Source organism: Sediminibacterium soli, assembly GCF_009939225.1.
Classification (GTDB): Bacteria; Bacteroidota; Bacteroidia; order Chitinophagales; family Chitinophagaceae; genus Sediminibacterium; species Sediminibacterium soli.
Window position 1 is genome coordinate 60,058 of record NZ_JAACJR010000005.1, and the last position, 57,671, is coordinate 117,728.

The following is a 57,671-nucleotide window of genomic DNA, read 5'->3' on the forward strand; positions in this document are numbered from 1 at the left end:
CGTGCTTTCGGATTCAGCTTTCTGCTCTTTCTTGGCAGCTTCGCGGGTTTCCGCTTCATGCTGTTCCCAGATACGGGCATGGCTCAATACGATGCGTTTTTCATTGCGGTCGAATTCGATCACCATGAACTGTGCAGTTTCGTCGGCCTGTACCTGTTTGCCGTCTTCCTTGTTCAGGTGGCGGTTAGGTGCAAAACCTTCGAGGCCGTAGGGCAACTGTACGATCGCGCCTTTTTCATCCTTGCGGATAACGGTGCCTTCGTGGAGGGTACCGATTGCAAAGGTATCTTCCAGGGCATTCCAGGGATCTTCTTCCAGTTGTTTGTGGCCTAACTGCAGTTTGCGGTTTTCTTTATCGATGCTCAGGATCATCACGTCGATCTGCTCGCCAACTTTTGTATAATCGGTGGGGTGGTTGAAGCGCTTCAGCCAGCTCAGGTCGCTGATATGGATCATACCACCGATGCCTGGTTCGAGTTCTACGAATACACCGTACGGCGTGATGTTTTTCACCAGGCCTTTGTGTTTGCTGCCTTCGGGGAATTTGGTCTCGATGGTGCTCCAAGGGTCCTGTGTCATCTGTTTGATGCTCAGGCTCATTTTACGTGCATCTTTATCAAGGGTAACCACTTTGGCTTCGTATTCATCGCCCAGCTTGAAGAATTCCTTCGCGTTGATCGGCGTATTGGCCCAGGTGATTTCTGATACGTGCACCAGACCTTCCACACCAGGCTGTATTTCGAGGAACGCACCGTAGTCTTCGATGTTCACCACTTTGCCTTTCACTACAGAACCTTCTGACAGACCTTCAGGCAGCACATCCCATGGATGCGGGGTCAGCTGTTTCAGACCCAGGCTGATACGTTTTTTGTCGTCGTCGAAATCCAGTACCACCACGTTCAGTTTCTGGTCCAGCTTCACCACTTCGCTTGGGTGAGAGATACGTCCCCATGAAATATCGGTGATGTACAGCAGGCCGTCCAGACCACCGAGGTCCATGAACGCACCGAAATCGGTGATGTTCTTCACCACACCTTCCAGTACCTGGCCTTTCTCGAGTTTGCTCATGATCTCTGCACGCTGTGCTTCGATATCGCTTTCGATAAGGGCTTTGTGGGATACTACGGCGTTCTTGATGGCTTCGTTGATCTTCACCACTTTGAATTCCATGGTCTTTCCTACAAACTGGTCGTAGTCTGTAACAGGCTTCACGTCGATCTGGGAACCGGGCAGGAAGGTTTCCATGCCGAATACGTCCACGATCAGGCCGCCTTTTGTTTTGCTGGTAACGGTACCGGTGATAACCTCCCCGGTTTTGTGTACTTCCACGATCCTCTCCCATGCACGGAAAATACGGGCAGATTTGCGGCTGAGGTGCAGGTTGCCATTGCGGTCTTCTTTCTCAACAACCATCACTTCCACTTCGTCGCCGATCTTCAGACCGGGAACATCACGGAATTCGTTCAGTGAAACCAGGCCGTCGCTTTTGAAACCGATGTTCACCACCACGTCTGTTTTCGTCATGGCCACCACACCGCCTCTCACGATCTCGCCGTCTTCGATCTGAACAAATGTACCGTCGTACACTTTGTCGTATTTCTCTCTTTCTGAAGCTGCATAATGACTTACGTTACGTTTGTCGATGCTCCAGTCGAAATCATCATGTGCTGTTTCCACAGCTACAGGTGCATTTGTTGTCGCAGTAGCAACTTCAGGTGCTGTTTCAGCGCCCGTGTTGTCCTGTGCATCTGCGTTTAGTTGTTTGTTAATGAGATTCATAAAATACCCGACGGTTTTAAATCGGGGGAGCAAAGGTAGGGAATATTGAGCAGGGGAACAAGGAATAGCGAATACCGAAGTCGAATTTTGTAATTGAAAACCAACCACTTATGAGTAATCCCGGTAAAATCTGCGAATCTGCGGCAGAAAATTCCGATAACCCGGGCTCCCGATACAATCTGTTCTTATTTTGCGGCTATGCAAGTATCCATTTTATACCTGGTGTCTTTTCTGCTGCTTTCCTTCGGCATAAAAGACCATACTGCTTCCAGGCAGCACCCGCCACAACCGGAAAAAAGCTGGGTCAGTTTATTCAACGGAAAGGATATCAACGACTGGTTTGTGAAGATACAGCACCATGAAACGGGTGATAATTACGGAAACACGTTTCGTGTGGAAGACGGGATACTGAAAGTTCGCTACGACCGGTACGATTCATTTAACAACCGGTTCGGACACCTGTATTACAAAAAGCCTTTCGCTTACTACCATCTGAAATTCGAATACCGCTTTGTTCCCGAATGGAGAAAGGATGCGCCTTCCTATACGGAACTCAACAGCGGGGTGATGTTCCATTCGCAGGATCCGCGGACGATGCCGAAAGAGCAGGACTGGCCGATATCGATAGAAATGCAATTGCTGGCAGGACTGAAAGACGGCAAACCGAGACCCACCGGCAATATGTGTTCGCCCGGAACCCATATCGTGTACCAGGGAAAACTGGATACCAGGCATTGCATCAATTCTGTTTCCAAAACCTATCCCGCCGACTATGGCTGGATAAAAGCGGAACTCGTTGTACTGGGTGATTCACTGATCACGCATATCATCAACGGCGATACCGTACTGCAATATTCCAAACCCCAGATCGGCGGCGATGTGGTGAACCGCAACGACCCCAAACAGAAGCCCGATGGAAAATTACTCAGCAGCGGCTTTATCGCGCTTCAGAGCGAAGGACAGCCGGTGGATTTCAGGAATATCAGGATTAGGGAATTAAGGAAATAGAGAACAGATGAGCAGGGAATACCGAACAGATGAACAAGGAATATCGAACAGATGATCGGATTGTGAGGGGGTGCTGATGGTTGGGCAACAGACTTAACTGATCCAGGCACAGTATTGTTTGATGGGTTTCCATTGGCTGTTTTCCTTTTTGTAAAGGGTCAGATCACCTTCGCCGCAGAGCATACCGCAGTTGTATTCGGAATAAAAAAGACAGTAGGTATCGTTCCGCAGAAAAACAGGCATCGAAAACCCGTGTACACCGGAACCGATGCGGTTATAGAAATACATCCAATCTTTACCTCCCCTCTCAAAAACGGCCTGGATACTGTCGCTGCGCAGGACCCTGGTGTTTGGTATCAACTTCTCCGGCCATTTTTGCAGGGAAGGATATTGCCGGTCACGCAAATAACTCAGTTCTTCCTTCGTATAGAAATTTGTATCGGCCAATACCTCTTTCAGGCAGCCATCGCCGGTAAGTAAGCTCGGGGCGTCCGACAGGATCAGACCGGCTCCATTCAGCCGCCGGTGCGCCACCTGCTGCAGAAAATCAATACAGGCAGCCAGGTAGGAGGCACTGTCCTTTTTCGCTGTCGGTGGCATATTACTGCCACCTGTTTGTCTGCAGGACAGTACCGTAATCAGCAAAACCGGCAGGAACAGCGATTTTCGCATAGGTGTTTTTCATACAGATGCCGCCGGAGACCTTTTTACACAAAACAACCCGTGGGAATATCCAATATCGAACAGATGAACAAGGAATATCGAATGATGAAATAGAATGTCGACCTCAAAACTCCGATCGATATTCATTATTCCTTGTTCATCTGTTCGATATTCCCTTCTCCTCTGTTCAACTCCCTCTCACAATCCCCATCTCCAGCCCTCTCAGTTCTGCAAGCCCCCTGAGTCTTCCGATAGCGCTGTAGCCGGGGTAGGTTGTTTTTTTCAGGTCATCGAGCATCTGGTGACCGTGGTCGGGACGCATGGGAACGGAAACACTGCGGCGGCGGCTCATGCGTACGATCTCTTTGATCACGGCATACATATCCACATCACCGTCGAGATGGTCGGCTTCGAAGAAATTGCCCTCTGCATCCCGCTTGGTGCTGCGCAGGTGGATGAAATGAATATGATCGCCCAGTCGCTGAATGATCCCTGTCAGGTCGTTATCGCTTCGAACGCCCAGCGAACCGGTGCAGTAGCATAACCCGTTTGCCGGCGAAGGTGCACAGTCGATGATCTCCTTTGCATCCTGCTCGGTGCTCATGATACGGGGCAGACCCAGCACGGAATACGGCGGGTCGTCGGGGTGAATCGCCATCTTCAGTCCGCCTGCTTCCGCAACAGGCACCACCTGCTGCAGGAAATAAAAAAGATGCTGTTTCAGTCTGGCGGTATCGATGCCTTCGTAATTTTTCAGTGCGGCATGTATCTGCTCTGCCGTAAACTGTTCCTTACTGCCGGGTAAGCCCAGCAATGCGTTTTTGAACAGGGTATCTTTTTCCTGCTGCGGCATCTGACCAAACCGAAGGGTGGCTTTTTCGATCTCGTCTTTGCTGTAATCCTTTTCCGCACCCGGTCGCTTCAGCAAAAAAAGATCGAAAGCCACAAACGCAGCCCGCTCGTAAAAAAGCGCTTTGCTGCCGTCGGGCATTTCGTAGTTCACATCGGTACGCACCCAGTCGAGAACAGGCATGAAATTGTAGGTCACCACTTTCAGTCCGCAGGCGGCCAGGTTGAGCAGACTGGTCTTGTAATTATCGATATGCTGCAGGTAATTACCCGACTGGCGTTTGATGTCTTCACTTACCGGCAGACTTTCGATCACGGTCCATGTCAGACCGGCGGCTTCGATCACCGATTTGCGTTTGTTGATCTCTTCCACTGTCCACACCTCTCCCACGGGAATATGATGCAGTGCGGTTACAACGCCCGCGCAGCCCGCCTGTCGTATGTCTGCCAGACTCACCGGGTCATCCGGACCGAACCAGCGCATGGTTTGATGCATTAACATAGGTATGGTTGAATTGGTAAAAGTTGATGGGTTGTTTGACATATTGAATAGTCAGGGGGAAATGGAAGACTGATTGCTGAAACGGATTGTTCATCGGAAAATCAATGACCAATGAAACATGTCAACCAGCCAATATTCCCTTTCCCCGGCAGGCTACCAGAAAATAGTGTACAGCGCTGTCAGTATCCCGCACACGATCAGCAGGCCGACGGTGAAACCGGGACTGAGTTTGAACATTTTGGTGTCCACCTCCAGTCCGTGTGGTGTAACGCCATGCCTGTTTTCTATCCTGCTGATGATCCACATACCGAGTATGCACAGGATGAATACAAAACCCATCCTGTCGAGGAAGGGTATCTCGTATACGCCTTCCGCATTGGGTACCGAGAACCCGTAAGGCTGCAGGAATGCCAGGTTGGCGAATGAGGGCAGGAATTTAAAAAAGATGGAAAAGGCAAACCCGCCCACCGTTGCAAACAGGGCCGCATTGGAAGTGGTTTTTTTCCAGAAGAAACCGAGTATGAACATGGCGAAAATACCGGGCGATACAAAGCCGGTATATTCCTGTATGAATTCAAATCCGCCTTTTTTGTCGATTCCCATGAATGGTGCAATCACCACCGCTACGATCAATGATACCACCACGGCTATTTTACCGATGCTTACGATTTTTTTCTCATCGGCTTCGGTGTTGATTTTCTTTTTATAGATATCCAGCGCAAAGATGGTGGCGATGCTGTTGGCTTTACCGGCCAGCGAAGCCACCACGGCTGCGGTCAGCGCGGCAAAAGCCAGACCTTTGAGACCGGGATTCAAAAGATTCATCATTACGGGATAGGCATTGTCCTGTACAAGTTCTCCGCCCACCATCATCTCGCTCTGAAAAGCACCTTCCTTGTACAGTACATAGGCAGCAATACCGGGCAACACCACGATCACGGGCATCAGCAGTTTCAGGAATGCTGCAAACAGGATGCCGTTGCGGGCGGTCTTAAGATCGGCGCCCAGGGCACGCTGCGTGATGTACTGGTTACAGCCCCAGTAGTTGAGGTTCACGATCCACATACCGCCGATGAGTACGGTGAGACCCGGCAGGCTGATATAATTGGCGTTATCCTGTTTGAGTATCATGTGAAAATGGTCATCCGCTTTTTGTGTAAGCAGTTTCAGTCCGCTCAGCACACCATCGCCGCCGAATTTATCCGACACCAGTGACAATGCCAGGTAAGTGGTGGCAAGACCGCCTACGATCAGGAAAAATACCTGTATCACATCTGTGTATCCGATCACTTTCATACCGCCCAGTGTAATGACCAGCGCAAACACAGCGAGGAAGATCATGCAGAGATACAGATCCACACCCGATATGGCATGTATGGCCAGTGCGCCAAGGTATAGGATAGAGGTCAGGTTCACCACCACGTACAACAGCAGCCAGAATACCGCCATGATCATGGCCACCGTGCCGTTATACCGCTGGTTAAGGAACTGCGGCATGGTGTAAATCTTGTTTTTCAGGTAAACCGGGATAAAAAATACGGCAACGATCATCAGTGTGGCTGCCGCCATCCACTCGTAAGTGGAAATGGCAAGACCCATTTTGAACCCGTTACCGCTCATACCGATCATCTGCTCCGCCGAGATATTGGAAGCGATCAGCGACGCACCGATGGCCCACCAGGTAAGCGAACCTTCGGCAAGAAAATAATCGTGCGATGCCGTGGTGCCTGCTTTTTTCTTTCTGCGGTATACCCAGTAGCCATAACTGGCCACGATTACGAAGTAAATCAGGAAAACAACATAGTCTTGTGTTTGGAGGGATTTCATATTGGCGGTTGTTTATTAGCGGTTGTCTGTCAGCCCTGTCTGCTCCACGGCATAAGGAACCTGAACAATTAGGAATATCTTTACACTTTAAACATTTTCTCACGTCTCACGTCTCACGTCTCACGTCTCACGTCTCACGTCTCACGTCTCACGTCTCACGTCTCACGTCAACTCACGATAACTCACGTCTCAATCTCACATCTCACATCTCACCATAGCTTCTCTCATTCCATCTCAGTTCATTTTTCAGTTGCGGCAGCGTGGTATTTTTATCGATGAGTACGAGTTCGATGCCTGCGATCTCCGCGAAATCGGCAAGGTGTTCGCTGGTCAGGTTCTGGCTGTAGCAGGTATGGTGCGCGCCCCCGGCCAGTATCCATGCGGTACAGCCGGTATGCATATTGGGATACGGCTTCCACAATACACGGGCTACCGGCAGGTTGGGCATGGTATGCATGGGTGCAACGGCGATGACCTCGTTTACCAGCAAACGGAAACGGTTGCCCATATCGATCACGGAAGCATTCAGCGCGGGACCGGGTGCCGAATTAAACACAAGCCGCACCGGATCGGCTTTGCCGCCGATACCCAGGGGATGGATCTCGCAGACAGGTTTTGCATCGGCGATGCTTTCGCATATTTCGAGCATATGGCTGCCGAGCACCATGCGGTTATCGGGGTTGAAATGATAGGTATAGTCTTCCATGAAGCTGTTGCCCCCTTTCAAACCGGCGGCCATTACTTTCATCGCGCGCACCAGGGCGGCCGTCTTCCAGTCGCCTTCGCCTGCAAAGCCGTACCCTTTGTTCATGAGGCGCTGTGCCGCAATACCGGGTAACTGTGTCATTCCGTGCAGGTCTTCGAAGGTATCGGTAAAGCCTTTGTAATTACCTGCTTCCAGAAACGCCTGTAATCCAATTTCTATCCTTGCGGCATCGCGAAGCGAGGTGTGCTGTTCCCCACCCTTCAGCAGGGATGCGGCAAGCGTATAGCTATCGCTGTATTCTTCCACCAGCCCGTCTACCTGCTGCTCGCTTACTTCTCCGATCGTTTTTACGAGATCACCGATGCCATAGGTATTTACGCTGTAGCCGAACTTTATTTCCGCCGCTACCTTATCGCCTTCCGTAACCGCCACATACCGCATATTATCCCCGAAACGCACAAACCTGGCGCCCTGCCAGTCGTGCCATCCGGCTGCGGCACGCGCCCATATATTGATCTTCTCAATGGATTCCGCATCTTCCCAATGGCCGGCCACCACCTTCCTGTTAAGCCGCATCCTGGTCATCATAAAACCAAATTCCCTGTCGCCATGCGCCGACTGGTTCAGGTTCATGAAATCCATATCGATCGTTGACCAGGGTATATCGCGGTTGAACTGGGTATGAAAATGCAAAATGGGTCTCTGTAAGATCTTCAGTCCGCCTATCCACATTTTGGCCGGAGAGAACGTATGCATCCATGCAATTACGCCGATGCAGTCTGCCGCAGCGTTCGCCTCCTGGCATACGGCAAAGATCTCTTCGGGTGTGGTAACGGTCGGCTTATGAACGATCGTTACGGGTATCAGCGGATGCCGGTTCAGCGAGTCTGCAATGGTCATTGCATGTGCCGCCACCTGCTGCAGGGTTTCGGAACCATACAGGTGCTGGCTTCCCGTGATGAACCAGACTTGTTTTGTTTTGATCGTTATCATGAATAATGGGATAAACTGCTTACTGATTATTTTACGGAGAACTTGTAGAGGGTTGCCTGCTGGTAGGTTTCACCGGGTCTCAGGATCGTATTGGGAAAAGCGGGCTGATTGGGTCCATCGGGAAAATGCTGTGTTTCCAGGCAGAGCCCGGCATGCTTCACGATCTTCTTACCTGTTCTGTCACGCAGGCTGCCGTCGAGAAAATTGCCGGTATAGAACTGTATACCCGGTTGTGTGGTGCGCACTTCCATCATACGGCCGCTTGCCGAATCATATAATACCGCCGCCTGTTTCCATCCTTCCACAGACGGGTTCAATACCCAGTTATGATCGTAACCACCTTTTACGGATGCGATATCCCTGCCGATTTTTTTGGTATTGGTAAAATCCATCGGCGTTCCCTTTACATCGGGGAGCTTTCCGGTGGGTATCAGCTGGTCGTTCACCTCGGTGAATTTATCGGCGTTGATCATGATCATATGATGCAGCACCGTACTGTCTTTACCGGCCGACAGGTTAAAATAGGCATGGTTGGTGAGGTTGACCGGCGTGGCCTTATCGGTTGTTGCCGAATACGATATCTTCAACGCATTGTCTGCCGTAACGGTATACAATACCACCACCGTTACCGCGCCCGGGTAGCCCTCCTCCCCGTCTTTACTCACGTAAGCCAGTTGCAGGGTGCTGTCCGTATACTGGTCGGCCTGCCAGATCACTTTGTCAAATCCTTTCAGCCCGCCATGCAGGGCATTGTTGCCATTGTTCCTGGCAAGGGTATAGGTTTTGCCTTCAAGGGTAAATGTTCCCTGTGCAATGCGGTTTGCATACCGGCCTACCAGGCAGCCGAAATAGGGGTTTCCCTTTTGCAGGTATCCTGCCAGCGAATCGTATCCCAGCACCACATCTCCCAGATTGCCCGTTCTGTCGGGCACAAACAGGTTGGTAATGGTGCCACCATAGTTGAGGATCTTTACCTGCATGCCATTGGCATTGTATAAAGTATACTGGCGCACGGTATCCCTGCCGATCACACCGTACTGCTTTGCGGTATCGCGATAGATATCACCCGAAGGTGCGTCGTTACAGGCAGCCGCAAGAACGACCGGGACTGACAGGAATACAAAAAATCGTTTCATAATGGCGGGTTATATCGTGAACGGGAGTATGGTCCGCAGCGGACCATACTCCTTTATCAACGCAGGTCTAATCGTTATGCAGCCGGCTTGCCTTTGTTCCTATTTTACCGCAACCGGTCTTTCTGCACTATATCGGTATTCATCAAAACAGCCGATCAAGCTGCGGATCGCTGTAATCGTCTATGAAAAACAGGATATTGGGGTTGCTGAACTCCTCCCTGGTATGCATGGTGGTGATCACCACAGCCTGCATACCGGCATTTGCCGCAGCTTCCACACCCTTGGGCGAATCCTCGAACACAATACAGTCTGCATAGGCAACGCCCAGCAGATCGGCGCATTTGATATAGGTTTCGGGATCAGGCTTGCTATCCTTTACATCATCCGCACTGACAATGGTGCCGAAATAATCCCGCAGATCCAGTCCGTCCAGTACAAAATCAATATTGAACATGATCGCCGCAGAACCGATGGCCATGGGAATACGCGCTGTTTTTGCCTTATCCAGGAAAGCCGGTAACCCGCCGATCAGATGAAGCATAGAGCGGTATGCCTGCTGGTATTGTTTTTCCTTGTCGTAGCTCATCAGGTTCTTTTCATCGATCGAAAAACGACCCGGGAAAACCCTTTCCAGCAACTCGTCGTTCTTTCCATAGCATTCCGCTTTCGTTCTTTCCATGCTGATTTCCGCACCGAGTGAATTCAATATCGTATGCCATGCCCTGATATGGAAAGCCATATCATCAATCATTGTTCCGTTCAGATCGAACAGGAACGCCTTCTGTTTATCCATCCTGTCTTTTCCTCAAATATAACGGTTGATCAGGTTTTCGAGGTATTCCTGTTTACCGCTGGTTACTTTGGGTTCTCCGTTTGCCACGGCATGATCGCGCAGTTGCTCGAGCGATACCTGGCCGTTTTCAAAATCTTTACCTGCACCGCTGTCGAACGATGCATAGCGATCCCTGCGTATTTTACGGTAATCGGATTTCTGCAGCACTTCGTCTGCAATCACCAGTGCGCGCGCAAACACATCCATACCGCCGATATGTGCATAGAACAGGTCGAGCGGGTCTGTTGAGTTCCTTCTTCTTTTTGCGTCGAAGTTGATACCGCCGCCGGCAAACCCGCCTGCTTCCAGGATCACCAGCATGGTTTCTGCCATTTCGTTGATGTTATTGGGGAACTGGTCTGTATCCCACCCGTTCTGGTAGTCTCCGCGGTTGGCATCAATGCTGCCCAGCATACCGGCGTCTGCAGCCACCTGCAGATCGTGCTGGAAAGTATGCCCGGCAAGTGTTGCATGGTTCACTTCTATGTTCAGTTTGAAATCGTTCTGCAGATCATACTGACGCAGGAAACCGATCACCGTTTCGGCATCATAATCGTACTGGTGTTTGCTTGGCTCGCAGGGTTTGGGCTCGATAAAGAAAGTTCCTTTGAAACCCTGTTTCCGTGCATAGTCTTTGGCTGTATGAAGAAAGCGGGCCATATGTTCTTTCTCGCGTTTCATATCGGTGTTCAGCAGGGTCATATACCCTTCGCGGCCACCCCAGAACACATAGTTTTCTCCTCCCAGGGCGATGGTTGCGTCGAGCGCCGCTTTTACCTGTGCACCGCCATGCGCCAGCACCTGAAAATCGGGATTGGTGGCCGCACCGTTCATATAACGGCGGTTGCTGAAAAGATTGGCTGTACCCCACAGCAGTTTTACACCGCTGTTGGTCTGTTTTTGTCTGGCATATTCCACCATTGCCTGCAGCCTGCGCTCGTTTTCGAGCACATCATTGGTGTAATCCACCACATCCACATCGTGAAAGCAATAGTATGGTATGTTCATTTTGGTAATGAACTCAAATGCGGCATCCATTTTATCTTTTGCCCTTGCCACCGCGTCCTGCTTTGCATTCCATGCATACAGGTGCGTGGGTTCGCCAAACGGGTCGCCCCCGTTTCCGCAGAAGCTATGCCAGTAGGCGCAGGCAAACCGCAGCCATTCTTTCATAGGCTTGCCGGCTACTACCCTGTTCTCGTCATACCAGCGGAACGCCAGCGGGTTATCGCTGTTCAGTCCTTCGAACTTCACCTGGTCTACTTCTTTAAAAAAAGTCTGGTCTCCAGTTACAACTTTCATTTTTGGTCGGTTTTATGTGTCAATTTATGCTTGTTTCTTCAATTGCTGCTCCAGTAGGCTTTTCCAGCCCTCGTACAGTCCGTTATAGGCCGCTGCGTTCGAAGGCGCCACCCATTGCAGGCATTTCATATTGGCGAACGCTTCTTTTTCGTTTGCATACACGCCTGCACCCAGTCCTGCACCGATGGCCGCGCCCACGCTGCCATCGCAGGCATACAATTCAACCGGTACGTTCAGCGCGTTGACAAATGCCTGCACAAATACATCGCTCAGGAACAGGTTGGCTTTGCCGGCCCTGATCACCGATGGCTGCAGGCCGTTTTCGCGCATGATATCCAATCCGTAACGGAATGAGCAGGCGATACCTTCCTGCACCGAACGATACAGGTGTGATGCGGTATGCTTGTTAAGATCGATGTTGTGAAAATGTGCGCCCACAGTTTCGTTGTTCAGCATCCTTTCCGCCCCGTTGCCAAAGGGCAGTACAAACAATCCCTCGCTGCCCTCGGGCGCCTGTGCAGCCGCTTCGTTCATCTGCGCATAGCCCAGCTGACCACCGGTCATGCGGCGCACCCAGTTGTTCATGATGCCGGTGCCGTTGATGCAAAGCAATACACCCAGGCGTTTCTGCCCGCCGGTATGGTTTACATGCGCAAACGTATTGACACGCGACTGCCGGTCGTATGCCAGCGTATCGCTTACGCTGTATATCACACCCGAAGTGCCGGCGGTGGCGGCCACTTCGCCGGGTTGCAGCACGTTAAGCGATAATGCATTGTTCAGCTGGTCGCCGGCTTTGTAAGACACGGGGATCCCCGGCTTCAGCAAAAGATTGCCGGCGATATCTTCCTTCAGCTGTCCGTGTTCTGAAAATACTTTCTGTATGCGCGGAACAAAGGATCTGTCGAATCCGAAATAGGAAAACACGTCTGCAGACAGCGTATCTTTCGGAAAATCCCAAAAGATCCCCTCTGATAGTGCCGAAGGCGTGGTGGTTGTTTCACCGGTAAGTTTCATCGAGATAAAATCGCCCGGCAACAAAAACTTATCTGCCTGCGCATATATTTCCGGTTCATTCTCCTTTACCCAGGCAAGCTTGGAAGCAGTGAAATTACCGGGGGAGTTCAGCAGCGAGGCAAGACAGTTTTCTTCTCCGACAGACCTGAACGCCTGGTTACCGATGTTCACCGCGCGGCTGTCGCACCAGATAATGCTGTCGCGAAGCACCTGCTGCTGTCTGTCTACCAGCACCAGCCCGTGCATCTGGTAGGCGATTCCGATCGCCCCGATGTCTTTGGAGTTGTATTTTTTAGAAGCATGCGCCTTGTGAATGGCTTCCTGCACATGCAGCCACCACATGGCGGGCGACTGTTCTGCCCAGCCCGGCCGGTGGGATACGATACCTGTTTCCGTTTCCGGATATTGTGCCGATACGATGCATTGCTGTGTGCCGGCGTCCACCACCGAAACTTTGATCGAGGAGGTGCCGACATCTATTCCTAATAATAACATGTACGCTGTTTATAAAATTCTCTCAAGTTACGTCATCGATTCGAGTGAGAAAGAAAAAGCCACCAGGGAAGAATCCCCGGTGGGACTGCCTAAATTGCTCACTATTGTAACCAAGCGTTCAAATTTTCGTTTTGGGTTCCGCCTCATTTTCCTTTCAGCCCCAGTAACAGGCTGTAAAAAGCCTGCTTTTTACCGTAGTTGTTATCGAACAGCAGCGGCGCATCTGTTTTTTTCTGGCTGGTAAGGATCCAGCTGTCGCTGTCTGCCACCCCCCATACCGTAAAGCCATGTCTTTGTGCCTGTGGCACGTTCTGCAGAAAAGAATTCAGTACATACCTGTACATATTGGCCTGCGCAGTCAGTTCTGAAGGGCCTGCGGTAAAATTGCTGTTGTCGCCGGGATTGATCCGCACATCCAGTTCCGATACCCTCAGTTTCAGGCCCGTTGCCGCCAGTTTTTTGAACGCGTTATCAATACCGGAGGTTGCCGTATTGATGCCGATATGCATCTGCGTTCCGATGCCATCGATTTTTGCACCTTTCGCTTTCAGCTCGTTCACATATGCGATCAGTGAATCCAGTTTGGCCGTGTTGGATTCCAGGTTGTATTCGTTGATAAAAAGCAGTGCGTTGGGATCGGCCGCTTTGGCATACTGGAATGCTTTCAGCGCATAATCCCTGCCCAGGTATTGCGACCAGTAAAAAAGATCGCCCGTGGTGGTGCCTGTATTGGTACGCAGCCCGCTGCTGCCGTCCATCATCGGCTCGTTCACCACATCCCAGGCTTTTACCTTACCTGCGTAGCGTGTTACCATGGTGCGGATAAACCGGCTCATGGCAGAGTCTACCGCAGTGGTCACCTGTGCCGCTGCGGGCGGGGGTGCGCTGCTGAGATCTGTGATGCTGATGTTGTCGATCGTATAGGTTCCCGATGCGGGAAAGTTAAGCCGCAGCATGGGGCTGGATTCGTTGACGGTCACATTCCATGAATAGGTATCCCATGCGGCAGTGGGCGTGATATCCAGCTGCTGGTATGCCGTATTCTGCATCACCAGCCGAACTTTGCCATTCGCAACGGATGCTTTGATATCGACAGACACACGGTATACCGAACCCGTGTTGGCAGTGAAAGCGGTGCCGATGGATTGTACGTCGTAGGCATTGGCACCCGGTGTGGTAACTGTAACCTGCATAGCTCTTGCGCTGTTATTACCCGCCACCGCCGCAAAATTCGCCGAAGCTGTTCCGCCAACCAGGCAATTCCATCCGGTAAACAAGGTACTGCCGGTACCGCTGCTGCCGGCCTCCAGGTCTCCGGAAGGCAACAGGTTGGGGCCGCCTGATCCGCCGGTTGTTAAAGAGCGCAGGTAATTGCCATTCTGGTTCTGGTGCCAGGCCAGGGTATGGCCATATACTTCCAGTCCGGCATTGCTGCACAAAGTCAGCAACTCATCCGCACCCGAAAAATTAAAACTGCCATCGTCTTTTACGATAGCGCCATGTTTCATCTGGTAACCAAAAGTGACAACAGAAGCCTCTCGTTTCACCAGGTTCGCATAGGCTTCGTTCTGTTTAAACAGCGCGTATTCTATGGCCAGGCCAAAGGGAAAACCCGCGTTGGCAACGGATTTCAGGGTGCCTACCGTATCCTGGTTAACCGTACCACCCCCTACTGTACTTCCGCCGGCAACGGTGCCGCCGCCCGATTTTTTACAGGAGATGGCGAGCAGGCAAGACAGGCCGCAGAGAAGCGCCGGCAATCTTTTTTTCATAGGAATCAGTGTAAAGAAATAACGGTCGTTCATTGCATTCAATTCTTTGGAAGAGAAAGGGAAGGTGAACAGGTTGTATTCACCTTCCTCCCTTCTGCCTCCGTTATCAGCCAATCAAAATCAATAGCCAGGGTTCTGCGGAAACTTGGGTCCTTCCACGGTACGGTCTATCTGTGTTTGCGGGATAGGACGCAGCATGTGGAACGCTTTGATGTTCACGCCGGCTTCGTTGTTCCAAGCGCTCACGCGGGTGATCAGCGACCTGGTACGGACAAGGTCAAACCATCTCTGCCACTCGCCGTAGTTTTCGCGGGTGCGTTCATCCAGGATAAAATCAAGTGTTACATCGGCTGCGGTAATCGTCATGGCAGCTGCAGCCAATGCATTCTGCGCCGCTGAATTGGCTTTGCGGTATGCAGCGCGCTGTCTTACCACATTCAGCATATTGGCGGCTTCGGCAGGTTTGTTGTCTTTGAAGTAGGCTTCTGCCGCTATCAGGTATACATCGGAGAAACGATACATCACCACCGGTCTTGTGGACGGATCGTTGAAATTGGCGCCGCGACTGGGGTCCATGAACTTTCTGACAGAAGGAAACAACTGGTTGCTCCAGAGGCTCGGCGGAATGATGATGCCTTTGAAAGGCCTGGTGCCGTCGAACTGCGGTGCGCCTGCCACTTCGGTATCGGGCATCCATATGGCCGTGTCAACACCTACCTGCATGGTATACGAGATACCGCGCTGGTTATTGGTATTGGCTGCGTTATTGGTAATGGCATTGTTGGATATCCATACTTTCTGGAAAGTGTTGTCATAACGGGAATCGTTTACGCGGTTCACGAATGCCTGGTCGAGAATATAATTCCTGCCTGCATTGGGTCCGCCCGCCATCTTCACCGTATTGGGTCTGGTACGGATATAAGGGCGGCCATTGGTGGCATCACGAACCATCAGCGGGCTCACCGTATTGTTGGTAAGCGCTCCCTGTGCGTTCTTGATGGAATTCACACCGCTGTTGGCCGGGTAGTTCCATATATAGAACCAGGGCGTGAGGTTCTGTGCCGCACCACCCGATGCAGCGCCGCCCACGGTATACTGGCCGTATTTGGGATCATTGCTGTGATCGCTCACAAACATTGTTTCCCTGCCGTAATCGTTGGCCGGCACAAAAGCATCGCCGTAATCCTGCCACAGGTCCAGGCCATAGGTTGCTTTGCCGGCGATGATACCGGAAGCGATGGTGGCTGCCTGCTGAAAATCGGTGGCGGTGTTGTTCAGCCAGCCGCGTGTGAGGTAAGCTTTCGCCAGCAGGTACAACGCGGTGGGTTTGGTGGCCGCCTTGCCGAGAAAAGGATCAGACGGTGTGTTGGGCAGATCGGCCGCGGCCTCTGTCAGGTCTTTGATGATCTGTACATACACATCGGCCACCGGCTGGCGCGAAGCGGATTTGGTGGGCGTGGTGATAAACTTGGTGTTCAGCGGCACATCGCCAAAACACTGCGCCAGGTGAAAATACCAGAAAGCCCGCAGGAATTTTGCCTGTGCCAGGTAAGCTTTTTTGGTAGCGTCGGGCAGATCGATGTTGGCGCCATACTGCAATACGCCGTTAAGCGTATTGATATCGGTGTAAGCGGTATTCCACCATCCACCGCCCGAAGTGCTGTTCAGCCCGTTATATGTGTAATAGGAAAGACCGCTGGCGCTGCCGCCGGCAAGGTGTTCATCGGTACCCGCCACTGTTTCAAGACTGAAACCTTCGGTACCCCATGCGGAACGGATATCGTTGTATACCCCCGCAATACCACCCAGCACACCGGCCGGACTGTTGAAGAACGAAGGAACGATATTGGCCTGCGGGTTCTCGTCCAGTATTTTTTTACAACCATTCGTAAACAATGCCACCGCCGCAAGTGCAGCAACACAGCCTATTTTTTTATAGCGTTTCATACAATTCGGTTTATTCATTTAGAATTTGACATTCAAACCCACCGTGAACTGGCGAACAGGCGGGTTGTTCAGGTTAACACTGATCTGGCGTCCGCCGGTTCCTGACTCGGAAGTACCCTGTGCATTTACCGCACCGCCGTAACCGTTTCCTTCCGGATCAGGTCCGAAGCCGTTCTTTACAAAAGGCGCATACACAACAAACGGGTTGGTGGTATTCAGGTAAACCCTTACGGAGCTGATACCTGTTTTCCTGAGTATGGAAGACGGTATCTCGTAACCGAGGTTGATGCTGCGGCATTTGATGAACGATCCATCCATATAACCCAATGTGGAACCAAACAACAAACGGTCGGTGCCGGCATCAGGCGCAGGGAAGGCGTTGGTGGGATTGGTGCGTGTCCAGTAATCCGTTTTGACCTGGTTAACACGGCTCTGGTTGAAGAAAGGGAAACCGTTGGCACCTCCGTCGGCAGTTATATAGGGAACAAGCACTTTCATCCCCATCCTTGCATACATCACGATCGAAAGATCAAAACCTTTATAGCTGAAACGGTTGGTGATACCACCTTCCCAGTTGGGCTGGTAGTTACCGATCACCTGCCTGTCGTTTGCATCGATCTTGCCATCGCCGTTAAGATCCTGCACACGTACCTGTCCGGGATACTGTATAGGCGATGTCTGCGCCGCAATGGTTCCTTTTGCGGAATCGTCCAGCTGCCAGATACCGATCTTGCGGAGATCATAGATCACCGTAAGCGGCTGACCTACGAACCATCCGTTGCCTGTCTGCTGTTTCTCGTCGGGTGTGGTAAGCTGCGTGATCTTCTCGCGGTTATAATAGAACACGAAATCGGTGCTCCAGGTAAACCCTGATTTGGCTTGTATGTTCAGCGTACTCAGACTGATCTCCAGACCACGGCCCTCGGTTCTGCCCAGGTTCTGGTTGGTGCTTCCTGCGCCATTGCTTGGCGGGAGCGCCACACCGAGCAGAATATCTTTTGTCTGCTGGTGATACCATTCAACGGTGCCGGTGATGCGGTTATTGAACAACCCGAAATCAAGACCGATATCGGTTTGCGCGGTCGACTGCCAGGTAAGTGTATTGTTGGCCAGCGAAGTAACCGTGTAGGCCAGTTGCTGACCCTGTGTGCTGGTTCCGAAATTATACGTGTTTGCAGAAAGCGCACCCAGTGTTGCATAGGCGCCTACGTTCCTGTTACCGGAAATACCCCATCCCCCTCGGAGTTTGAGGTTGGAGATAAACGACACATCCTTCATGAATTTTTCATTGGAGATCGTCCATCCGGCCCCGAAAGCAGGGTAGGTAAAATATTTATGTCCCGGTGCCAGCTGCGAAGCGCCGTCCACACGAACGGTACCCGTAATGTTGAAGCGGTTGTCGAAGCCGTAGTTCAAACGACCCATGTACGAAAGCAATCCTGTTTCAGAGAAATAGGTTGCGCCTGCGTTCACCGCGGGCTGACCGCTTGCCAGACCAAAATTGGCATTCTGGATATAATCTGCCGGCACGCCGGTTACGGTGAATCCGCTTCCCTGGTTATGGTCTTTGATCACTTCAAAAAGACCGGTGAAATCGAGCCTGTGTTTCTGTGCAAAGGTTCTGTTATAGGTAAGCAGGTGCTGGATATTGTAATTCCACTGCTCGGCGTTGGTAACGCTGGCATTGGAAGAACTCTGTACCGTTGCGGTATTGGTATAGGTCAGCGGACCGTTGTAACCGCTTCCGTTCGATGCATCAAAACTGAGACCGATATTCAGCCGGTATTTAAGCCCGTTGATGATCTGCACTTCGCCATACAGGGTGTTGAAAGTGCGCAAACGCCTGTTACGCGCCAGTATCGAATTGGCTTTGGTGATCAGCGTAAGCGGACTCACCACCTGCGCATCGATAGAACCAACGGCAGGGTTGATGTTTACCGTACCGTCTGCATTATACGGCGATGCCAGCGGTGTCAGTCGCACCAGCCCGCTCGGCACACCGCCGCCGCCGGGGGTATTGGAATAGGAAAGTGTGTTCAGTGTATTCAGTCCTATGCGCACCCTGCTGCCGATCTTGTGATCGATCGTGGCCCGCAGTGTGGCGCGCTGGAAATTCTGGTTGGGAATGATACCGTCTTCGCGGTAATAGCCCAGGCTCATTCCATATTGTGTGCCTTCGTTGCCGCCGGTAAGACCCAGCACATGGCTGGTGGAGAAACCGGTTTTATAGATCAGGTCCTGCCAGTTGGTAGACACACCCGCTGCCAGTGCGGCCTGCTCGGCGCCCGTAAGAAAATAGGAAGAAGTGCCCGCGCTGGTAGGCCAGGTAGAACGGTTATACAGGGCCGCATCCGTTTTGAATTTGGCATATTCGGCTCCGTTCATCACTTTGTATTTACCCATGATATTGGTGATACCGTGAAAAGCATCGTACGTGAACACCGCTTTACCGCTGCGGCCTCTTTTGGTGCTCACCAGGATCACACCGCCCGATCCGCGCGAACCGAAGATCGCCGTGGCCGATGCGTCTTTCAATATCTCCAGGCTGGAGATGTCTTCGGGGTTGATATCGTTGATGCTGCCGCTGAAAGGTATCCCGTCCACTACCAGCAGGGGGCCATCCAGTGCATCGCTTCCGCTCTGCGAAGTGGTGAGCGTACGGTTACCGCGGATACGGATAGAACCGCCCGCACCGGGTGTGGAACCGTTGCTGACAATGGTAACGCCGGCGGCCCGGCCTTTCAGCTGGCCGATCACATTGGGTGCGGGTACCTCTTTTAATGTTTTTTCACTGACAGATATCACAGAACCCGTCACATCCCTTTTTCGCTGGGTGCCATAACCCACTACGATCACCTGGTCCAGTTCCCTGTTAGCGGGAACCAGCTGGGCGTTAACGGTGCTGCCGGATCCCACACGCAGTTCCTTATCCTCATAGCCGACAAAAGAAAAAACAAGGGTGGCGTTGTTACCCGCCACCTGCAGGGAATAGGCACCCCGTGCATCGGAAGTGGTTCCGGTATTCGATCCTTTTACGGTTACAGAAGCACCGGAAACAGGTTCCCCTTTTTCGTTGGTCACCTGGCCGGTAACGGTTTTTCGCTGTGCCTGTGCCAGGGTTCCGGCAGGAAGCAAAACAGACACGCCCGCTGCCAAAAGCAGGACAAAACAGAATCGAAGCCACTGTTTCGCCCCTGGTTGCGGTCTCATAAGCAAGAATTTCATAGCTGTTGTTTTTGATAAATAATGATGATACACAATGCATGGCTGCCAACGCAGCAGAAGAAACTGGCAAACGGGTTAACTGGTATTCATGGCGGCAATCGTTAAGGTGATAGAAGAGCGGTGTGAACTGTTTGGATAATTATATTTCAATCGGTTGCATTCACCGGTAAATACCTTGCATTTACCGGTCAGAAAACTCGTTTTCCCTCTCATATAAGGCTTCAAGGGGGAAAAAAGTGGACAACCGGTGCAGCGTTTCCGGTAATGATGGTTCCGGCCCCTCCCGGCATCGGCAACCGGCTCCTTATGGGTGAAACGGGAAGCGCAGGCCGGGTGTTTTTTTGGGAAAACGGCAGATGCCAATACAGCCTTAAATGCTTTACAGTAAAGCATTTCAGCAGATATATATCAATCAGTTCTGGCATGGCAGCAATCGTTTTCTGAAGGGCGGACTATCGCCCGGATAAAGCCGGAACTAATGTCGGAAGTTTTTTTTGAAAATGCAACCGATTGCATAAAAAATATTTTTTACCGCGTCTTTACGGGGTGGATTATCTTAGGACAACCATGCCAGAGTACAGAGAGATCACCATCTATGATATTGCAAGGGAATTGGCCATCTCCCCCGCCACGGTAAGCCGTGCACTTAATAACCATCCCGCGGTTAAGAAAGCCACGCGCAAGAAAATACAGGACCTGGCCCGCCAGCTGGGCTATCGCTCCAACACTTTTGCCAGCAACCTGCGCAAGAAAAACACCCATACCATCGGCGTGATCGTACCCAGGCTGAGCAGTTATTTTATGTCCACCGTTATTGCCGGCATGGAACAGGTGGCCAGGGCGGAAGGATACAACCTGATCATCAGCCAGTCTTCGGAAAGCATGATCAAGGAGGCCGACAATGTGGACACCATGTTCAACAGCAGGGTAGACGGACTGCTGGTATCGCTGTCTTACGAGACCGATACCCTGGCCCATTTTGAACCTTTTTTCAAGAAGGGCATACCCCTGATCTTTTTCGACCGCATACGCGAACACAAGCAGTGCATGGGCATTGTGATCGATAACCAGAAAGCAGCCTACGATGCCACGAAACACTTGCTGGACAACGGTTACAGGCGTATTATGCATATCGGCGGAAACCCGATCAGTCATGTGTATGCAGAACGTGTGAAGGGCTATAAAAAAGCGCTGGGCGACTATAAAATACCCGTTGATCCAAAACTGGTGCTTACCCGCAACATGAGTGAACAGGCGGGCGTGGATGCGGCTGAGCATATACTGAAAATGAAACCCAGACCCGACGCGGTGTTCTCTGCCAACGATGCCTGCGCCATCTATTGCATGCTCACGCTGAAAAAAGCCGGGCTGCGGATCCCGGAAGACATTGCCTTTGCAGGGTTCAACAACGACCCGATGAGCAAGGTGGTGGAGCCCGGACTGACCACCATTGACTACCCGGGTTATGCCATGGGCGAAGCGGCCGCCACCCAGCTTATCAACCAGCTTACCGGTATTTCGGTGATGCAGGCAACCAATATTATTATACTAAGGTCTGAGCTGATCATACGCGGATCGTCGGCTAAAAAGAAAAGAAAAAGCTGACCGTATGCAGGGATTTCCCCCTAAATTGCAACCGATTGAATTTTATGAGCCGGGAAAAAGAGATAACGATCTACGATATTGCCAGGGAGCTTGACCTTTCTGCCGCCACCGTGAGCCGCGGTCTGAAAGACCATCCCGCCATCAACAAACAGACGAAAAAGAAGATCGCCGATCTGGCCACCAAGCTGGGTTACCGCTCCAATAACTTTGCCAGCAATCTCAGGAAACAACGCACCAATACCATCGGTGTGATCGTGCATGAACTGAACAGCCAGTTCATTACCTCCGTTCTGGCGGGCATCGAAAAAGTGACCACCGAAGCCAACTACGACCTGATCATAGGCCACTCTTCAGAAACTTTTAAGAAAGAAGCGGCCAACGCCATGAACCTTTTTCACAAAAGGGTCGACGGACTGATCGCATCGCTTGCATACGATACAGAAGACCTTTCGCATTTTGAACCTTTTGCCAAAAAAGGCATACCCGTGATGTTCTTCGACCGGGTGTTTGAACAAAGCGAGACCACCAAAGTGGTGATCAACAACTATAAAGCAGGTTATGAAGCCACGGCCCACCTGGCAGCGCAGGGTTGCAAACGCATCGCCCATATTACGGCGAACCTGAAAAGGAATGTGTATGCGGAACGCTTGAACGGATACCGGCAGGCACTGCTCGATAACCGGTTATCCTACGATGAAAAAAGGGTGCTGGTAAACGACCTCAGCGAAGAAGCCAGCGCCAAAGCCGCCCGCCAGGTACTGGCCATGAAACCCATGCCCGACGGCGTATTTATCACCAACGATTTCTGCGCCGCGGTTTGCATGCAGGTTTTTAAAGACGCCGGTAAACGCATTCCCCAGGATATTGCCGTGGTGGGATTTAACAACGATGCGATCTGCAAGATCGTGGAGCCCAAACTGACCACGGTTAACTATCCGGGTATTGAAATGGGCGAGATCGTTGCCCGTAACCTCATCAACCACCTGCATGGGGTGTCGAACATCCATCTCACCAATACCATTATCATCAAATCAGAACTCATCATAAGGGAATCGTCGATGAAGAAACAGACCTAAGGTCCGCATCCGAAGAACCGTTGCCATGAAAAAAAAAACTGTTGCTTTTGTCCTGCTTGCCTGCCTGTTCTTTACCGCCGCGTTTGCGGAAGACGGTTACAGGTTATGGCTGCGTTATGACCGCATCCCCAACGGGCAAATGCTTGCCGCCTACAGATCCCGGATCGGCAGTGTTGCGGTACTTGGCCAGTCGCCTACCCTTTCGGTTGCCGGCGATGAACTGGTAAAAGGTCTTTCGGGCTTACTGGGTATCCGGCAAACCACCGGCGCTACGATAGGCGAACACAGCATTGTGATCGGCACGATTGCAGCGCCTGCCATCGGCGGTACAGGTATCGAAACAAGGGGGTTGGGCGAAGAGGGTTTCCTGATCGCGTTCAGAAAAATAGCGGGCAAACAGTGTCTTATCATTACGGGTAATACCGACAAAGGCGTGCTGTACGGCAGCTTTTATTTTCTGCAGCAGCTGCAGCAGCAGAAAAATTTTGCATCGATCCCCGTCGCCAGTTCTCCCAAGCTGCAGTTGCGCGTGCTCAATCACTGGGACAATATGAACCGCAGCGTAGAGCGCGGGTATGCGGGGTTTTCTCTTTGGAAATGGCATTTGCTGCCAGGGTACATCGATCAGCGTTATATTGATTATGCAAGGGCCAATGCATCCATCGGGATCAATGGCACGGTTGTCAATAATGTGAATGCCAATGCGCTGATGCTCACAAAAGAATACCTGGTCAAAGTGAAAGCGCTGGCAGATGTATTCAGACCCTATGGCATCAGGCTGTACCTGTCGGCCAAATTCAGTGCGCCTATAGAGATCGGCAGGCTGAAAACAGCAGACCCGCTTGACCCAGAAGTCAGGGACTGGTGGAAGAAAAAAATTGACGAGATCTACAGCTATGTTCCCGATTTTGGCGGACTGCTGGTGAAAGCCAATTCAGAGGGGCAGCCCGGCCCGCAGAATTACCGCCGTACACATGCCGACGGCGCCAATATGCTGGCAGAGGCGCTGGCTCCGCATAACGGCATCGTCATGTGGCGCGCTTTTGTTTACAGCAATGAAGTGCCGGTAGACAGGACAAAACAATCCTACAACGAATTCAAACCATTCGATGGCCAGTTCCGGAATAATGTACTTGTGCAGGTAAAGAACGGCCCGCTCGATTTTCAGCCGCGTGAACCCTTCCATCCGCTGTTTGGCGCCATGCCGAAAACGCCACTGATGATGGAGTTCCAGCTTACCCAGGAATACCTTGGACAGGGCACCCAGCTTGTATACGAAGCGCCATTGATGAAAGAAGTGCTGGACGCCGACACCTACGCCTATGGCAAGGGCAGCACCGTTGCCAGGGTCATCGACGGCTCTGCAGACCGGCACACACTTACCGGGATAGCCGGCGTAAGCAATATCGGCGACGACAGGAACTGGTGCGGACATCCTTTTGCGCAGGCCAACTGGTATGCCTACGGAAAACTGGCCTGGGATCATAACCGTTCTTCCGAACAGATTGCCGATGAATGGATCCGAATGACATTTTCCAACGATCCCTCCTTTGTCGGCCCGGTCAAACAAATGATGCTTTCTTCGAGAGAGACCATGGTGCATTATATGACACCGGTGGGGCTGCATCATATCATGGGCGACGGACATCATTACGGTCCATCACCCTGGTCGGATAAACTGGGGCGTGCAGACTGGAATCCCGTTTATTACCACAAAGCAGATTCCCTTGGTCTTGGTTTCGCGCGAAACAGCAAAGGCACCAATGCACTGGAGCAATATGCGCCGGAAGTGAGAAAAATATATGAAGATTTATCCGACTGTCCGGAAGAGTACCTTTTGTGGTTTCATCATGTTGGATGGAATTACCGGATGCGGTCGGGAAGAACATTGTGGAACGAGCTTTGCTTTCGCTATTACCAGGGGGTGGAAGAAGTGCGTGCCATGCAGCAGCTGTGGAACCAGACAAAGTCGCAGGTAGACGAAGAACGTTTCAACCATGTGCGGATGCTGCTGTCCGTACAGGAAAAAGAGGCGGTGTGGTGGAGAAATGCCTGTCTGCTGTATTTCGCAACATTTTCGAAGAAACCTATACCGACGGATTACGCGCAACCCGAACATACACTGGATTATTACAAAAGTTTACGATTCCAGTTTGTTCCGGGCAACGGTAATAACGGTAACTGATATACTGCCTGATTGATCACTATTATTTGCGAATGACAGCACAACAAGTGGGCTGAAGGGTTTTGCTGTGTTCCTGTTTCTCGCAGCGCCATCTATTTAATAGTGATAAAATTTGCTGCCATGCTAAAAAAATGGATACCGGTTCTTTTGCTGTTGCCCGCAGGCTTGCTTGCCTATGGCCAGCAGGATCCGTTTATCTCCTCCGTAAAAAATGCGAACAACATTTCCTTTACCGGTGCGGTCATCGTTGTGGACGACAAAGACGACTGGCTGGTAAACAAAGCGGCGGCGCTGCTGCAGACCGATATCGAAGCCGTTACCGGCAGCAGACCTGTTATCAAAACCGAACTTGCCGGTGCCGGTAAAACAGTGATTGTTATCGGAACGATCAACGGATCGGCTGCTATCCGGCAGCTGACAGCTTCGGGAAAATTCAACACTGCCGGTATCAGGGGCAAATGGGAGGCCTGCCGTACACAGGTGCTTGCCAATCCCCTGCCGGATATTTCAAATGCACTGGTGATCGCGGGTAATGATAAAAGAGGTACGGCCTACGGGGTATTTACCTTATCGCAGCAACTGGGCGTATCGCCCTGGTACTGGTGGGCCGATGTACCTGTTAAACAAAAAAGAGAATGGTTTGTTGATAAGTCCTGGGCGAAAGAAGATGCCCCTGCCGTAAAATACCGCGGCATCTTCATCAATGACGAAGCACCGGCATTCTCGGGCTGGACAAGAGAGAAATTCGGCGGCTTCAACGCCAGGATGTACGAACACATGTTTGAACTGATCCTGCGGCTGAGAGGAAATTATTTATGGCCTGCCATGTGGGGCAATGCATTCAACGACGATGATACCTCCAATCCGGTGCTGGCAGACAAATACGGTATCGTAATGGGCACCTCGCATCACGAGCCCATGCAGCGTGCGCAGCAGGAATGGAAAAAATATGGCCGGGGCGCCTGGAATTACCAGACCAATGATTCCGTGCTGCGGGCTTTCTGGAAAAAAGGCATCCGGAACATGGGCACACATGAAAGCATTGTTACCATTGGCATGCGCGGAGACGGCGATATGCCCATGACACAGGGAAGCAATATCGCCCTGCTGGAAAGGATCGTTGCCGATCAGCGGCAGATACTGTCGGATGTTACCGGCAAACCTGCTTCCGAAACACCGCAGTTATGGGCATTGTACAAAGAAGTGCAGGATTATTACGACAAAGGCATGCGCGTTCCCGATGACGTAACCCTGTTACTCTGCGATGATAACTGGGGCAATATCCGCAAACTGCCGAAAACAACCGACGCTCCCCGCAAGGGCGGCTACGGTATTTATTATCACTTCGATTATGTGGGCGGGCCGCGTAACTACAAATGGTTAAATACAAATCCCATCGCCAGAACGTGGGAACAGATGCATCTTGCCTACGAATACGGTGTGCGCAATATCTGGATCGTTAATGTGGGCGATCTGAAACCGATGGAGTTCCCCGTCTCCTTCTTCCTTGACTATGCCTGGGCACCCGACAGGATCGGGCCTGCCGCTTTACAGGCTTACACCAAACAGTGGGCAGCAAAACAATTTGGCCCGGAACATGCGGCGGGTATTGCAGAAATTATTTCCGGTTATACCAAATACAACGGGCGCCGAAAACCCGAACTGCTGGATGCGAATACCTACAGCCTCGAAAATTATAACGAAGCGGAAAATGCAACCCGCGACTACCAGCTGCTGCTGGCCAAAGCGGAAAAAATCGCAGCGTCCATTCCTGCTGAATACAGGGACGCCTATTTTGAACTGGTGCTTCACCCGGTGAAAGCCTGTGCCAACCTGCAGGAAATGTATTACCATGCGGTAAAGAACAAATGGTATGCGGCGCAGGGATCGATACAGGCTAACCAGCATGCCGACAAAGTAAAACAGCTGTACCTGCAGGACTCGCTGATCAGTCTTGACTACCACCGTGTGGCCAATGGCAAATGGAACCACATGATGGACCAGACGCATATCGGTTATACCTACTGGCAGCAACCCAATACGCAGAGAATGCCGGCTGTATCCTATGTGGAGAAAGGCAACACCGCAGTTGGGCCGCGGGCAACAATCGCCGTTACGGCGCAGCGCATGCTACCGAAAACAGGCAATAAAAATTCCTTTTACCAGCAGGACGGTTATGTATCGATCGAAGCGGATCATTATTCGAAAGCTGTTGGCAATAACCAGATAACCTGGCAGGCATTGCCTGACCACGGGAAAACAGGATCTGCCATTACCACCCTGCCAGTAACAGCGGCCGCCGAATTACCGGGCAGCAAATCACCACACCTGGAGTATGAAATGTACCTGCAGGCAGGTTCCGACTCGGTAAAAGTGATGGCTTATTTTTCGCCCACATTGAATTTTCACAGGGAACCCGAGGGATTGCGCTACGCGGTTTCCATAGACGATGAGATACCGCAGGTAATTTCCATCAACAAAGACGACAGCAACGAACGATTATGGAATACCTGGGTGGCAAACAATATCATCATCAAAACAACCAGGCATGCCATGCTGAAACCGGGCAGACATGTGCTGAAATTCTGGCGGGTCAGCCCTGCAGTGGTATTGCAGAAACTCGTTATCGTCACGGGTGAAGTGAAACAAAGCTATCTCGGTCCGCCCGAAACAAGATCATCAACCAAATAAAAACAATAGCTATGAATACAGCAACATTCGGCAGATGCCTGGCTGCAGCACTAAGTCTCGCCATGTTTTCTTCCTGTGCACAACAACACAAAACAGAAACCGCCACAGAAAAAGGAACGCTGAAGAAGACGCCGGTCTCGCAGCCCCTGGTAAAAGATATCTATACCGCGGATCCTTCCGCGCATGTATTCAACGGGCGCATCTATGTATACCCATCGCACGATTTTGAAGCCGGCATACCGGAAAACGATCTTGGCGATCATTTCGGCATGCGGGATTACCACATCCTCTCGATGGACTCCATCGGCGGCAAAGTAACCGATCATGGTGTGGCACTGGATATCAAAGACATCCCCTGGGCGGGCCGGCAGTTATGGGCGCCCGATGCTGCTTTCAAAGACGGGATCTATTATCTCTACTTCCCCGTAAAAGACAAAAAGGATGTGTTCCATATCGGAGTTGCCACCGGCAACCAACCCGAAGGTCCGTTTAAACCGGAACCGGCGCCGATTGCCAACAGTTTCAGCATTGACCCTTCGGTATTCAAAGACGATGACGGCAATTTCTATATGTACTTTGGCGGCATCTGGGGTGGGCAGCTACAGAAATGGACGGCTAACAAATACGATTCGGCCGGGGCCCTGAAAAAAGCGGATGAAAAAGCGATAATGCCGCGTGTGGCAAAACTTGCTGCCGATATGAAGCAGTTCACCGAATTCCCGAAGGAGATTTCGATCGTTGATGAAAAAGGGCTTCCCTTCCTGGAAAAAAACAACGACAAGCGTTTCTTCGAAGCCTCCTGGATGCATAAATACAATGGAAAATATTATTTCTCCTACTCTACCGGCGATACGCATAATATCTGCTACGCCATTGGCGATTCGCCGTACGGGCCCTTTGTTTATAAGGGCATTATTTTAACCCCGGTAGAGGGCTGGACAAGCCATCACTCTATTGTTGAGATCAAAGGGAAATGGTATCTTTTCTACCACGATACACAGCTTTCGGGAAAAACACATCTCCGGAATGTAAAAGTCACCGGGTTGCATTACAATCCCGATGGCAGTATACAAACGATCAATGCTTATAAATAAACAACCGTTCCAAACAACCGCTTTCTATGAAACGAATTTTTCTGCTGGCTGGCATCTGCGCCGGCATATTTGCAAATGCGCAAAACACCATCGTACTGCAGGCCGATAAAGGCAAAGACATCATCAACAAAAATATCTACGGACATTTTGCCGAGCACCTGGGTCATTGCATCTACGGCGGCTTATTTGTTGGCGAGAACAATACCAGGATCCCTAACAAAGACGGCGTACGTCTTGATGTGATCGACGCACTGAAGAAACTGAAAGTGCCCGTACTGCGGTGGCCCGGTGGCTGTTTTGCCGATACCTATCATTGGAAAGACGGCATCGGTCCGAAAAAAGAAAGACCTTCCATACTGAATGTCTGGTGGGGCAATGTAAAAGAAGACAACAGTTTTGGCACCAATGAATTCCTGAACATGTGCGAGGTGCTGGGCGCCGAGCCCTATTTAAGCGGCAATGTGGGAAGCGGCACACCGCAGGAACTGTCTGACTGGGTAAAATACACCACTCACCCGAATGGAACCAGTCCTATGACCGATCTGCGTCAGAAAAACGGCCGCGCCAATCCCTGGCAGGTAAAATACTGGGGGCTTGGCAACGAAGCCTGGGGTTGCGGCGGCAACATGAAACCCGATTACTATGCAAATATCTACCGCCAGTACGCCACTTTTATGACCAGTGCGGGCAAAGAACGCATTTACCGGATTGCCTCCGGGGCCAGCGATGCGGATTATAACTGGACAGAAACTTTGATGCGCGAGATACCGCACAATATGCTGGATGCGGTGGGTGTGCATCATTATTCGGTCATCAGCTGGAACAAGAAAGGATCGGCCACCGCATTTGACGAGGAACTGTATTATACCACCATGCAGCGCGCACTTGAAATGGAAGAACTGGTAAGCAGGCATGCCGCGGTGATGGATAAATACGATCCCAACAAAAGAGTGGCCATTGCCGTAGACGAATGGGGTGGCTGGTATGATGTGGAGCCCGGCACCAACGGCGCATTCCTGTACCAGCAGAACACCATGCGCGATGCCATGATCGCCGGCACCACGCTGAATATCTTCAACAACCATTGCGACCGCGTAAAAATGGCCAACCTGGCACAGATCGTCAACGTACTGCAGGCCGTGGTGCTGACCAATGAAGAAAAGATCGTGCTCACACCCACTTACCATGTGATGGAAATGTACAACGTGCATCAGGACGCCACCATGCTGCCCGTTGCCGTAACCAGCAACGATTACAAAATGGGAAAAGAAAAACTGAAGGCGGTTTCTGCATCTGCGTCGAAAGACAAAAACGGCAAAACACATATTTCCCTGGTGAACATCGATGCATCCAAAGCGCAGGATATTACAATCAACATCGAAGGCGCGAGTTATACCTCCGTCAGCGGAAGGATACTGTCATCGGACAAATTGCAGAATTACAACAGTTTCGAAAATCCTGACAAGATCAGGCCGGCTGCATTCAACGGGGCAAAACTGGGCGATGGCAGACTTACACTGAGTCTTCCGCCCTTTTCCGTTGTTGTACTGGAATTAAAATAATACCATCACCCGCCAATACGCTTGTCATGAAAAAAATACTGTGCCTGTTCTTCTCGGGCATCTGCCTGTCTGTTTTTTCGCAGAACGCCGTCAGCAAACTTCCTTTCAACAATACCGCGCTTTCGTTTGAGAAAAGGGTAAACGACCTGGTGGGCAGGATGACACTCGAAGAAAAAGTATCACAGATGCTGAACTCCGCTCCCGCTATTCCCAGGCTGGGTATACCGGCATACGACTGGTGGAACGAAGTGCTGCATGGCGTTGCCAGAACACCTTTCAGGGTAACAGTGTACCCGCAGGCTATTGCCATGGCCGCTACATTCGATACCAACTCGCTGGCCGCCATGGCCGACTATTCGGCGCTGGAAGGACGGGCCGTTCATAACAAAGCCATTGAACTGAACAGGGCAAACGAACGCTACCTGGGACTGACTTACTGGACACCGAACATCAACATCTTCCGCGACCCGCGCTGGGGACGCGGACAGGAGACCTATGGCGAGGATCCCTTTCTTACCGCCATGCTCGGAAAAGCATTTGTGCGGGGTCTGCAGGGAGACGATCCCAAATACCTGAAAGCCGCGGCATGCGCCAAGCACTATGCCGTGCACAGCGGTCCCGAACCGCTGCGGCATGTATTCAACGTAAGCCCGAGCGACCACGACCTGTGGGATACCTACCTGCCTGCATTTAAGGAGCTGGTAACAAAAGCCAATGTGGCCGGCGTTATGTGTGCCTACAATGCCTTTAAAACCCAGCCCTGCTGCGGAAGCGACCAGTTAATGACCGATATACTCCGCAAGCAATGGAATTTTACCGGTTATGTTACTTCCGACTGCTGGGCGATCGATGATTTTTACAAGAACCATAAAACACATCCCGATGCCGCCAGCGCCTCTGCAGATGCAGTGATCCATGGAACGGATATCGATTGCGGAACCGATGCATTCAAATCGCTGGTAGTTGCTGTTAAACAGGGTAAGATCACGGAAGCGCAGATAGACGTTTCCCTGAAAAGACTCTTCCTGATCCGCTTCCGCCTCGGAATGTTCGACCCGGTTTCGATGGTAAAATATGCGCAGACACCCGCTTCCGTACTCGAAAGCCCCGAGCACAAAGCACATGCCTTGAAAATGGCGCGCCAGTCGATGGTACTGTTGAAAAATGAGAACGGTGTACTGCCGCTGAAAAAAAACATCCGCAAGATTGCAGTGGTGGGCCCCAATGCAGACAACAGCATTGCCGTACTTGGAAACTACAATGGTATTCCTTCCGAAATCGTCACTGCCTGGCAGGGCATCAGGAACAAATTGCCCGGCGCGGAAGTGGTGTACGAAAAAATGGTCAACCACACCAACGATACCCTGCTTGTTTACGCAGATATACGCGGCCGCTATGCAGTCAACGGCCGACAGGGCTTCAGCGCCGAATATTTCGCAAACAAAGACCTCAAAGGCGATCCTGCGGTTACGCGCATGGAAGAAAGCATCGACCATATCTGGCAGGAAGGCGAAGCGGTAATCGGCGATATCCGCGCGTATAATTTCTCCGCCAGGTATACCACCGGTTTTACAGCGGATAAGGACGGGGAAATAACATTTGAAGTGGAAGGCGACGATGGCTATCGTTTTCTGATCGACAACAGGGAGATCATCAATGCCTGGACGCGTAATCGATGGGGAGCCCGCACCTACCGTCTCAGAACGGAAAAAGGAAAAACCTACCAGCTTACACTCGAATACCAGCAACTCGAAGGCAAAGCATCCGTAAGACTGCGTGCAGGTAATTTTGAAAAAACAGATTTTAACGCAGTGGCCGGTCGCTTGAAGGATGCCGATGCCATTGTTTTTGTCGGCGGTATCTCACCCCAGCTCGAAGGAGAGGAGATGCGCGTGAACTATCCCGGCTTTAATGGCGGCGACCGCACTTCCATTCTGCTGCCCGCCGTTCAGTCTGAAGCGATCAGAGCCCTGCAGGCAACCGGCAAACCGGTGGTATTTGTGATGATGACAGGAAGCGCGATCGCCATTCCACAGGAGTCTGCGCAGGTGCCGGCCATCGTCAACGCATGGTATGGCGGGCAGTCGGCAGGCACCGCTATCGCAGACGTGCTGTTTGGGGATTATAACCCCGCGGGCCGTTTGCCGGTGACTTTCTATAAAAGCGACAGCGACCTTCCCGATTTCAACGATTATTCCATGGCCAACCGTACCTACCGTTATTTCAAAGGCGATGCATTGTATCCGTTCGGATATGGGTTGAGTTATACCCGTTTCCGGTACGATCAGCTGAAAACACCCGCTTCAGCGTCGATAGGAAAGAAAATTTCTGTAAGTTTAAGAGTCACCAATACCGGCGAACGCGAAGGAGAAGAAGTGGTGCAGCTGTATGTGTCAAAACAAACAGCCGACAAGGACGATCCTGTGAGGGCGCTGAAGGGATTCAGGCGGATCTCCTTAAAACCCGGCGAAAGCAAATGGCTGCGTTTTGAACTGTCGCCTGAAAACATATCGTTCGCAGACGGAAAAGGGATACTGAAACAGACCAGGGGAAAATTACAGATCAGTGCAGGCGGCGGTCAGCCCGGTATAAAAAACAACACCACATCCAATACGATCGGTTCAACCATCAATATCCTATAATTCTTTACAACAGACACGTTAAGAAACATGAGTCAGAAACTTCGCAGCCACGACTGGTTTGGCAGAAAAGACAAAGACGGCATCATCTATCGCAGCTGGATGAAGAACCAGGGCATGCCAACAGATATGTTCGATGGCAGACCGGTTATCGGCATCTGCAATACCTTCAGTGAACTTACCCCCTGTAATGCCCATTTCCAGACGCATGCAGAATCGGTAAAAAGAGGCGTGCTGGAAGCGGGCGGATTTCCCGTGGAGTTTCCCATCATGAGCCTTGGCGAAACACTGCTGAAGCCCACCGCCATGCTGTTCCGTAACCTCGCCAGTATGGATGCGGAAGAAAGCATCAGGGGCAACCCGATAGACGGGGTAGTGCTGCTTACCGGTTGCGATAAGACCACTCCCTCTACCGTAATGGGCGCCGCCAGCGTGGGTCTGCCTACCATTGTGGTACCCGGTGGCCCCATGCTCAATGGCCGTTACAAGGGACAGACCATCGGCAGCGGCACGCATGTATGGAAGTTTGATGAGGATATGAAGACGGGAAAAATGACGCAGGAAGAATGTGAGTTCGCGGAAAGCTGTATGAGCCGCAGCATCGGGCACTGCATGACGATGGGCACCGCAAGCACGATGGCCTGTATGGTGGAATCACTGGGACTTACCTTGCCGGGTGCCGCCGCCATACCCGCGGCCGACTCGAGAAAAAAACAGATGGCCCAGCTCAGCGGCAGACGCATCGTGGAAATGGTGAGAGAAAACCTGACGATAGATAAAATACTGACCCGGGAATCGTTCGAGAATGCGATAAAAGTGAACGCTGCCATCGGTGGTTCTTCCAATTTTATCATTCACCTGCTCGCCATTGCCGGAAGGATAGGCGTAGACCTTACGCTCGACGATTTCGATACGATAGGCAGTAAGATACCCCTGCTGCTGAACCTGATGCCATCCGGCAAATACCTGATGGAAGATTTTTATTATGCAGGCGGACTGCCCGTTGTGTTGCACGAGTTACAGGAACTGCTGCATAAAAACGTGGTGACCGTTACCGGCAGGAACCATCACGAGAACATCCATGGCATGACCGATTGTTACAATGAGGAGGTGATTGCGCCATTCGAAAAGCCCTTGATTCCCGAAGCAGGCTGCGTGGTGGTAAAGGGCAATCTTGCAGAGAACGGCGCAGTGATCAAACCCTCGGCTGCCACCCCTTCGCTGATGACGCATACCGGCCGTGCCGTTGTATTCGAAAGCATAGAAGACTACCATGCCCGGATCGACGACCCCGATCTTGATATTGATGAAACCTGCGTAATGGTGTTGAAATACGTAGGCCCGGTGGGCTATCCCGGCATGCCCGAAGTGGGTAATATGGCGCTGCCTAAAAAAATATTGCAGAAAGGCATTACCGATATGGTACGCATCAGCGATGGACGGATGAGCGGCACGGCTTATGGCGCCGCCGTGCTGCACGTATCGCCCGAATCGGCCATCGGCGGAACCCTTGCCCTTGTACAGAACGGAGATATGATCGAACTGAATGTGCCGGAAAGAAAATTGCAGCTGCATGTTGACGAAACCGAACTGGAACGGAGAAGAGCAGTGTGGAAAAAACCGGAGCCCGCTTCCAGAAGAGGTTATGTGAGTCTTTACATCAACCATGTACTCGGTGCCGACAAAGGCGCCGATCTTGACTTCCTGCAGGGAAGTTCGGGAAGCGAAGTGACAAGGGATTCGCATTAAACTAAAAACGTTTCGGATTAGCGGATTGTCTCTCTCTGTGCAACACTGCGTATCCTCTGCGTCTCTGCGTTAAAAAAAATCTTTTCGCACCGCAGACATACGCCTGCTCTTGGAAAAAATCCGCCAATCCAAAATTCACTAATTCACGAACCCGATGGATAACCTAAAAAAGATGATAACACTTCTCTGCCTTGTATGCGCGTTGGCCGCCACAGGACAGCCGAAGCAACCGGAGAAATATCCGCTCACGGGCTATGTTGAACGCTTCGATCCTGCCCTGGATGCCCTTGTTTCGCCAGGCACCAGGGCCGAGATCATTGCCACGGGATTCGACTGGAGCGAAGGACCGCTGTGGATCGCCAGGCAAAAGATGCTGCTTTTTTCCGATGTACCGCAGAATACGATCTACAAATGGACGGAAGCAAAAGGCATTGAGAAATACCTCAACCCCTCCGGTTATACAGACACCGCAAAGCGCGGCGGCGAGACCGGCTCCAACGGGCTCATACTTGATGAGAAAGAAAGACTGCTGCTGGCACAATGCGGCAACCGGCAGATTGCGCGGATGGAGGCGGCAATAGATGCACCGATGCCACAGTTCCACACGCTCGCAAATCGCTATGGGGGCAACCGCTTCAACAGTCCCAACGACCTTGTCATCAACAGCCGGGGTGAAATATTTTTTACCGATCCGCCCTACGGATTGGAGAAATACATGAGCGATCCGAAAAAAGAAACGCCTTACCAGGGTGTATACAAGATCAGCACCAGCGGTAAAGTGATCCTGCTTACAGATTCCATCACAAGACCCAATGGCATTGCATTTCTGCCCGGAGAAAAAACCCTGCTGGTGGCCAACTCCGATCCCGCAAAACCCAACTGGTATGCTTATGATATCAGCGATGACGGCCGCCTGGTGAATGCACGGATATTCGCCACCGCAAAAGGCTCCGACAAAAAACTGAAAGGCTCTCCTGACGGGATGAAAGTGGATAAACACGGAAATGTATTTGCCACAGGACCCGGCGGTATCTGGATATTCAACAAAGAAGGCAAACTGCTTGGTAAACTCCGTATCGATGAAACGCCTGTTTCCAATTGCGCTTTTTCGGAGGATGAAAAGACCCTGTATGCAACCAGCGACGGGAATATACTGCGTTTTCAACTAAGACCTCACCAATGAAACTATACAAAACATCCGAAGCCATCGTTATCGAAAAAGATAATGCTTATTACCATACGACCGGAGACTGGGAAAGCTTTGTCAACGATGACCAGCTGTTCGATAAAGCCGCGCAGCTCATCGCATATGGCCAGGCGGAGAACAGCCTGCGGGGAAAAATACTCGCTCCCCTCGGTGAGCACCAGGAAGTATGGGCATGCGGCGTTACTTACCTGAGAAGCAAGATCGGCAGGCAGGAAGAATCGAAAGCTGCCGGTGGCAGTGATTTTTACGCAAGGGTATACGATGCGGAACGACCCGAAGTTTTTTTTAAAGCAACACCGCACCGCGTGGTGGCCCAGCACGAAAAACTGGCGATACGGAAAGACTCCACCTGGGATGTGCCGGAACCTGAGCTGACACTTGTGGTAACCTCGTCAGGCAAGATCGTCGGGTATACCATCGGCAACGATATGAGCAGTCGCAGTATCGAGGGAGAAAATCCCCTGTACCTGCCGCAGGCAAAAACATACGATGCCTGCGCGGCCATTGGCCCCTGTATCTACCTCACCGATCAGTCGTTTGACCATGCCGCCATTGGGCTTGAGATCCTTCGCGGCAAACAGATGGTTTTTGAGGGCAGTATCGATATCGACCAGATGAAACGCAAGCCTGCCGAACTGGTATCATTCGTATACCGCGCCTGTTCCTTTCCCTATGGCTGCCTGGTTATGACGGGAACAGGCATTGTACCCGGAAACGATTTTACACTGCGCACGGGTGACGAGATCAGGATCACCATAGAACATATCGGAACATTGATCAACACGGTTGGATAACATGTTTAAACAATTATTGCCATGTCATTACTTGTGATCCTCTTCGCAATTGCATTGCAGGTCTTCCTGACGATAAAGAAGATCAGCCCCTTTCTGTCGCTGCTGTTCGTAACCATTGTCTGCGGCCTGCTGCTGGGAATGGAACCCGCCAAACTGCTTGTCTCCATCGAGAAAGGCGTGGGAAGCACATTGGGCAGCCTGGCACTGATCATTTGCCTGGGCGCGGTACTGGGCAAAATACTGGAGATCAGCGGCGCCACCGAACGCATTTCCTCTACGCTGATCCACGCATTCGGGGAAAAATATATTCAATGGGCGGTGCTCGTAACCGGTTTTCTGATCGGCATCCCGCTTTACTACAACGCAGGTTTCGTGATACTGGTGCCGCTTGTATTTTCCATAGCCAGAAGAACGGGACTGCCGTTGCTGTACATCGCCATTCCCATGGCTGCGTCTTTATCCACCACACACTGTTTTCTTCCGCCGCATCCCGGACCGGTGGTGCTGATCGGTGCCTTTAAAGCCGATACGGGCAAAACCCTGATGTATGGTATCTGCATGGCCATACCCGCCGTACTGATTGCCGGTCCCTTACTGGGCAATATCCTCAAACGGATCCATGTGGATATCGACAGCGTTGTCATCGCCAAAGAAAATACGCGGGCAAACCTGCCGCCTGTTCTGCCGAGTTTTTGTCTTGCTTTATTGCCTGTGTTTCTTATCACCTTATCGGTGGTCACTGCGCAGCTGATGCCGCAAGGCAATCTGTTCCGCACGATCACCGCCTTTACAGGCGATGCAAACATTGCGCTCTTTGTTTCCGTGGGCGCCGCCATTTATTATTTCGGGCTGAAAGAAAAAAGGCCGATGAACGAAGTAATGAAATGGCTGAACGAAGCGATCTCCGGTATTGCCATGATATTGCTGATCATCACCGCTGGCGGCGCATTCAAACAGGTGCTGATCGACAGCGGTACGGGACAATACATCGCTTCTTTCAGCACCAGTTTGCGGATGCCGCCGCTTGTCTTTGCCTGGCTGATCACGGCACTGCTGCGGGTAACGCTGGGATCAGCCACCGTGGCGGGACTGACGGCTGCCGGTATTGTATCTCCAATGGTGGCGGCAGGAACGGTATCGCCCGAACTGATGGTACTTGCAGTGGGCGCTGGCAGCGTATTTGGCTCGCATATCAACGATTCGGGATTCTGGATGTACAAAGAATTCTTCCGCCTCACGCTCAAACAAACTTTTTTATCCTGGACGGTTATGGAAACGCTGATCAGTATCATCGGTTTGGCCGGTGTACTGTTGCTGCAACTGTTCATCAAATCTTAATGTATGAAATCATTTTTATCGGCTGCGCTTGTTGCCATCGTATCGGTATTGCTCGTGTTTTGCGGAAGCGGCAGGCAAGCGCAGAAGGGTAACGGTGCATCCGTCATCGACAGTTCAAAAGGTCTGAAAGATCATTTTGCAAATTCGTTTGCAATAGGCGTGGCTGTTTCACCCAGGGCATTAAAAACGGATGAGGCGGCGCTGATCCGGCAGCAATTCAACAGCATCACACCCGAAAATGCCATGAAGATGGGGCCCATCCATCCCAGGGAAAACGAATATTTCTGGCGCGATGCCGACTCGATCATGGCATTTGCCGAAACAAATGGCATACGCGTACGCGGACATAACCTCTGCTGGCATAACCAGTCGCCGAGATGGATGTTCACCAATGAAAAAGGCGATACCGTAAGCAGCGAAACACTGCTGCAGCGGTTGAAGGAACATATCACTGCTGTTGTTGGCCGCTACAAAGGCCGCATCTATGCATGGGATGTGGTAAACGAAGCCATTTCTGACAGGAAAGACGAATACATGCGCAACTCTCCCTGGTACCGGATCTGCGGCGAGCAATTTATTGCAAAAGCATTTGAGTACGCACATGCGGCAGACCCCGGCGCATTGCTGTTCTACAACGACTATAACGAAATCGATCCTGTAAAAAGAGAAAAGATATACCGGCTGGTAAAAAGATTGAAGGATGCCGGTGTTCCCATACACGGCGTCGGACTGCAGGCGCATTGGGCCATTAACGAGCCCGGTGATGAAGAACTGGAAAATACGCTCGCCAGATTCAGCAGCCTCGGCTTACAGGTACAGATCACCGAGCTGGATATATCGGTATACAACAAGGAACACAATGCAAGAGAAAGAAAACCGGAAGACGGGAACACCGATTTCACGGCCGATAAGGAACAGAAACAGATCGATAGGTACCGGAAATGTTTCGCGGCATTTCACAAATACAGAAAACAGATCAGCAGTGTCACTTTCTGGAATATTTCCGACAGGGCCAGCTGGCTGGATAATTTCCCGGTAAGAGGAAGAAAAGACTACCCGCTCTTGTTCGACAAAAACCTGCAGCCCAAAAAAGCCTATTGGGAAGTTGTGGAGACGGCGCATTAATTTTTTTGAATCGTTGTATTCATGTTTTTTTCAGCACAGAGTTACATAGGGCACCCAGAAAGTTCCCTGTGTAACTCTGTACCTCCGTGACTCTGTGTTGAAAAAAATCAGCCCCTCGGCGAATAGGCTATTTAGGATCAAAGCCCGTTAAGACTGGATATAGTTCTGCAACTGCGAAATGGTTTCTTCCTGGTTGCGGATGGTTTCGGTAACCAGGTCGTTGATCGAAACAATGCCGTCGAGTTGGCCGTTACTCATCACGGGCAGGTAGCGTATATGATTCTCCGACATCAACTGCATACAATGCTCCACCGAATCTTCCTTACGGACCTCCGGAAAATCGCTGCTCATGATCTCTCCCACCGGCGTATCGCTGGAATGTCTCTCCTTTAAGATCACTTTGCGCGAGTAATCACGCTCTGTCATGATACCCAGAAATGCGCCGTTATCCATCACAGCCACCGAGCCGATATTCTTATCCGCCATGATCTGTAATGCATCTATAACGGTTGTCTGCGGAGTTACCGTAACCACATGACTGCCCTTGCGGGTGAGGATGTCTTTCACCTTTCTCATGATGATAAGTTTGCTATAAGTTACACCTAATTGATTTATCTGCCATCCCCAATTTATCCACGGATCAACATCCGCGTAGCCGCTTGATTTACAGGCCGATCGAAAAAAATAGGCAGCGTTGCCAAAAAAAATGATGGGGTCGTTCTTTTTTCATTTAACTTTGAAGTACAAAGTGCTTTTAAAAATGAAGAGTCTGTTCATCAACAACAAAAGACGCATCGCCATACTGTCCGCGGCGGTCATTCTGCTACTGATCCCGGTAACGGCCATGCAATTGACAGACCAGGTGAACTGGTCCGCTTCGGATTTTACGATTGCCGGTATCTTGCTGCTGTGTATCGGGCTGGCCTGTGAATGGGCGTTGCGCAGCATGCGTAACCCAAAATACCAATGGGTGGTATGCGCTGCATTACTGGCCGTTCTGCTGCTTGTATGGGCCGAGCTGGCGGTGGGTGTATTCGGTACCCCGCTGGCCGGCAGTTAGCCTGCACCAGCGATCCATCGCTTACCTTTACCGCGAAAAGCGCTGGAAGTATGACCCATATCCTCGACAATCCTATCTGGCATGCATTGCAGACCGGCAATACCCCGATTGCCTTTGGCAATGACCACGCAAAATATACCAGGCGGGACATAGGCCTGTTTGCCGGTATGCCCGACAATTCGCCAGCCCATCTCAGTGAACTGCATGCGCTGACACCGGAAGGAAATATCGTGGTGCTCTTTACACCGGGAGAAATAACGGTGCCGGCCGGCTGGCAGACAGAACTGCAGAAACCCATCCTCCAGATGGTGTATGAAACGCCAACGCCCGCTCCCCCACCGGCTGCCGATCCTGCCCTGGTTCCCTTACAGGAAAAAGATATCCCGGCCATGCTCGAACTGACAGCCCTTACCAAACCCGGCCCCTTCCTGCAGCGAACCATCGAGTTTGGTCATTACGAGGGTGTGTTTGCCGATGGCCGGCTGGCGGCTATGGCCGGACAAAGACTGCAACCCGGCGCCTATACCGAGATCAGCGCTGTCTGCACCCATCCCGATCATGCGGGCAAGGGATATGCCGCGGGTTTGCTGCGCAGCCAGCTGGCCCGTATTACCGCAGCTTCCCGCATACCCTTCCTGCATGTATACCCCGAGAACAGCGGCGCCTGTGCGCTTTACCGGAAACTGGGATTTGAAACAAGAACGCAGATGACGGTATACGTACTCAGGAAAACATAGCCTAAAAACATCGTTCGGTCTCCTCCTGCAATTGTTATAATAATGAAAAATCCGGCATTGAATGTGCAAATTCAGCAGAACTTATGTAGCTTAACTGTCCATTCCTAAACCTCAAAAACCTAACCAACAATGAAAAAGTTGTTACTCGCGCTGAGCGCCGTGATCTGTATGGCAACTGCAAGTTTTGCCCAGGACAAGAAAGCTGTAAAAGCAGCCAAGCCTGTTACAAAAGCAACACCGGCCACTCCAGCTACCGCTACAACAAAAGCAACACCTGCCACACCGGCAAAAAAAGATGGTACACCTGATATGCGCTACAAAGCCAACAAGGAAGCGGCAAAAGCAACAGGACCTACCAAGAAAGATGGCACACCTGATATGCGTTACAAATCAAATAAGGACGCAAAGAAAAAATCATAATTGCTGTCGCATGGAAATAAAACAGGCTGTCCTTAAAAGACAGCCTGTTTTATTTCTATGCTAACCCTGCCGGCTAATCCGCTTTCAAGGCTTTGTCCAGCACAAAGACCATTCCAGCCCTGTGTGCTTTGGTTTCTTCGTTTGCCGCGGCAGTTGTCGCGGCCAGCCTTGTTCTTAATTTTTTGGCGGTGTAGTATGCCGCTTCTTTTGAAACCGCATCCAGCGGTGAGGTCTCCTGCAGCAATTGTGAGAGTCCCCTTACAAAGCTGCTCTGCAGGTACTGGCGGTACACGTTTACGTTGCCGTTCATATCTGCATCGAAAATGCCTTTTACAAGATCGTTCATCACATCTGCCGCGCTGTACTGGTTGCCGTATAAACGCGTATTCGTGATCCGCTGCAGTGTTGACGGGCTCATGATATGCGCCAGCGTTCCGTTCACCTGCAACGCAAGTACATTGTTGGTTACTTTATAGTCCTCCCCATTACCCGGCTGATTAAACCCGCGGCGCTGCAATTGCAGGTACGGGAACACCTGTGCATCGGCATCAAAAGCATTGGGTGCAAACACATATTTGTTCATCACCTCCATCGCTTTTTTCTGCGTAGCCAGGGCCACTGGAGCATACGGCTTGTTGCCTGACTGCTGTTCGGGGAAAGTCCTGTCGATATAGACACCGCCCACATAACGGCTCACTGCATTGATCATACTGTTGCGCTGACCGTTCAGGATATTGTAACGCGACCGCAGCTCGGCATAAGACTGCCCGGGTTTGGTGTATTTGGCCACCAGCTTACCCATCAGGTTATTGATCAGCTGAAATCTTTCTTCTGCGTAAGCGATCGCATCGCTGGTGAGATCGTTCACATTTACGCGGGGATCCATCGCTTTACCGGGCGCGCGCATATCATCACCATCGTTTCCGAAAGCGAGTTTGGGTTCACCGCTGCGGGATAATATTTTGGCAAGACCCGATTCTTCCTCTGCTGCAGAGAATGGCTTATAGCCGTACTCTATCGCCCAAAGATCATAAGGGCCGGCCTTGGTGGTATAGTAATCACCCTGCTTGCTCCTGTCGAGTGAAACGTTAATGGCAGGATAATCCATCACCGAACCGATCAGACCGACACTGCGTGTGATACCGGTATTGTTGATCTCCGCCGGCGACAGCATCTGGCTGCTTTTCATGTTATGGTTCAGACCAAGGGTATGTCCCATTTCGTGCATGATCAGGTAGATCAGGAATTGCTTATGCATTTCCCTGATGTCTGCGGATGAAGCGCCTGCTATCTCAAGCGTGGTAAGACCGGCCGTATACTGCGCTTTCAGTTCCGATCCGATGGAACAGTTGTAATGGTTGTCCATCTTCAAACCCGGGAACATAAGCTGCTGCTTTTGCATGGCCGCATACTCGGGCGTGCCCCAAACCGGACCGCCGTTATACAGTTCGTCAGAGATAGGCGTGGCGCTTCCGGAATACCATTCAACGCTGATATCTGCACCAAGTATCTGCCCCGTGCGCGGGTTTACAAAACTCGGTCCGATGGCGCCATAGGCTGGCTGCGCGGATGATACCCACCTGATCACGTTGTAACGGATATCGGCGGGATCCCAGTCTGCGTTGTCCGGCATCACTTTCATCACCACCGCGTTTTTGAATCCCGCTTTTTCAAATGCTTCGTTCCATTTGTGTCCTGCGTCCAGGATGGTCTGGCGGTATTCTACAGGGGTGGTATTCTCGATCCAGTATACCAGCGGTTCCACCGGCTCACTTACAGTTGCGGAAGGATCTTTTTTCTTCAGGTACCAGCGGTTGATCATGTCTTTGTACGGAACGGGACTGACACTTGTCTGATCGTTTCGCTGCTGCATGAAATATCCCACACGCGGATCGTCTCTTCTCGATGTAAAATCGTTCTTGGGCATTTCGATAAAACTGTGCTGCATGCGCACGCGCACATAGCGGGCATCGGTGATATCGGCGCCGCCCGAAGCAAGCGTGGATGGATTGTCGTAGGAAAGATCAACCACCACATCCGTATTCTCGGGGAAAGAACGCAGTGTTGCGTATTTCGATTTTGCCGGGTTCAGCATACCGAGGTTGAATGTGAACATGGCTGCAGGGCTCGGTGCAAACACCGGTTTTACCGGATCGAGTTTTTCACTCAGAAACAGTGCATCACCGCTGACAAGGTATCCAAGCGAATCTTCGATGGAATATTTGTCCGCATAAAACACCGCTTCGGGTTTATCCACTTCGGAGGTTTTGCTGACAGGGTTGTTCCTGTCGTAATAAAACCCGGTGTTTACTTCAGCAAATTCCAGTTTATCGAATGCCCTGGTGATCTTTACCACCGCTGTATTGCGGTGCATGCTCTGGTTCAGGTACAAGGCGGTAGGCCCGTTGATCGAAAAACTCTGGTAGATGTATTCCTTTCCCAGCTGATCCTTCCTGATATATACCTGTACGCTGCCCGTGACGGTATCCTGGTAAAGCGTAAAAAGACCATCGTACTTTTTGTTGCCCTTGGTTTTTTCGGCAACAGTTGGTTTTTTGGGAGCCGGAGGTGTTCCGGTTTTGGATGAGTCAGAACCTGCTTTCGACGGGGGCGCGGGGGGCTGTTGCGCCTGTACCGCGATCACAAAAAGGTTCGCCGCCGTTAAAGCGAATATGAACTTCTTCATAGCATTGAGTTTGGTTAATAAACAGCTTAAAATAGGGATTAATCCATAGAAACCTATGACAATTCCCCGTTTTTTACAGCAATGCAGGATTATTAACGATGAGCGGCGGTCAATCGCAGAGTAACCTGTCGGAAAAAACACTAATGCATTCCCCTTAACCAATCCCGCCCGATCGCTATTTCTTCAGCAGAAGCGCCGGATAATGGCTTGATATCGAAACTCATTTCCTGTTTCTCACCCAGTACAACCGTTAATTCCTGAACACCCTGCGGTTTTTTAACCTGCAGGCGGATACGCTCTCCTGTTTTCTTTTGCGATGCAAGTTGCTGAAATGCTGCAGCAGTTTTCACCGGCACGCCATCAACTGCCAAAATCACTTCTCTTCTGCGTAGTCCCGCTTTCCAGGCTGGTGACTCCCATTCAACATCATTGGTGTATAAAGAATCACCGCGCTCTCTTGCTACGATACCGCTGTAAGCAGGAACTGTCTTCGGGTTCATATCCACATCCAGGCCCGCATACCCGAAATACTTTTTATAGTCGGGTGCTTTTACCGTGTAGATATAATCGAATAGCTCAGGCAATGGCTTTCCGGCAACGGCGCTCACCGTTTTGCGGAATTCCTCTTCCGTAAAACCGCGTTTCAGTTTCTGGTAATAGTCATAATACAGTGTCCGCATTACCTCATCCAGTGATTTCCGGTTCCCGGTTTCATGGCGGATTGCAAGATCAAGCATGGCGCCCACCACCGGGCCTTTGTCGTAATAAGAGATCGTTTTGTTGACATCATCACCGGTTCTTCCAAAGGGTCCGTCTGAAAAGGTTTCGTAACTGGCTTCGGCCAATGACTGAAAAAGACGGCCGGGTTTTGATTCATAGGCAGCCAGGTTGTTGTGCAGTGCATTCAGTACATCTTCATCCGATACCAGCCCTGCCCTTCTCACAACCAGGTATTCGTAATACACGGAAAGCCCCTCGGATACAAACAGCATTTTTGTGCGGCTGCCTTTATCATAATCGAAAGGCCCCAGTTCTACGGGGCGGATCCGTTTTACATTGTAATGATGAAAATATTCATGCGCAAGGAAATTGTAGATCCTTTTCCTGCCCGCGGGCGTTGAGAGCGACTGACCGCTGAATGATATCGATGCCGAATTCAGGTGCTCGATACCGCCCGCACCGGGACCTATCGCCAGAAAAGTATAGTGCTTATAGGGAATATCCCCGATAACGGCAACCGCAGATTCCACTATCTTCTTCATATCGGCAACAAACTGCTGCCTGTCAAAATCACCCATTTTATAACCGACGAAATAATGCGGAACGCCTTTTACTTCAAACGAAGGCAATGTTTCCAGTTTCCCCAGCAGGAAGGGACTGTCGTAGAGAACATCGTAATCGGGCGCGGTATAGGCATGCCCGCCGCCTGCGATGGAATCGAGCCCGGTAGCGATGGTTGTCCAGGTTTCGTATGGTTTTACCATTACCCTGACCGGTTGGCTGATTTTTCCTTTGGGGTACAGGAAAGCGCCTGCAGGAGAAATATAGGCCCTGTCCTCTTCTACAATATTGGCTGCAACAAATGCCCGTTCGGCTTTTACATCGTAAGAGACGATGATCTTCTGGTGTTTTTTGTTCTGTATATGCCAGGCATTTGCTTCCCTGCTCCAGATCAATGCATGGCCATTGGCATCCGCTGCATTGAAATTGATCACCTGGTCTGCATAGGGCATAACCTGGTAGTAGCCCGGTGTCCACACCGGCATTTTCAAAACGGTGAGGGTATCGGTGATGCCCTCGTATTCCATCTGCACATGAAAACTGTGCGAAGCGGGCTTATCGAAAGAAAGGGTAAAGCGGATGGAATAATAATTGTCAGCAAGACAATTAATTGAGAAGCCAAGAAAAAAACAGGCCACCAGGCTCAACAGGCGAAAATTTTTCATGTGCAGTTGAATTTGAACAGGAAGTTACTGAGTTCCGGGATAACAACAGCATCGCATCGGTGAGGCGCTATGCAGGGGAGGCGATAGACTGTGCGGCCAGCCAGCCGCTGGTCCAGGCATGCTGAAAATTGAACCCGCCCGTAATACCGTCAACATCCATTACTTCACCGGCAAAGTACAGATGGGGAACGATCCGGCTTTGCATGGTATTCGGATCTATCTCTGACAGTCTGATGCCGCCACAGGTAACAAACTCATCCTTGAACGTGGTTTTCCCGTTCACAACAAACTCCTGGGCGGTAAGCTGCCTGATGAGTTGGTTCTGCTCTTTCGAAGGCAGGTCAGACCAGCGGAGCTGTTCGCCGATACCCGCCTGTTGTAATAAATAAGTCCATAACCGGGCGGGCAGACCAAAGGGATTTTTATTGCCGATCTTCTGTGCCGCATACTGTTCGCGCAGCGATTGCCATGCTTCGCGCAGGCTTTGCTCGTTGTAATCCGAGAGCCAGTTTACGGTTATGCTGAACTGATAGCCAAGCGCAGCCAGCTGTCTGGCTCCCCATGCCGATAATCGTAACACAACCGGTCCGCTCATACCCCAGTGGGTGATCAGCAGGGGTCCCTGTTCAACCAGTTTGGTGCCGTTTACTTTAACCGTGGCTTTTTCCACGCTTAGGCCCATCAGCTGTGTAATGGCATGGCCCGGCATGTTGAAAGTGAACAGCGAGGGAACAGGCTCCTCCACCGAATGCCCGGTCGCCCTCAGCCAGTCGAACATGGCGGATTTGGGATATCCCCCGGTGGCGATCAGCAGATAGTCTGCTTCGTATGCTTCTTCTTCGGAAACATGCACACGAAAGGCCGATCCATTCCGTTCAATACGCTTTACCTCGCATTGCATGCGTATGTCAACCTGGTAACGGCCTGCTTCCTTAAGAAGGCAATCGATGATGGTTTGCGAGTTATCGGTAACCGGGAACATCCTTCCATCGGCTTCTGTTTTTAATGGCACACCACGAACGGCAAACCACTCGATCGTATGGGTTGGATTGAACCAGTGAAATGTTTTTTTGACAAAATGCTGGCCGCGCGGGTATTTCCGGCTCAGTTCGGCAATATCAAAACAGGCATGCGTGGTATTGCATCTTCCACCCCCGCTGACCTTTACTTTAGACAGCAGCTTGTTCGATTTCTCGATGATGGTCACCTGCAGACCGGGAGCCTGCCGGGCGGCGTTCACTGCGCAGAAAAAACCGGCAGCGCCTCCTCCTATGACCACCAGTTTTCCGGACATATCGATTATTACGCGCTTACCGCGGCGGGGTGATAATAACTTGTATTGAGATGACCGTTGGCTTTTTCAGCCGCCTCTATAATACTGTAGTCAGACAGGATCAGTGCCTTGTTACGCCTGATGCATACATCGTGTTCAAAATGAACGGAGGGCTTACCGTCGGCTGTGCGGATCGTCCAGCCATCGTCTTCGGTATACACTTCCCTGGTTCCCATGTTGATCATGGGTTCAATGGCGAGTACCAGGTTTTCTTTGAGTTTAGGACCGGTGCCTCTTTTACCGTAGTTGGGCACCTGCGGGTCTTCGTGCATATTTCTTCCCAGGCCATGGCCTACCAGCTCGCGCACCACGCCATAGCCGTGTTTGCCTTCGGTATGCTCCTGTATGGCATAGGCTATATCGCCCACGCGGTTATTGACGACGGCTTTTTCAATGCCTTTGTACAACGACTCTTTGGTAACCCGAACCAGTTGCAATACTTCAGCAGATACATCGCCCAGGATGAATGTATAGGCATGATCGCCATGCCAGCCGTTCAGGATCACACCCATGTCGATAGACACAATATCTCCTTCTTTCAGCGGGGTATCATTGGGAAAGCCGTGCACCACCACATCGTTCACAGAGGCGCATACATTGTGCGGGTACCCCCGGTACTGGTAAAAAGAAGGAACGGCCTTATGGTCTTTCACAAATTCGGCACACAGTTTATCTATCTGCATGGTGGTCATGCCTGGCTTCAGCACTTTGGCCACTTCTGTCAGTGTTTTGCTGACAAGCGTTGCAGATTCCTTCATCAGGGCGATCTCAGCTTCTGTTTTATGGATCATCATATTGGGTCTCCGGGTCATGGTAAAAAGAAACCTGCCGAAGCGCTTGCGCGCGAAGGCAGGTTACAAAATTCTGAATTATTTCTGATTAAATAGCGGAAGAAGATACGCTTTGTCTTCCCTGAACACGGCCGCTCTTCATCAAACCATCGTACTGGCGCATCAGCAGGTAGGTTTCGATCTGCTGCAGCGTATCCAGCACCACACCCACCATGATGAGCAGGGAGGTACCACCGAAGAAAGAGCTGAAACCCTGCGTTACCCCAAGTCTTTGTGCAAAACCGGGCAGGATACCTACGAACGCCAGGAATATGGCGCCCGGCAGGGTGATCTTGTCCATAATAGACCCGATATAATCCGCCGTAGGCTGACCCGGTTTTACACCGGGGATAAAGCCGTTGTTTCGCTTCAGGTCTTCGGATATCTGCTTGGGATTAAAGATCAACGCTGTGTACAGGAAGGTAAAACCGATCACCATCACCGAGTAGATCACCATATACCATGCATTGCTGTGGTCGTTGAAGATCTTTACGATGCCCTGTGCAGAATCGATATTGGTGAATGATACCAGGGTTGGCAGGAACATGATCGCCTGGGCGAAGATAATAGGCATTACGCCGGCGCTGTTCACTTTTACCGGCAAAAACTGGCGTGCACCACCAAACTGGCGGTTACCCACTATCTGCTTGGCATAGTTCACCGGTATTTTTCTGACACCCTGCACCAGAATGATCAGTCCCATGATAATGGCAACAAGGATGGCCACCTCGATCAGGAAGATCAGCAGGCCACCGCCGCCTCTCTGTTCTTTGGCCATGAATTCCTGGATGATGGATGCCGGAAGTCTGGACAGGATACCCACCATGATGATGATGGAAGTACCGTTGCCAAGGCCTTTGTCCTGTATCTTTTCACCCAGCCACATTACAAACAGGGTACCTGCTGTGAGTGTAACCACGGTAGAGAAACCAAAGAAAGCTTTATACGCAGGCATGATCGCCTCTGCATAACCGGGGCTGTTCAGGTAGGCAACATAGGCGCCTGCCTGAAAGACGGTCACGATTACGGTGAGGTAGCGGGTCCACTGGTTGATCTTTTTACGTCCGCTCTCTCCTTCTTTCTGAATCTTCTGCAACTGCGGAACCAGGATAGTCATCAGCTGCATAAAGATGGAAGCGGAGATATACGGCATAATACCCAGGGCCAGGATGGAAGCCTGGGAAAAACCGCCGCCCGCGAACATATCGAAGATGCCGAGCAGGCCATTGTTCTTGGCTGCTTTCTGTGCAAGTTCTATTTTGTTAGGATCCAGACCGGGCAGCACGATATGGTTGCCCAACCTGTAGGTAAATACCAGGGCCAGTGTTACGATGATCTTGCTGCGCAATTCCTCGATAGCCCAGATATTTTTTAGTGTTTGGATAAATTTTTTCACTGAGATGCGATTGAAGCGTTTAACACTGAAAACCGAAAAGACGCACCATGTGCGCCTGGCAAATTACGGTAAAATTATTTGATAATTTCAACGCTTCCGCCTGCTGCTTCGATAGCAGATTTAGCTTTGTCGCTGGCTGCGTTCACTTTGAAAGCCACTTTCGCTTTCAGTTCGCCGGTACCCAGCAATTTCACTTTATCCGTGCGGCTGATCAGGCCATTGATATACAGGTTCTCGAGAGAGAATTCGGTGAACCCGTATTTCTCAACCAGCTGGTCGATCTGGCCAAGGTTAAACACTTTGTATTCAACACGGTTATTGTTTTTGAAACCACGTTTGGGGATACGACGCTGGATAGGCATCTGACCGCCCTCGTGCGCCATTTTGCTTTTATAACCGGCGCGGCTTTGTCCGCCCTTGTTACCTTTTGTAGATGTACCGCCTTTACCGGAAGCTTCACCACGACCGATACGGATTCCTTTGTGTGTTGCGCCTTCTGCAGGCTTGAGTGTGTGTAATTTCATCTTGTATTGATTTTGAACTTTCGGGGAATCACCCCTCGCAATTAATTTGAAAATTTGACAGTTTGAAAATTTGAAAATGGGGGAGCACCAGAAACTGAAAATGAATCAAGCATGTTGCTGACTCATTTTCAAATTAGTTCATCTTCAGATTTTCCAATTCGAACTAAACCTCTTCCACTTTCACCAGGTGGCTCACCTTATTCACCATACCCAGGATCTGCGGAGTAGCTTCTACTTCTTTGGAGGCATGCAGTTTTTTCAGGCCCAGCGCAATCAGGGTTTGTTTCTGGCGCTCAGGTCTGTCGATTCCGCTTTTTACCTGTGTTATCTTGATCTTTTTCATGATTATACGTTTGTCTGACGATTGACGGATAAGGTCGCACGCAGGTATTATCCATTGAATACTTTGGTCAGTTTCAGATTACGGTTCTTGGCCACTTCCACCGGCTCGCGAAGCAGGCTCAGCGCCTTGAGTGTGGCTTTTACCACGTTATGCGGATTGGCAGAACCCAGGCTTTTGGCAAGTACGTCGGTAACACCGGCGCTTTCCAGAACCGAGCGCATGCTGCCTCCCGCGATCACACCCGCACCATGAGCGGCCGGTTTGATCAATACTTTGGCGGCACCTTCTTTCGCCCACTGTTCATGGGGGATGGTTCCGTGCATAATAGGCACTTTCACCAGGTTCTTCTTAGCATCTTCGATACCTTTTGAAATGGCTTCCTGAACTTCTTTTGCTTTACCGAGGCCCTGACCTACCACACCGTTCTCATTACCTACCACAACCAAAGCAGAGAAGCTGAAAGTACGGCCACCTTTTGTGGTCTTCACCACGCGGTTGATCGCCACCACTTTCTCTTTCAGTTCCAGTTCACCACCGGATTTCACCTTGTTTACGTTTACTTTAGACATCTATCTAACGATTAAATTGTTGTTAGCGAATTAGAATTGAAGACCTCCCTCACGTGCACCGTCGGCAACTGCCTTAACACGGCCATGGTACAGGTTACCGCCACGGTCAAATACGCAGACTGTAACACCCAGACCCGTTGCTTTCTGCGCGATAGCGGCACCAACGAGTTTTGATTTCTCGCTCTTGGTCGCTTTCTGTGCAGCGATGGATTTGTCTTTTGAAGAAGCTGCTGCGATCGTTACGCCGTTCTCATCATCGATCAATTGCGCATAGATCTCTGCATTGCTCCTGAATACAGCAAGACGCGGCGTGGCAGCCGTACCTACAACCTTCTTACGAATGCGGTACCTGATCTTCTGTTTTTGAATTGAATTGCTCATCTTTTTGTATTTGCACCTCCGATACGGCCGGAAGTTATTTTATGAATTGTTGAACTGTTTAATTGTTACACGGCTGTTGAACCATGCATCAATCAAACAATATAACCTTATTTACCAGCAGCTTTACCAGCTTTCCTTCTCAACACCTCACCGGCGTATTTCACACCTTTGCCTTTGTATGGTTCCGGCTTACGCAGGCTTCTCAGTTTGGCAGCCACCTGGCCGATCAGTTGTTTATCGATACCCTCAAGCATGATCTTGGGGTTCTGTCCTTTTTCCGTAACAGTGGCCACTTTCAGTTCTTTGGGAACTTCGAAAATGATGTTGTGAGAATAACCCAGCGCCAGATCGAGCAGGTTACCGGTATTGGCGGCTTTAAAACCCACACCCACCAGTTCCAGGTCTTTCTTATAGCCATCGGTCACACCTTTTACCAGGTTCGCGATCAGTGCGCGGTACAAACCGTGCATGGCGCGGTGACGGATCTGGTCGGTAGGACGTGTGAACAGCACTTCGCCGTCTTTCACTTCCACCTTGATATCCCTGTCAATGGTTTCTTTCAGTTCGCCTTTAGGGCCTTTTACAGTTACCACATTGTCGCTGCTAACGGTGATGGTTACACCGGCAGGCACTACAACTGGTTGTTTTCCGATACGAGACATAGTCGTTTGTTTTTTTGTTGAATCAATCTTCCTGCAGTGTTCAGCTCCGACTAAAAAGCTTAATTGTCACACAGGACGTTTATCTTTTTGTGCGAAATACGCACATTGCTGTGCTTACGATACGTAGCAAAGGATCTCACCACCTACATTCTGCGCCTTGGCCTGTTTGTCGGTCAAAACACCTTTGGATGTGCTGAGGATAGCGATACCCAGGCCATTGATCACACGTTTGATCTCCGAAGGCTTTGCGTACTGGCGCAAACCCGGACGGCTTACACGCTCCAGGGAGCGGATAGCGGCCTGTTTGGTCTGCGGATCGTACTTCAACGCGATCTTGATCAAACCCTGCTTGTTATCATCCTCGAACTTGTACTTCAGGATATATCCCTGCTCGTACAGGATCTCTGTCATACGCTTCTTCAGGTTAGACGCAGGAATTTCAACCAGCCTGTGGCCAGCCATCTGGGCGTTGCGGATTCTGGTTAAGAAGTCTGCTATAGGATCAGTTACCATGTTTGTTATAATTAGTTCTTGTTAGAATTTTTGTTTGTTGGCCTGTTTGTCTGTTGCCGGTTCCCTGTTAAGCAGATTCCCCGCGACGGACACAGACACCTTCTCCAACTTACCAGCTCGCTTTTTTCACGCCTGGGATCTGGCCGTTGAGTGCCATATCGCGGAAGATCACACGGGACATGCCGAAATAGCGCATATAACCCCTGGGACGTCCGGTAAGCTGACAACGGTTTTTCAACCTTACGGGAGAAGCGTTTTTTGGAAGTTTATCCAATGCTGCATAATCTCCGGCTGCTTTTAAAGCTGCGCGTTTTTCAGCAAACTGGGCTACCAGTTTTTCACGCTTTCTCTGCCTGGCTTTGATGGATTCTTTTGCCATGTATTAGTTGTTTTCTTTTTTAGCATTTTTGAAAGGCATACCCAGTTCTTTCAGGAGCTCGTAAGCTTCTTCGTTGGTGCCTGCTGTTGTTACGAATGTGATATCCAGACCGGTGATCTTGTTCACTTTGTCGATATCGATCTCGGGGAAGATGATCTGCTCTGTAACGCCCAGGGTATAGTTACCGCGGCCGTCGAAAGCCTTATCGCTGATCCCTTTGAAGTCACGTACACGGGGCAACGCCACGGATACCAGCCTGTCGAGGAATTCGTACATTTTTTCTCCCCTCAAAGTAACGCGGGCGCCGATCGGCATGCCTTTACGCAGTTTGAAGTTTGAGATATCTTTTTTGGATACAGTAGGAACCGCTTTCTGACCAGTGATCATGGCCAGTTCTTCTACTGCGATATCCACCAGTTTCTTATCGGTTACCGCACCGTTTACGCCACGGTTAATGCAGATCTTCTCCAGTTTGGGAGCCTGCATAACAGTTTTGTAAGAGAATTTTTTCATCAAGGCAGGGATCACCTCTTTGGTGTATTTGTCTGCCAGTCTCGGAGTGTATTTTACAGTACTCATTTGATTACCTCCCCTGATTTTTTAGAGATACGAACTAATTTACCGTTCTCACGTGTGCGTTTTGCTTTGGTTGGCTCTCCTTTCTTGGCATCCCACAGCATAACATTGCTGATGCTGATAGGCGCTTCGATCTTAACGATACCACCCTTTGTATTGGATGCGGAAGGCTTGGTGTGCTTGGTAACAATGTTCACGCCTTCTACCACAACACGTGGTTTTTCTGCGTCAACGATCACTTCCAACACCTTGCGCGGTTTTTTCAGATCCTTGTCATCACCGGTGATCACCACTACGGTATCTCCTTTTTTGATGTTGAATTTGGGTTTGAATCTTGTACTCATCTTTTTATGCTTAGTGCTTAACGCTAAAAGCTTAACGCTTCGCTTGTTTTTACTTTATCGCTTTCAGCCTTCCGGCTACAGCGTTGTGCTTTACTACAGTACTTCCGGAGCCAGCGAAATGATCTTCATATAGCCCTTATCGCGCAGTTCCCTGGCAACAGGTCCGAAGATACGCGTGCCACGGGGCTCGTCTGCATTGTTCAGTAACACCACAGCGTTGTCGTCGAAACGGATATAAGAACCGTCTTTACGGCGCAGTTTGTTGGTTGTACGAACGATCACTGCTTTTGATACGGTACCTTTTTTCACACCGCCGGCGGGAATGGCATCCTTTACGGTAACCACGATCTTGTCGCCGATCTTTGCATAATCCTGTCCGCTGTTACCCAGTACACGGATACACAGCACCTCTTTGGCACCACTGTTATCAGCTACATTCAATCTGCTTTCTTGCTGAATCATTTTATTTAGCTTTTAGCTTTTTTAGCGGCCCCTTTCGGGACCAGAATCTTTATTATGCCTTGTCAATAGCACTGCGTATACCGCAGGGCATCGCCAACGGACAATCAATTATTTCGCTTTCTCAACGATCTCAACCAGTCTCCAGCGTTTTGTTTTGCTGAGAGGGCGGGTTTCCATGATCTTCACCACATCACCAATTCCGCACTCGCTTTTTTCGTCGTGGGCGTGGAATTTTGTGGTCTTCTTTACGAACTTACCATAGATCGGGTGTTTTACTTTTCTTTCAACCGCCACGGTGATGGTCTTGTCCATCTTGTCGCTGGTTACGATCCCGGTCCTTGTTTTACGCAAATTTCTTTCAGCCATTTTTTTAGCTTTTAGCTTTTAGCGGTCAGTCCCCACAGTTACCGTTGAGACCGGCCATATTTTAATTTGTTCTGTGCCGCTTAGTGCCGGCTATTATTACGCGCCCAGTTCTTTTTTCTTCAGCTCGGTTTTCAGCCTTGCCACATCCCTGCGGAGTTCACGGATGCTCATAGGATTTTCGAGCGGAGAGATCGCGTGTGCGAATTCCAATTTCTTCAAACGGAGCTGGTCTTCTGCGATCCTGCTTTTCAGGTCAACTGCATTCAGTCCTGCGATTGATTTATTGAATTCGTATGATTTTTTGTTTGCCATGATTTCAATTTGAAAATTTGAACATTTGAAAATTTGAAAGTGTGTTTACTCCCGGCAACTGAAAATCATTTTCAAATCTTCAAATTGCCTCATTTTCAAATTCCTTATGCCTGCAAATCCCTCCTGATGATGAATTTGGTTGCGATCGGTAATTTTTGTGCAGCCAGGTGCATTGCTTCTTTGGCCACCGCTTCTGTAACACCATCGCATTCGAAGATGATACGTCCTGGTTCCACAACAGCCGCCCAGAATTCAGGGTTACCTTTACCCTTACCCATCCTCACCTCTGCCGGTTTGCGGGTGATGATTTTGTCAGGGAAAACGCGGATCCATACATTACCTTCCCGCTTCATTGCACGCGTCATTGCCTGACGTGCCGATTCGATCTGGCGGTTGGTCAACCAGATGGGTTCGAGCGCTTTCAGTGCATAAGATCCGAAAGAGATCGAAGTACCACGCTTGGCCACCTCGCGGATACGTCCTTTTTGCTGTTTCCTATGTTTGCTTCTTTTAGGCTGTAACATTTAAGTCAATTTGAAAATTTGAAAATTTGAAAATTTGAAAATGGTTCTTTCGCCCCAGCAACTTTGAAAATCATTTTCAAATTTTCAAATTGCGTTATTTTCAAATTATCCCCTCCTTCCTCCTCCACGGTTATCACCGCCACGGCCGCCGCCACGACGATCATCTCTCCTGTCGCCACGATCCCTTCTGTCGCCACGGTCATCACCGCCGCGCTCTCTTCTGTCGCTCATATCGTTCTTACCGCCAACGAAGTTGGGGTTCAGTTCGCGTTTGCCAAGCACTTCTCCTTTACAGATCCATACCTTGATACCGATCTTACCGTAAACGGTTTGTGCAAACACGTTTGCGTAATCGATATCCATACGGAAAGTATGCAGAGGCGTACGTCCTTGTTTGAATTCTTCGCTACGTGCGATCTCGGCACCACCCAAACGTCCGCTCAGTTTCACTTTGATACCTTCCGCACCCATACGGAGTGTAGAAGCAATCGCCATTTTGGTAGCACGTTTGAAGTTGATACGGTTCTCGATCTGACGTGCGATGGTGTCACCAACGATGGTGGCATCCAGCTCGGGGCGACGGATCTCGAGGATGTTGATCTGAACATCTTCTTTACCAGTCAGCTTTTTCAGCTCTTCTTTGATACGATCAACCTCGCCACCGCCCTTACCGATAATGATACCGGGTTTGGATGTATGGATGGTAACGATCAGTTTACCAAGCGTGCGCTCGATAACGATCTTGGCGATACCGCCTTTGCTGATACGTGCATTCAGGTAAGTACGGATCTTATGGTCTTCGATCAGTTTAGACGCGTAGTCTTTCTTGTTACCATACCAGTTACTGTCCCATCCGCGGATGATACCTAACCTGTTACCAATTGGATTTGCTTTCTGACCCATATAATGGTTTCAATTAGTTTTTAGAATCTACGATTATTGTTACGTGGTTGCTGCGTTTACGAACCCTGTATCCGCGGCCCTGTGGTGCCGGGCGCATACGTTTCAGAACGCGGCCGCCATCCACAAACACGGTCTTTACCACCAGGCTGCTGTCTGCCGCACTGGAACCGCTGTTTTTCTGTTCCCAGTTATTGATGGCGCTCTTCAGCAGTTTTGCCAGTGGAACGGCATTGTGCTGCGGGTGGTGTTCAAGAATGGCCAGGGCCTTCTCTACCTCCATTCCACGGATCACATCAGCCAGCAAACGCATCTTGCGCGGGCCTGTGGGATAGTTGTTCAGTTTTGCTACTGCTTCCATTTATTTTAGTTTGTGGTCTCTGGTCTCTGGTCTGCAATTGTTCGTGGTTTTACCCACAGACGACAGACCACTGACTACAGACTTATCAATTATTTTTTCGCTCCTGCATGTCCTTTGAAGTTCCTGGTTGGTGCAAACTCACCGAGTTTGTGGCCTACCATGAATTCTGTTACGTAAACCGGGATAAACTTGTTGCCGTTGTGTACAGCGAACGTGTGCCCGACAAAATCCGGTGTAATGGTACTGCGGCGGCTCCAGGTTTTGATAACACCTTTCTTCAGCTTGCCGTCAGTCATACCCAACACTTTGCTTTCCAGACTGGAGTCTACGTAAGGGCCTTTTTTAATTGAACGAGCCATATCAATTGGTTAATTTGAAAATTTGAAAATTTGAAAATGTATCATCCTGTTTAAAGTGGCATTTGAAAAACATTCTCAAATTTTCAAATGGCCACATTTTCAAATTACTTCGCCAGTTTCTTTCCGTCACGACGCTGGATGATCAGCTTATCGCTGCCTTTTCCTTTGGTACGTGTTTTTTCGCCTTTGGCGTATTTACCGGTTCTGCTGCGCGGGTGACCGCCTGAAGCTTTACCTTCACCACCACCCATCGGGTGATCAACAGGGTTCATGGCAACACCGCGAACACGCGGGCGAACACCTTTCCAGCGGTTCTTACCCGCTTTACCGGCAGTTTCGAGGTTATGGTCGCTGTTGGAAACCACACCCACTGTTGCGTAACAGTTGATCAGCACTTTCCTCAATTCGCCGGAAGGCATTTTGAGTACGGCGTATTTTTCTTCCTTGTTGGCAAGCTGCGCAGAAGAACCTGCACTTCTCACCAGTTTTGCGCCCTGGCCGGGCTGCAATTCGATATTATGGATCATGGTACCGAGCGGCATGTTCTTCATCAGAAGCGCATTACCGATC

General features: G+C 50.6%; 51 protein-coding genes (2 of these 51 only partly in view). 16 read left to right on the forward strand and 35 right to left on the reverse strand.

Annotation, left to right across the window (positions count from 1 at the left end; genetic code table 11):
* A protein-coding gene (rpsA, locus tag GWC94_RS03615) for a 30S ribosomal protein S1 (RefSeq protein ID WP_394367109.1) crosses the window boundary here: on the reverse strand, positions 1-1,677 show its 5' portion. 114 nt of this gene lie to the left of the window's left edge; 1,677 of the gene's 1,791 nt are visible here — the first part of the coding sequence; the start codon lies at positions 1,675-1,677; its stop codon lies off the left edge, out of view.
* Positions 1,678-1,977: 300 nt separating this feature from the next.
* On the opposite strand from rpsA, the gene GWC94_RS03620 reads away from it, so the two are divergent.
* Positions 1,978-2,787 carry a 3-keto-disaccharide hydrolase gene (locus GWC94_RS03620; RefSeq protein WP_161833663.1) on the forward strand — a complete coding sequence of 270 codons (810 nt, stop codon included), beginning with the start codon at positions 1,978-1,980 and terminating at the stop codon, positions 2,785-2,787.
* A 93-nt stretch (positions 2,788-2,880) separates the two neighbouring features.
* Here the strand turns inward: GWC94_RS03620 and GWC94_RS03625 are convergent, their stop codons facing one another.
* The 11 genes from GWC94_RS03625 to GWC94_RS03675 form a co-directional block, all read right to left on the reverse strand.
* Positions 2,881-3,459: a hypothetical protein gene (locus GWC94_RS03625; protein ID WP_161833664.1), complete on the reverse strand. Its 579-nt coding sequence runs from the start codon at positions 3,457-3,459 to the stop codon at positions 2,881-2,883.
* A 178-nt stretch (positions 3,460-3,637) separates the two neighbouring features.
* Positions 3,638-4,801 carry a mannonate dehydratase gene (gene uxuA, locus GWC94_RS03630; RefSeq protein WP_317163424.1) on the reverse strand — a complete coding sequence of 388 codons (1,164 nt, stop codon included), beginning with the start codon at positions 4,799-4,801 and terminating at the stop codon, positions 3,638-3,640.
* Between the two features lie 153 nt (positions 4,802-4,954).
* Positions 4,955-6,628, reverse strand: a complete 1,674-nt coding sequence (locus GWC94_RS03635) for a sodium/sugar symporter (protein ID WP_161833665.1) — start codon at positions 6,626-6,628, stop codon at positions 4,955-4,957.
* Positions 6,629-6,830: 202 nt separating this feature from the next.
* Entirely contained in the window at positions 6,831-8,327 is a 1,497-nt protein-coding gene (gene araA, locus GWC94_RS03640; RefSeq protein ID WP_161833666.1) for an L-arabinose isomerase, read from the reverse strand.
* Between the two features lie 26 nt (positions 8,328-8,353).
* On the reverse strand, positions 8,354-9,463 hold the full coding sequence (locus GWC94_RS03645) for an aldose epimerase family protein (protein WP_161833667.1): 1,110 nt from the start codon (positions 9,461-9,463) through the stop codon (positions 8,354-8,356).
* 142 nt (positions 9,464-9,605) lie between these two features.
* A complete protein-coding gene (locus GWC94_RS03650; protein ID WP_161833668.1) occupies positions 9,606-10,256 on the reverse strand; it encodes an HAD family hydrolase in 651 nt (216 codons plus the stop codon).
* 12 nt (positions 10,257-10,268) lie between these two features.
* The gene (gene xylA / locus GWC94_RS03655) at positions 10,269-11,597 is read right to left on the reverse strand and encodes a xylose isomerase (RefSeq protein ID WP_161833669.1); all 1,329 of its coding nucleotides are present in this window, start codon (positions 11,595-11,597) and stop codon (positions 10,269-10,271) included.
* A 24-nt stretch (positions 11,598-11,621) separates the two neighbouring features.
* Positions 11,622-13,109, reverse strand: coding sequence for a xylulokinase (locus GWC94_RS03660; protein WP_161833670.1), 1,488 nt, complete (start codon positions 13,107-13,109; stop codon positions 11,622-11,624).
* Between the two features lie 143 nt (positions 13,110-13,252).
* Positions 13,253-14,995 (reverse strand): endo-1,4-beta-xylanase, encoded by a 1,743-nt coding sequence (locus tag GWC94_RS03665; protein WP_161833671.1) that lies wholly within the window; start codon positions 14,993-14,995, stop codon positions 13,253-13,255.
* A 6-nt stretch (positions 14,996-15,001) separates the two neighbouring features.
* Positions 15,002-16,828 carry a RagB/SusD family nutrient uptake outer membrane protein gene (locus GWC94_RS03670; protein WP_161833672.1) on the reverse strand — a complete coding sequence of 609 codons (1,827 nt, stop codon included), beginning with the start codon at positions 16,826-16,828 and terminating at the stop codon, positions 15,002-15,004.
* An 18-nt stretch (positions 16,829-16,846) separates the two neighbouring features.
* Positions 16,847-20,038, reverse strand: a complete 3,192-nt coding sequence (locus tag GWC94_RS03675; RefSeq protein ID WP_202628634.1) for a SusC/RagA family TonB-linked outer membrane protein — start codon at positions 20,036-20,038, stop codon at positions 16,847-16,849.
* 582 nt (positions 20,039-20,620) lie between these two features.
* On the opposite strand from GWC94_RS03675, the gene GWC94_RS03680 reads away from it, so the two are divergent.
* The 12 genes from GWC94_RS03680 (at position 20,621) to GWC94_RS03735 (ending at position 39,118) form a co-directional block, all read left to right on the forward strand.
* A complete protein-coding gene (locus tag GWC94_RS03680; RefSeq protein ID WP_161833674.1) occupies positions 20,621-21,658 on the forward strand; it encodes a LacI family DNA-binding transcriptional regulator in 1,038 nt (345 codons plus the stop codon).
* Positions 21,659-21,702: 44 nt separating this feature from the next.
* Complete coding sequence (locus GWC94_RS03685; RefSeq protein ID WP_161833675.1) at positions 21,703-22,734, forward strand: LacI family DNA-binding transcriptional regulator; 1,032 nt, start codon at positions 21,703-21,705, stop codon at positions 22,732-22,734.
* Positions 22,735-22,759: 25 nt separating this feature from the next.
* Positions 22,760-24,919 carry an alpha-glucuronidase family glycosyl hydrolase gene (locus GWC94_RS03690; RefSeq protein WP_161833676.1) on the forward strand — a complete coding sequence of 720 codons (2,160 nt, stop codon included), beginning with the start codon at positions 22,760-22,762 and terminating at the stop codon, positions 24,917-24,919.
* Positions 24,920-25,039: 120 nt separating this feature from the next.
* Entirely contained in the window at positions 25,040-27,610 is a 2,571-nt protein-coding gene (locus GWC94_RS03695; protein ID WP_161833677.1) for a glycosyl hydrolase 115 family protein, read from the forward strand.
* Between the two features lie 11 nt (positions 27,611-27,621).
* Positions 27,622-28,704 (forward strand): glycoside hydrolase family 43 protein, encoded by a 1,083-nt coding sequence (locus tag GWC94_RS03700; RefSeq protein ID WP_161833678.1) that lies wholly within the window; start codon positions 27,622-27,624, stop codon positions 28,702-28,704.
* A 26-nt stretch (positions 28,705-28,730) separates the two neighbouring features.
* Complete coding sequence (locus GWC94_RS03705; protein WP_161833679.1) at positions 28,731-30,266, forward strand: alpha-N-arabinofuranosidase; 1,536 nt, start codon at positions 28,731-28,733, stop codon at positions 30,264-30,266.
* A gap of 26 nt (positions 30,267-30,292) precedes the next feature.
* Positions 30,293-32,908 carry a glycoside hydrolase family 3 C-terminal domain-containing protein gene (locus GWC94_RS03710; RefSeq protein WP_161833680.1) on the forward strand — a complete coding sequence of 872 codons (2,616 nt, stop codon included), beginning with the start codon at positions 30,293-30,295 and terminating at the stop codon, positions 32,906-32,908.
* Positions 32,909-32,935: 27 nt separating this feature from the next.
* Positions 32,936-34,654, forward strand: coding sequence for an IlvD/Edd family dehydratase (locus GWC94_RS03715; RefSeq protein WP_161833681.1), 1,719 nt, complete (start codon positions 32,936-32,938; stop codon positions 34,652-34,654).
* 172 nt (positions 34,655-34,826) lie between these two features.
* A complete protein-coding gene (locus GWC94_RS03720) occupies positions 34,827-35,837 on the forward strand; it encodes an SMP-30/gluconolactonase/LRE family protein (RefSeq protein ID WP_161833682.1) in 1,011 nt (336 codons plus the stop codon).
* On the forward strand, positions 35,834-36,655 hold the full coding sequence (locus GWC94_RS03725) for a fumarylacetoacetate hydrolase family protein (RefSeq protein WP_161833683.1): 822 nt from the start codon (positions 35,834-35,836) through the stop codon (positions 36,653-36,655). The genes GWC94_RS03720 and GWC94_RS03725 overlap by 4 nt, the downstream gene beginning before the upstream one ends.
* 21 nt (positions 36,656-36,676) lie before the next feature.
* On the forward strand, positions 36,677-37,993 hold the full coding sequence (locus tag GWC94_RS03730) for a gluconate:H+ symporter (RefSeq protein WP_161833684.1): 1,317 nt from the start codon (positions 36,677-36,679) through the stop codon (positions 37,991-37,993).
* A gap of 3 nt (positions 37,994-37,996) precedes the next feature.
* Positions 37,997-39,118 carry an endo-1,4-beta-xylanase gene (locus GWC94_RS03735; protein ID WP_161833685.1) on the forward strand — a complete coding sequence of 374 codons (1,122 nt, stop codon included), beginning with the start codon at positions 37,997-37,999 and terminating at the stop codon, positions 39,116-39,118.
* 147 nt (positions 39,119-39,265) lie between these two features.
* Here the strand turns inward: GWC94_RS03735 and GWC94_RS03740 are convergent, their stop codons facing one another.
* Entirely contained in the window at positions 39,266-39,694 is a 429-nt protein-coding gene (locus GWC94_RS03740; RefSeq protein ID WP_161833686.1) for a CBS domain-containing protein, read from the reverse strand.
* Between the two features lie 184 nt (positions 39,695-39,878).
* Here GWC94_RS03740 and GWC94_RS03745 point away from each other — a divergent pair, with 184 nt between their 5' ends.
* The 3 genes from GWC94_RS03745 to GWC94_RS03755 all read left to right on the forward strand — a co-directional run bounded on the left by GWC94_RS03745 (position 39,879) and on the right by GWC94_RS03755 (position 41,335).
* A complete protein-coding gene (locus tag GWC94_RS03745) occupies positions 39,879-40,178 on the forward strand; it encodes a hypothetical protein (RefSeq protein WP_161833687.1) in 300 nt (99 codons plus the stop codon).
* A 50-nt stretch (positions 40,179-40,228) separates the two neighbouring features.
* Positions 40,229-40,915: a GNAT family N-acetyltransferase gene (locus GWC94_RS03750; RefSeq protein ID WP_161833688.1), complete on the forward strand. Its 687-nt coding sequence runs from the start codon at positions 40,229-40,231 to the stop codon at positions 40,913-40,915.
* Between the two features lie 129 nt (positions 40,916-41,044).
* Entirely contained in the window at positions 41,045-41,335 is a 291-nt protein-coding gene (locus tag GWC94_RS03755) for a hypothetical protein (protein ID WP_161833689.1), read from the forward strand.
* 73 nt (positions 41,336-41,408) lie between these two features.
* Here the strand turns inward: GWC94_RS03755 and GWC94_RS03760 are convergent, their stop codons facing one another.
* From GWC94_RS03760 to rplB, 22 genes are all read right to left on the reverse strand, one after another.
* Complete coding sequence (locus tag GWC94_RS03760; protein WP_161833690.1) at positions 41,409-44,021, reverse strand: zinc-dependent metalloprotease; 2,613 nt, start codon at positions 44,019-44,021, stop codon at positions 41,409-41,411.
* Positions 44,022-44,161: 140 nt separating this feature from the next.
* Positions 44,162-45,967 carry a M61 family metallopeptidase gene (locus GWC94_RS03765; RefSeq protein WP_161833691.1) on the reverse strand — a complete coding sequence of 602 codons (1,806 nt, stop codon included), beginning with the start codon at positions 45,965-45,967 and terminating at the stop codon, positions 44,162-44,164.
* A 67-nt stretch (positions 45,968-46,034) separates the two neighbouring features.
* Entirely contained in the window at positions 46,035-47,261 is a 1,227-nt protein-coding gene (locus tag GWC94_RS03770; RefSeq protein ID WP_161833692.1) for a BaiN/RdsA family NAD(P)/FAD-dependent oxidoreductase, read from the reverse strand.
* 8 nt (positions 47,262-47,269) lie between these two features.
* The gene (gene map, locus GWC94_RS03775) at positions 47,270-48,112 is read right to left on the reverse strand and encodes a type I methionyl aminopeptidase (protein ID WP_235918451.1); all 843 of its coding nucleotides are present in this window, start codon (positions 48,110-48,112) and stop codon (positions 47,270-47,272) included.
* 67 nt (positions 48,113-48,179) lie between these two features.
* Positions 48,180-49,526: a preprotein translocase subunit SecY gene (gene secY, locus GWC94_RS03780; RefSeq protein ID WP_161833693.1), complete on the reverse strand. Its 1,347-nt coding sequence runs from the start codon at positions 49,524-49,526 to the stop codon at positions 48,180-48,182.
* A 74-nt stretch (positions 49,527-49,600) separates the two neighbouring features.
* On the reverse strand, positions 49,601-50,050 hold the full coding sequence (gene rplO / locus GWC94_RS03785) for a 50S ribosomal protein L15 (RefSeq protein ID WP_161833694.1): 450 nt from the start codon (positions 50,048-50,050) through the stop codon (positions 49,601-49,603).
* A 163-nt stretch (positions 50,051-50,213) separates the two neighbouring features.
* The gene (gene rpmD / locus GWC94_RS03790; protein WP_161833695.1) at positions 50,214-50,393 is read right to left on the reverse strand and encodes a 50S ribosomal protein L30; all 180 of its coding nucleotides are present in this window, start codon (positions 50,391-50,393) and stop codon (positions 50,214-50,216) included.
* A 47-nt stretch (positions 50,394-50,440) separates the two neighbouring features.
* The gene (rpsE, locus tag GWC94_RS03795) at positions 50,441-50,962 is read right to left on the reverse strand and encodes a 30S ribosomal protein S5 (RefSeq protein ID WP_161833696.1); all 522 of its coding nucleotides are present in this window, start codon (positions 50,960-50,962) and stop codon (positions 50,441-50,443) included.
* A 30-nt stretch (positions 50,963-50,992) separates the two neighbouring features.
* Complete coding sequence (gene rplR, locus GWC94_RS03800) at positions 50,993-51,343, reverse strand: 50S ribosomal protein L18 (protein ID WP_161833697.1); 351 nt, start codon at positions 51,341-51,343, stop codon at positions 50,993-50,995.
* Between the two features lie 107 nt (positions 51,344-51,450).
* Positions 51,451-52,005 (reverse strand): 50S ribosomal protein L6, encoded by a 555-nt coding sequence (gene rplF / locus GWC94_RS03805; RefSeq protein WP_161833698.1) that lies wholly within the window; start codon positions 52,003-52,005, stop codon positions 51,451-51,453.
* Positions 52,006-52,119: 114 nt separating this feature from the next.
* A complete protein-coding gene (gene rpsH, locus GWC94_RS03810; protein WP_161833699.1) occupies positions 52,120-52,518 on the reverse strand; it encodes a 30S ribosomal protein S8 in 399 nt (132 codons plus the stop codon).
* A 109-nt stretch (positions 52,519-52,627) separates the two neighbouring features.
* Complete coding sequence (rpsN, locus tag GWC94_RS03815; RefSeq protein ID WP_161833700.1) at positions 52,628-52,897, reverse strand: 30S ribosomal protein S14; 270 nt, start codon at positions 52,895-52,897, stop codon at positions 52,628-52,630.
* A gap of 3 nt (positions 52,898-52,900) precedes the next feature.
* On the reverse strand, positions 52,901-53,476 hold the full coding sequence (gene rplE / locus GWC94_RS03820) for a 50S ribosomal protein L5 (protein ID WP_161833701.1): 576 nt from the start codon (positions 53,474-53,476) through the stop codon (positions 52,901-52,903).
* Positions 53,473-53,817, reverse strand: coding sequence for a 50S ribosomal protein L24 (gene rplX / locus GWC94_RS03825; RefSeq protein WP_161833702.1), 345 nt, complete (start codon positions 53,815-53,817; stop codon positions 53,473-53,475). The genes rplE and rplX overlap by 4 nt, the downstream gene beginning before the upstream one ends.
* 93 nt (positions 53,818-53,910) lie before the next feature.
* Positions 53,911-54,279, reverse strand: coding sequence for a 50S ribosomal protein L14 (gene rplN / locus GWC94_RS03830; RefSeq protein WP_161833703.1), 369 nt, complete (start codon positions 54,277-54,279; stop codon positions 53,911-53,913).
* A gap of 108 nt (positions 54,280-54,387) precedes the next feature.
* On the reverse strand, positions 54,388-54,645 hold the full coding sequence (gene rpsQ, locus GWC94_RS03835) for a 30S ribosomal protein S17 (RefSeq protein ID WP_161833704.1): 258 nt from the start codon (positions 54,643-54,645) through the stop codon (positions 54,388-54,390).
* Between the two features lie 96 nt (positions 54,646-54,741).
* Complete coding sequence (gene rpmC, locus GWC94_RS03840; RefSeq protein ID WP_161833705.1) at positions 54,742-54,957, reverse strand: 50S ribosomal protein L29; 216 nt, start codon at positions 54,955-54,957, stop codon at positions 54,742-54,744.
* A gap of 104 nt (positions 54,958-55,061) precedes the next feature.
* Entirely contained in the window at positions 55,062-55,481 is a 420-nt protein-coding gene (gene rplP / locus GWC94_RS03845; protein ID WP_161833706.1) for a 50S ribosomal protein L16, read from the reverse strand.
* Positions 55,482-55,586: 105 nt separating this feature from the next.
* Positions 55,587-56,384 carry a 30S ribosomal protein S3 gene (rpsC, locus tag GWC94_RS03850; protein ID WP_161833707.1) on the reverse strand — a complete coding sequence of 266 codons (798 nt, stop codon included), beginning with the start codon at positions 56,382-56,384 and terminating at the stop codon, positions 55,587-55,589.
* Between the two features lie 13 nt (positions 56,385-56,397).
* The gene (rplV, locus tag GWC94_RS03855) at positions 56,398-56,742 is read right to left on the reverse strand and encodes a 50S ribosomal protein L22 (protein WP_161833708.1); all 345 of its coding nucleotides are present in this window, start codon (positions 56,740-56,742) and stop codon (positions 56,398-56,400) included.
* Positions 56,743-56,831: 89 nt separating this feature from the next.
* Positions 56,832-57,101 (reverse strand): 30S ribosomal protein S19, encoded by a 270-nt coding sequence (gene rpsS / locus GWC94_RS03860; protein ID WP_161833709.1) that lies wholly within the window; start codon positions 57,099-57,101, stop codon positions 56,832-56,834.
* 104 nt (positions 57,102-57,205) lie between these two features.
* Positions 57,206-57,671, reverse strand: partial view of a 50S ribosomal protein L2 gene (gene rplB, locus GWC94_RS03865; RefSeq protein ID WP_161833710.1) — the 3' portion only. 374 nt of this gene lie beyond the right edge of the window; the window shows 466 of its 840 coding nt (coding positions 375-840); its start codon lies off the right edge, out of view; it ends in the stop codon at positions 57,206-57,208.

What these genes read in the sequence shown, in the direction of transcription:
- uxuA (WP_317163424.1), bottom strand. Translation starts at nt 4,801, where the DNA reads ATGTTAATGCATCAAACCATGCGCTGGTTCGGTCCGGATGACCCGGTG.
- GWC94_RS03660 (WP_161833670.1), bottom strand. Translation starts at nt 13,109, where the DNA reads ATGTTATTATTAGGAATAGATGTCGGCACCTCCTCGATCAAAGTTTCG.
- rpsH (WP_161833699.1), bottom strand. Translation starts at nt 52,518, where the DNA reads ATGGTAACTGATCCTATAGCAGACTTCTTAACCAGAATCCGCAACGCC.
- GWC94_RS03765 (WP_161833691.1), bottom strand. Translation starts at nt 45,967, where the DNA reads ATGAAAAATTTTCGCCTGTTGAGCCTGGTGGCCTGTTTTTTTCTTGGC.
- GWC94_RS03745 (WP_161833687.1), top strand. Translation starts at nt 39,879, where the DNA reads ATGAAGAGTCTGTTCATCAACAACAAAAGACGCATCGCCATACTGTCC.
- GWC94_RS03670 (WP_161833672.1), bottom strand. Translation starts at nt 16,828, where the DNA reads ATGAAACGCTATAAAAAAATAGGCTGTGTTGCTGCACTTGCGGCGGTG.
- araA (WP_161833666.1), bottom strand. Translation starts at nt 8,327, where the DNA reads ATGATAACGATCAAAACAAAACAAGTCTGGTTCATCACGGGAAGCCAG.
- GWC94_RS03740 (WP_161833686.1), bottom strand. Translation starts at nt 39,694, where the DNA reads ATGAGAAAGGTGAAAGACATCCTCACCCGCAAGGGCAGTCATGTGGTT.
- GWC94_RS03635 (WP_161833665.1), bottom strand. Translation starts at nt 6,628, where the DNA reads ATGAAATCCCTCCAAACACAAGACTATGTTGTTTTCCTGATTTACTTC.
- rplV (WP_161833708.1), bottom strand. Translation starts at nt 56,742, where the DNA reads ATGGAAGCAGTAGCAAAACTGAACAACTATCCCACAGGCCCGCGCAAG.
- GWC94_RS03680 (WP_161833674.1), top strand. Translation starts at nt 20,621, where the DNA reads ATGCCAGAGTACAGAGAGATCACCATCTATGATATTGCAAGGGAATTG.
- rplN (WP_161833703.1), bottom strand. Translation starts at nt 54,279, where the DNA reads ATGATTCAGCAAGAAAGCAGATTGAATGTAGCTGATAACAGTGGTGCC.
- rpsC (WP_161833707.1), bottom strand. Translation starts at nt 56,384, where the DNA reads ATGGGTCAGAAAGCAAATCCAATTGGTAACAGGTTAGGTATCATCCGC.
- GWC94_RS03770 (WP_161833692.1), bottom strand. Translation starts at nt 47,261, where the DNA reads ATGTCCGGAAAACTGGTGGTCATAGGAGGAGGCGCTGCCGGTTTTTTC.
- rplO (WP_161833694.1), bottom strand. Translation starts at nt 50,050, where the DNA reads ATGAAATTACACACACTCAAGCCTGCAGAAGGCGCAACACACAAAGGA.
- rpsS (WP_161833709.1), bottom strand. Translation starts at nt 57,101, where the DNA reads ATGGCTCGTTCAATTAAAAAAGGCCCTTACGTAGACTCCAGTCTGGAA.
- xylA (WP_161833669.1), bottom strand. Translation starts at nt 11,597, where the DNA reads ATGAAAGTTGTAACTGGAGACCAGACTTTTTTTAAAGAAGTAGACCAG.
- GWC94_RS03620 (WP_161833663.1), top strand. Translation starts at nt 1,978, where the DNA reads ATGCAAGTATCCATTTTATACCTGGTGTCTTTTCTGCTGCTTTCCTTC.
- GWC94_RS03755 (WP_161833689.1), top strand. Translation starts at nt 41,045, where the DNA reads ATGAAAAAGTTGTTACTCGCGCTGAGCGCCGTGATCTGTATGGCAACT.
- rplX (WP_161833702.1), bottom strand. Translation starts at nt 53,817, where the DNA reads ATGAGTACAAGATTCAAACCCAAATTCAACATCAAAAAAGGAGATACC.
- rplP (WP_161833706.1), bottom strand. Translation starts at nt 55,481, where the DNA reads ATGTTACAGCCTAAAAGAAGCAAACATAGGAAACAGCAAAAAGGACGT.
- GWC94_RS03650 (WP_161833668.1), bottom strand. Translation starts at nt 10,256, where the DNA reads ATGGATAAACAGAAGGCGTTCCTGTTCGATCTGAACGGAACAATGATT.
- GWC94_RS03710 (WP_161833680.1), top strand. Translation starts at nt 30,293, where the DNA reads ATGAAAAAAATACTGTGCCTGTTCTTCTCGGGCATCTGCCTGTCTGTT.
- rplE (WP_161833701.1), bottom strand. Translation starts at nt 53,476, where the DNA reads ATGAGTACTGTAAAATACACTCCGAGACTGGCAGACAAATACACCAAA.
- GWC94_RS03700 (WP_161833678.1), top strand. Translation starts at nt 27,622, where the DNA reads ATGAATACAGCAACATTCGGCAGATGCCTGGCTGCAGCACTAAGTCTC.
- rpsQ (WP_161833704.1), bottom strand. Translation starts at nt 54,645, where the DNA reads ATGGCTGAAAGAAATTTGCGTAAAACAAGGACCGGGATCGTAACCAGC.
- GWC94_RS03625 (WP_161833664.1), bottom strand. Translation starts at nt 3,459, where the DNA reads ATGCGAAAATCGCTGTTCCTGCCGGTTTTGCTGATTACGGTACTGTCC.
- rpmC (WP_161833705.1), bottom strand. Translation starts at nt 54,957, where the DNA reads ATGGCAAACAAAAAATCATACGAATTCAATAAATCAATCGCAGGACTG.
- GWC94_RS03685 (WP_161833675.1), top strand. Translation starts at nt 21,703, where the DNA reads ATGAGCCGGGAAAAAGAGATAACGATCTACGATATTGCCAGGGAGCTT.
- GWC94_RS03725 (WP_161833683.1), top strand. Translation starts at nt 35,834, where the DNA reads ATGAAACTATACAAAACATCCGAAGCCATCGTTATCGAAAAAGATAAT.
- GWC94_RS03730 (WP_161833684.1), top strand. Translation starts at nt 36,677, where the DNA reads ATGTCATTACTTGTGATCCTCTTCGCAATTGCATTGCAGGTCTTCCTG.
- GWC94_RS03705 (WP_161833679.1), top strand. Translation starts at nt 28,731, where the DNA reads ATGAAACGAATTTTTCTGCTGGCTGGCATCTGCGCCGGCATATTTGCA.
- GWC94_RS03735 (WP_161833685.1), top strand. Translation starts at nt 37,997, where the DNA reads ATGAAATCATTTTTATCGGCTGCGCTTGTTGCCATCGTATCGGTATTG.
- rpmD (WP_161833695.1), bottom strand. Translation starts at nt 50,393, where the DNA reads ATGAAAAAGATCAAGATAACACAGGTAAAAAGCGGAATCGACAGACCT.
- GWC94_RS03675 (WP_202628634.1), bottom strand. Translation starts at nt 20,038, where the DNA reads ATGAGACCGCAACCAGGGGCGAAACAGTGGCTTCGATTCTGTTTTGTC.
- map (WP_235918451.1), bottom strand. Translation starts at nt 48,112, where the DNA reads ATGACCCGGAGACCCAATATGATGATCCATAAAACAGAAGCTGAGATC.
- rpsN (WP_161833700.1), bottom strand. Translation starts at nt 52,897, where the DNA reads ATGGCAAAAGAATCCATCAAAGCCAGGCAGAGAAAGCGTGAAAAACTG.
- GWC94_RS03645 (WP_161833667.1), bottom strand. Translation starts at nt 9,463, where the DNA reads ATGAAACGATTTTTTGTATTCCTGTCAGTCCCGGTCGTTCTTGCGGCT.
- GWC94_RS03750 (WP_161833688.1), top strand. Translation starts at nt 40,229, where the DNA reads ATGACCCATATCCTCGACAATCCTATCTGGCATGCATTGCAGACCGGC.
- GWC94_RS03690 (WP_161833676.1), top strand. Translation starts at nt 22,760, where the DNA reads ATGAAAAAAAAAACTGTTGCTTTTGTCCTGCTTGCCTGCCTGTTCTTT.
- GWC94_RS03715 (WP_161833681.1), top strand. Translation starts at nt 32,936, where the DNA reads ATGAGTCAGAAACTTCGCAGCCACGACTGGTTTGGCAGAAAAGACAAA.
- GWC94_RS03760 (WP_161833690.1), bottom strand. Translation starts at nt 44,021, where the DNA reads ATGAAGAAGTTCATATTCGCTTTAACGGCGGCGAACCTTTTTGTGATC.
- rplR (WP_161833697.1), bottom strand. Translation starts at nt 51,343, where the DNA reads ATGAGCAATTCAATTCAAAAACAGAAGATCAGGTACCGCATTCGTAAG.
- rpsE (WP_161833696.1), bottom strand. Translation starts at nt 50,962, where the DNA reads ATGTCTAAAGTAAACGTAAACAAGGTGAAATCCGGTGGTGAACTGGAA.
- GWC94_RS03695 (WP_161833677.1), top strand. Translation starts at nt 25,040, where the DNA reads ATGCTAAAAAAATGGATACCGGTTCTTTTGCTGTTGCCCGCAGGCTTG.
- rplF (WP_161833698.1), bottom strand. Translation starts at nt 52,005, where the DNA reads ATGTCTCGTATCGGAAAACAACCAGTTGTAGTGCCTGCCGGTGTAACC.
- GWC94_RS03720 (WP_161833682.1), top strand. Translation starts at nt 34,827, where the DNA reads ATGATAACACTTCTCTGCCTTGTATGCGCGTTGGCCGCCACAGGACAG.